At 64.9% G+C, this 56602-nt stretch carries 52 protein-coding genes (2 of these 52 cut by a window edge); 22 read left to right on the forward strand and 30 right to left on the reverse strand.

Features of this window, described 5'->3' with window-relative positions; all coding sequences use genetic code 11:
* Window positions 1-1517, forward strand: partial view of an ABC transporter substrate-binding protein gene (locus QA635_RS39770; protein ID WP_283065422.1) — the 3' portion only. The gene continues 91 nt to the left of window position 1, outside the view; 1517 of the gene's 1608 nt are visible here — the last part of the coding sequence; its start codon lies beyond the left edge, outside the window; it ends in the stop codon at window positions 1515-1517.
* Between the two features lie 162 nt (window positions 1518-1679).
* On the opposite strand, the gene QA635_RS39775 is transcribed toward QA635_RS39770, so the two are convergent.
* The gene (locus QA635_RS39775) at window positions 1680-3914 is read right to left on the reverse strand and encodes a CHASE2 domain-containing protein (RefSeq protein WP_092089722.1); all 2235 of its coding nucleotides are present in this window, start codon (window positions 3912-3914) and stop codon (window positions 1680-1682) included.
* 100 nt (window positions 3915-4014) lie between these two features.
* The gene (locus QA635_RS39780) at window positions 4015-8181 is read right to left on the reverse strand and encodes a VCBS domain-containing protein (RefSeq protein WP_283065425.1); all 4167 of its coding nucleotides are present in this window, start codon (window positions 8179-8181) and stop codon (window positions 4015-4017) included.
* Window positions 8182-8776: 595 nt separating this feature from the next.
* Here QA635_RS39780 and QA635_RS39785 point away from each other — a divergent pair.
* Window positions 8777-9529, forward strand: a complete 753-nt coding sequence (locus tag QA635_RS39785) for a transglutaminase-like cysteine peptidase (RefSeq protein WP_283065427.1) — start codon at window positions 8777-8779, stop codon at window positions 9527-9529.
* A 128-nt stretch (window positions 9530-9657) separates the two neighbouring features.
* On the opposite strand, the gene QA635_RS39790 is transcribed toward QA635_RS39785, so the two are convergent.
* The 6 genes from QA635_RS39790 to QA635_RS39815 all read right to left on the reverse strand — a co-directional run bounded on the left by QA635_RS39790 (window position 9658) and on the right by QA635_RS39815 (window position 16580).
* Window positions 9658-10857 carry an ABC transporter substrate-binding protein gene (locus QA635_RS39790; protein WP_225163332.1) on the reverse strand — a complete coding sequence of 400 codons (1200 nt, stop codon included), beginning with the start codon at window positions 10855-10857 and terminating at the stop codon, window positions 9658-9660.
* Window positions 10858-11019: 162 nt separating this feature from the next.
* Window positions 11020-12858 (reverse strand): AMP-dependent synthetase/ligase, encoded by a 1839-nt coding sequence (locus tag QA635_RS39795; RefSeq protein ID WP_283065429.1) that lies wholly within the window; start codon window positions 12856-12858, stop codon window positions 11020-11022.
* Window positions 12859-12997: 139 nt separating this feature from the next.
* Window positions 12998-13777, reverse strand: coding sequence for an ABC transporter ATP-binding protein (locus QA635_RS39800; RefSeq protein ID WP_283065431.1), 780 nt, complete (start codon window positions 13775-13777; stop codon window positions 12998-13000).
* A 10-nt stretch (window positions 13778-13787) separates the two neighbouring features.
* On the reverse strand, window positions 13788-14546 hold the full coding sequence (locus tag QA635_RS39805) for an ABC transporter ATP-binding protein (protein ID WP_283065433.1): 759 nt from the start codon (window positions 14544-14546) through the stop codon (window positions 13788-13790).
* Window positions 14543-15694, reverse strand: a complete 1152-nt coding sequence (locus tag QA635_RS39810) for a branched-chain amino acid ABC transporter permease (RefSeq protein WP_283065435.1) — start codon at window positions 15692-15694, stop codon at window positions 14543-14545. Before QA635_RS39810 ends, QA635_RS39805 begins: the two co-directional genes overlap by 4 nt.
* Before the next feature lie 10 nt (window positions 15695-15704).
* A complete protein-coding gene (locus QA635_RS39815; protein ID WP_018269126.1) occupies window positions 15705-16580 on the reverse strand; it encodes a branched-chain amino acid ABC transporter permease in 876 nt (291 codons plus the stop codon).
* A 295-nt stretch (window positions 16581-16875) separates the two neighbouring features.
* Here QA635_RS39815 and QA635_RS39820 point away from each other — a divergent pair, with 295 nt between their 5' ends.
* The gene (locus QA635_RS39820; protein WP_283065437.1) at window positions 16876-17628 is read left to right on the forward strand and encodes an ABC transporter ATP-binding protein; all 753 of its coding nucleotides are present in this window, start codon (window positions 16876-16878) and stop codon (window positions 17626-17628) included.
* Window positions 17625-19142 carry a permease gene (locus tag QA635_RS39825; RefSeq protein ID WP_283065439.1) on the forward strand — a complete coding sequence of 506 codons (1518 nt, stop codon included), beginning with the start codon at window positions 17625-17627 and terminating at the stop codon, window positions 19140-19142. The genes QA635_RS39820 and QA635_RS39825 overlap by 4 nt, the downstream gene beginning before the upstream one ends.
* Here the strand turns inward: QA635_RS39825 and QA635_RS39830 are convergent.
* On the reverse strand, window positions 19126-20076 hold the full coding sequence (locus QA635_RS39830) for an alpha/beta fold hydrolase (protein ID WP_283065441.1): 951 nt from the start codon (window positions 20074-20076) through the stop codon (window positions 19126-19128). The two genes, QA635_RS39825 and QA635_RS39830, sit on opposite strands and share 17 nt — an antisense overlap.
* A gap of 174 nt (window positions 20077-20250) precedes the next feature.
* Between QA635_RS39830 and QA635_RS39835 the strand changes: the two genes are divergently transcribed.
* Genes QA635_RS39835 through QA635_RS39845 form a run of 3 tightly spaced genes read left to right on the forward strand, consistent with a single transcriptional unit; the run spans window position 20251 to window position 23129 of the window.
* Window positions 20251-21090: an MBL fold metallo-hydrolase gene (locus QA635_RS39835; RefSeq protein ID WP_283065443.1), complete on the forward strand. Its 840-nt coding sequence runs from the start codon at window positions 20251-20253 to the stop codon at window positions 21088-21090.
* Between the two features lie 45 nt (window positions 21091-21135).
* Entirely contained in the window at window positions 21136-22185 is a 1050-nt protein-coding gene (locus QA635_RS39840) for an amidohydrolase family protein (RefSeq protein WP_283065445.1), read from the forward strand.
* 11 nt (window positions 22186-22196) lie between these two features.
* Complete coding sequence (locus QA635_RS39845; protein ID WP_283065447.1) at window positions 22197-23129, forward strand: GNAT family N-acetyltransferase; 933 nt, start codon at window positions 22197-22199, stop codon at window positions 23127-23129.
* A 205-nt stretch (window positions 23130-23334) separates the two neighbouring features.
* On the opposite strand, the gene QA635_RS39850 is transcribed toward QA635_RS39845, so the two are convergent.
* From QA635_RS39850 to QA635_RS39860, 3 genes are all read right to left on the reverse strand, one after another.
* Complete coding sequence (locus QA635_RS39850; RefSeq protein WP_283065450.1) at window positions 23335-24591, reverse strand: aminopeptidase; 1257 nt, start codon at window positions 24589-24591, stop codon at window positions 23335-23337.
* Between the two features lie 114 nt (window positions 24592-24705).
* The gene (locus QA635_RS39855; RefSeq protein WP_283065452.1) at window positions 24706-26067 is read right to left on the reverse strand and encodes a class-II fumarase/aspartase family protein; all 1362 of its coding nucleotides are present in this window, start codon (window positions 26065-26067) and stop codon (window positions 24706-24708) included.
* A gap of 60 nt (window positions 26068-26127) precedes the next feature.
* A complete protein-coding gene (locus QA635_RS39860) occupies window positions 26128-26517 on the reverse strand; it encodes a carboxymuconolactone decarboxylase family protein (RefSeq protein WP_092089709.1) in 390 nt (129 codons plus the stop codon).
* Between the two features lie 137 nt (window positions 26518-26654).
* Between QA635_RS39860 and QA635_RS39865 the strand changes: the two genes are divergently transcribed.
* Genes QA635_RS39865 through QA635_RS39880 form a run of 4 tightly spaced genes read left to right on the forward strand, consistent with a single transcriptional unit; the run spans window position 26655 to window position 30260 of the window.
* Window positions 26655-27614 carry a Bug family tripartite tricarboxylate transporter substrate binding protein gene (locus QA635_RS39865; protein ID WP_283065455.1) on the forward strand — a complete coding sequence of 320 codons (960 nt, stop codon included), beginning with the start codon at window positions 26655-26657 and terminating at the stop codon, window positions 27612-27614.
* A gap of 43 nt (window positions 27615-27657) precedes the next feature.
* Entirely contained in the window at window positions 27658-28521 is an 864-nt protein-coding gene (locus QA635_RS39870; protein ID WP_283065457.1) for an NAD(P)-dependent oxidoreductase, read from the forward strand.
* Entirely contained in the window at window positions 28518-29498 is a 981-nt protein-coding gene (locus tag QA635_RS39875) for a Gfo/Idh/MocA family protein (protein WP_283065459.1), read from the forward strand. Before QA635_RS39870 ends, QA635_RS39875 begins: the two co-directional genes overlap by 4 nt.
* Before the next feature lie 6 nt (window positions 29499-29504).
* Complete coding sequence (locus tag QA635_RS39880) at window positions 29505-30260, forward strand: GntR family transcriptional regulator (protein ID WP_283065460.1); 756 nt, start codon at window positions 29505-29507, stop codon at window positions 30258-30260.
* Here QA635_RS39880 and QA635_RS39885 read toward each other — a convergent pair.
* Window positions 30257-30385, reverse strand: coding sequence for a hypothetical protein (locus QA635_RS39885; protein ID WP_016847287.1), 129 nt, complete (start codon window positions 30383-30385; stop codon window positions 30257-30259). The two genes, QA635_RS39880 and QA635_RS39885, sit on opposite strands and share 4 nt — an antisense overlap.
* A 386-nt stretch (window positions 30386-30771) precedes the next feature.
* On the opposite strand from QA635_RS39885, the gene QA635_RS39890 reads away from it, so the two are divergent.
* Window positions 30772-30948: a hypothetical protein gene (locus tag QA635_RS39890; RefSeq protein WP_162832420.1), complete on the forward strand. Its 177-nt coding sequence runs from the start codon at window positions 30772-30774 to the stop codon at window positions 30946-30948.
* A gap of 286 nt (window positions 30949-31234) precedes the next feature.
* On the opposite strand, the gene QA635_RS39895 is transcribed toward QA635_RS39890, so the two are convergent.
* The 6 genes from QA635_RS39895 to QA635_RS39920 all read right to left on the reverse strand — a co-directional run bounded on the left by QA635_RS39895 (window position 31235) and on the right by QA635_RS39920 (window position 38823).
* Complete coding sequence (locus tag QA635_RS39895; protein ID WP_283065463.1) at window positions 31235-32806, reverse strand: serine hydrolase domain-containing protein; 1572 nt, start codon at window positions 32804-32806, stop codon at window positions 31235-31237.
* A 100-nt stretch (window positions 32807-32906) separates the two neighbouring features.
* Window positions 32907-33824 (reverse strand): DMT family transporter, encoded by a 918-nt coding sequence (locus tag QA635_RS39900; RefSeq protein ID WP_283065465.1) that lies wholly within the window; start codon window positions 33822-33824, stop codon window positions 32907-32909.
* 215 nt (window positions 33825-34039) lie between these two features.
* The gene (locus QA635_RS39905) at window positions 34040-34810 is read right to left on the reverse strand and encodes an SDR family NAD(P)-dependent oxidoreductase (protein ID WP_283065467.1); all 771 of its coding nucleotides are present in this window, start codon (window positions 34808-34810) and stop codon (window positions 34040-34042) included.
* A gap of 121 nt (window positions 34811-34931) precedes the next feature.
* Window positions 34932-36596, reverse strand: coding sequence for a thiamine pyrophosphate-binding protein (locus tag QA635_RS39910; RefSeq protein WP_283065468.1), 1665 nt, complete (start codon window positions 36594-36596; stop codon window positions 34932-34934).
* Between the two features lie 212 nt (window positions 36597-36808).
* Window positions 36809-37612, reverse strand: coding sequence for a dienelactone hydrolase family protein (locus tag QA635_RS39915; protein WP_283065470.1), 804 nt, complete (start codon window positions 37610-37612; stop codon window positions 36809-36811).
* A 191-nt stretch (window positions 37613-37803) separates the two neighbouring features.
* Window positions 37804-38823, reverse strand: a complete 1020-nt coding sequence (locus tag QA635_RS39920) for a L,D-transpeptidase family protein (RefSeq protein WP_283065471.1) — start codon at window positions 38821-38823, stop codon at window positions 37804-37806.
* Between the two features lie 187 nt (window positions 38824-39010).
* Between QA635_RS39920 and QA635_RS39925 the strand changes: the two genes are divergently transcribed.
* From QA635_RS39925 to QA635_RS39935, 3 genes are all read left to right on the forward strand, one after another.
* Window positions 39011-39985 (forward strand): lytic transglycosylase domain-containing protein, encoded by a 975-nt coding sequence (locus tag QA635_RS39925; protein ID WP_283065472.1) that lies wholly within the window; start codon window positions 39011-39013, stop codon window positions 39983-39985.
* A gap of 16 nt (window positions 39986-40001) precedes the next feature.
* Window positions 40002-40748, forward strand: a complete 747-nt coding sequence (locus tag QA635_RS39930; RefSeq protein ID WP_283065474.1) for a Crp/Fnr family transcriptional regulator — start codon at window positions 40002-40004, stop codon at window positions 40746-40748.
* Window positions 40749-41108: 360 nt separating this feature from the next.
* Window positions 41109-41381 carry a hypothetical protein gene (locus QA635_RS39935; protein ID WP_283065476.1) on the forward strand — a complete coding sequence of 91 codons (273 nt, stop codon included), beginning with the start codon at window positions 41109-41111 and terminating at the stop codon, window positions 41379-41381.
* Window positions 41382-41391: 10 nt separating this feature from the next.
* Here the strand turns inward: QA635_RS39935 and QA635_RS39940 are convergent, their stop codons facing one another.
* The 10 genes from QA635_RS39940 to QA635_RS39985 form a co-directional block, all read right to left on the reverse strand.
* Window positions 41392-42426, reverse strand: a complete 1035-nt coding sequence (locus tag QA635_RS39940; RefSeq protein ID WP_028341789.1) for a D-alanine--D-alanine ligase family protein — start codon at window positions 42424-42426, stop codon at window positions 41392-41394.
* Entirely contained in the window at window positions 42423-43451 is a 1029-nt protein-coding gene (locus QA635_RS39945; RefSeq protein WP_225163109.1) for a putative zinc-binding metallopeptidase, read from the reverse strand. The genes QA635_RS39940 and QA635_RS39945 overlap by 4 nt, the downstream gene beginning before the upstream one ends.
* 191 nt (window positions 43452-43642) lie before the next feature.
* Window positions 43643-44020 (reverse strand): type 1 glutamine amidotransferase family protein, encoded by a 378-nt coding sequence (locus tag QA635_RS39950; RefSeq protein WP_283065478.1) that lies wholly within the window; start codon window positions 44018-44020, stop codon window positions 43643-43645.
* Between the two features lie 195 nt (window positions 44021-44215).
* Window positions 44216-45499, reverse strand: a complete 1284-nt coding sequence (locus QA635_RS39955) for an RNA polymerase sigma factor (RefSeq protein WP_283065480.1) — start codon at window positions 45497-45499, stop codon at window positions 44216-44218.
* 89 nt (window positions 45500-45588) lie between these two features.
* Entirely contained in the window at window positions 45589-45984 is a 396-nt protein-coding gene (locus tag QA635_RS39960) for a YciI family protein (protein ID WP_076832680.1), read from the reverse strand.
* Between the two features lie 280 nt (window positions 45985-46264).
* On the reverse strand, window positions 46265-46960 hold the full coding sequence (locus QA635_RS39965; protein WP_283065482.1) for an AprI/Inh family metalloprotease inhibitor: 696 nt from the start codon (window positions 46958-46960) through the stop codon (window positions 46265-46267).
* The gene (locus tag QA635_RS39970) at window positions 46960-47943 is read right to left on the reverse strand and encodes a 2-hydroxyacid dehydrogenase (RefSeq protein WP_092083215.1); all 984 of its coding nucleotides are present in this window, start codon (window positions 47941-47943) and stop codon (window positions 46960-46962) included. The genes QA635_RS39965 and QA635_RS39970 overlap by 1 nt, the downstream gene beginning before the upstream one ends.
* Window positions 47943-48731, reverse strand: coding sequence for an ABC transporter permease (locus tag QA635_RS39975; RefSeq protein ID WP_076832691.1), 789 nt, complete (start codon window positions 48729-48731; stop codon window positions 47943-47945). Before QA635_RS39975 ends, QA635_RS39970 begins: the two co-directional genes overlap by 1 nt.
* Window positions 48728-49531: an ABC transporter ATP-binding protein gene (locus tag QA635_RS39980; protein ID WP_425249107.1), complete on the reverse strand. Its 804-nt coding sequence runs from the start codon at window positions 49529-49531 to the stop codon at window positions 48728-48730. The genes QA635_RS39975 and QA635_RS39980 overlap by 4 nt, the downstream gene beginning before the upstream one ends.
* 16 nt (window positions 49532-49547) lie before the next feature.
* Window positions 49548-50591 (reverse strand): ABC transporter substrate-binding protein, encoded by a 1044-nt coding sequence (locus tag QA635_RS39985; protein WP_069280433.1) that lies wholly within the window; start codon window positions 50589-50591, stop codon window positions 49548-49550.
* Window positions 50592-50735: 144 nt separating this feature from the next.
* Between QA635_RS39985 and QA635_RS39990 the strand changes: the two genes are divergently transcribed.
* Both QA635_RS39990 and QA635_RS39995 read left to right on the forward strand, forming a co-directional pair.
* Window positions 50736-51542: a creatininase family protein gene (locus QA635_RS39990; protein WP_283065491.1), complete on the forward strand. Its 807-nt coding sequence runs from the start codon at window positions 50736-50738 to the stop codon at window positions 51540-51542.
* Between the two features lie 144 nt (window positions 51543-51686).
* A complete protein-coding gene (locus QA635_RS39995) occupies window positions 51687-51953 on the forward strand; it encodes a hypothetical protein (RefSeq protein ID WP_225645463.1) in 267 nt (88 codons plus the stop codon).
* Window positions 51954-52069: 116 nt separating this feature from the next.
* On the opposite strand, the gene QA635_RS40000 is transcribed toward QA635_RS39995, so the two are convergent.
* A complete protein-coding gene (locus QA635_RS40000) occupies window positions 52070-52339 on the reverse strand; it encodes a metal-sensing transcriptional repressor (protein ID WP_283065495.1) in 270 nt (89 codons plus the stop codon).
* Window positions 52340-52679: 340 nt separating this feature from the next.
* Between QA635_RS40000 and QA635_RS40005 the strand changes: the two genes are divergently transcribed.
* The 5 genes from QA635_RS40005 to QA635_RS40025 form a co-directional block, all read left to right on the forward strand.
* On the forward strand, window positions 52680-52985 hold the full coding sequence (locus QA635_RS40005) for a hypothetical protein (RefSeq protein WP_283065497.1): 306 nt from the start codon (window positions 52680-52682) through the stop codon (window positions 52983-52985).
* A gap of 176 nt (window positions 52986-53161) precedes the next feature.
* Window positions 53162-54817, forward strand: a complete 1656-nt coding sequence (locus QA635_RS40010) for an Nramp family divalent metal transporter (protein ID WP_283065500.1) — start codon at window positions 53162-53164, stop codon at window positions 54815-54817.
* Window positions 54814-55053 carry a hypothetical protein gene (locus tag QA635_RS40015; protein ID WP_283065501.1) on the forward strand — a complete coding sequence of 80 codons (240 nt, stop codon included), beginning with the start codon at window positions 54814-54816 and terminating at the stop codon, window positions 55051-55053. Before QA635_RS40010 ends, QA635_RS40015 begins: the two co-directional genes overlap by 4 nt.
* Window positions 55037-55366, forward strand: a complete 330-nt coding sequence (locus QA635_RS40020) for a hypothetical protein (RefSeq protein ID WP_283065503.1) — start codon at window positions 55037-55039, stop codon at window positions 55364-55366. The genes QA635_RS40015 and QA635_RS40020 overlap by 17 nt, the downstream gene beginning before the upstream one ends.
* A protein-coding gene (locus QA635_RS40025) for a carbohydrate porin (RefSeq protein WP_283065504.1) crosses the window boundary here: on the forward strand, window positions 55363-56602 show its 5' portion. It continues 749 nt past the right edge of the window; 1240 of the gene's 1989 nt are visible here — the first part of the coding sequence; the start codon lies at window positions 55363-55365; the stop codon falls past the right edge of the window. The genes QA635_RS40020 and QA635_RS40025 overlap by 4 nt, the downstream gene beginning before the upstream one ends.

A 56602-nucleotide genomic window follows, 5' to 3' on the forward strand; every position in this document is an offset into this window, starting at 1 on the left:
TGCGCTACGGCATTTCGATGGCCGACATTCCGCTGACCACCGGCCAGCCCGATCGCGGCGCGGGCGCCTATCAGTTCACCGCCTACACGATCTACGATCCGCTGGTTGCCTGGGAGATGGATGTTGCCGACCGGCCGGGCAAGCTGGTGCCCGGGCTTGCGACCGAATGGAAGGTCGACGACAACGACAAGACCAAATGGCGCTTCACGCTGCGCAAAGGCGTCAAATTCCACGACGGCAGCGATTTCAATGCCGACGCGGTGATCTGGAATCTCGACAAGGTGCTGAACGACAAGGCACCGCAGTTCGACAAGCGACAGAGCGCGCAGGTCAAGACCCGCCTGCCCTCGGTTGCGAGCTACGCCAAGGTCGACGATTTCACCATCGAGATCACCACCAAGACGGTCGACTCCTTCTTCCCCTATCAGATGCTCTGGTTCCTGGTCTCGAGCCCCGCGCAATATGAAAAGCTCGGCAAGGACTGGGACAAGTTCGCCAGTCAGCCCTCCGGCACCGGTCCGTTCAAGCTGACCAAGCTGGTACCGCGCGAACTCGCCGAACTGACGAAGAACCCGGACTATTGGGACAAGAAGCGGCTTGCGAAGGTCGACAAGATGATCCTGATCCCGATGCCGGAAGCGCTGACCCGCACCAACGCGCTGCTGGCCGGCCAGGTCGACCTGATCGAAACGCCGGCGCCCGACGCCGTGCCGCAGCTCAAGGCCGCCGGCATGAGGATCGTCGACAACGTGACGCCGCATGTCTGGAACTATCACTTGAGCGTGCTGCCGGGCTCGCCATGGACCGACATCCGCCTGCGCAAGGCGCTCAACCTCGCGATCGACCGCGACGCGGTGGTTGGCCTGATGAACGGCCTCGCCAAGCCCGCCAAGGGCCAGGTCGATCCGTCGAGCCCGTGGTTCGGTAAGCCGACGTTCGAACTGAAATACGATCTCGCGGCCGCCAGGAAGCTGGTGGAGGAAGTCGGCTATTCGAAGGACAAGCCGCTGAAGACGACTTTCATCATCGCCCAGGGCGGCACCGGGCAGATGCTGTCGCTGCCGATGAACGAGTTCCTGCAGCAGAGCTTCAAGGAGATCGGCATCGACATCGACTTCAAGGTGGTCGAGCTCGAGACATTATATACGCACTGGCGCAAGGGCGCGGCGGACGAGATGAATGCCGGCATCACCGCCAACAACATCGCCTATGTCACGTCGGATCCGCTCTACGCCATCGTGCGGTTCTTCCACTCCGGCCAGGTCGCGCCGGTCGGCGTCAACTGGGGCGGCTACAAGAACCCGAAGGTCGATGCGCTGATCGACGAGGCCAAGCAGACCTTCGATTCCGCCAAACAGGATGCGCTGCTGGCGCAGGCGCACGCGCTGATCGTCGACGATGCCGCGCTGGTGTGGGTGGTGCACGACACCAATCCGCACGCGCTGTCGCCGAAGGTGAAGACCTTCGTGCAGGCGCAGCACTGGTTCCAGGATCTGACCCAGATCGGGCTGGAATAGACATTCCATCGTCGTCCCGGCCTTGTGCGCAATTGCGCACGGGAGCCGGGACCCATAACCACGAAGGGTGGCGTTAGAAAGCCGTCTGGCCGCTTGCCCATTGCGCCGGCCGCGGCGTTATGGGTCCCGGCTTTCGCCGGGACGACATCGGGTTTGCGTCGGCTATTTCGTCGTCAACGCGAATGCGCCGTTCCAGTCGTCGGGCGGCGGCTCCTTCTGGAAGGCGTGGATGCGCGCCTCATAGAGGCGATAGAGATATTGCAGCGTCTGCGCGTCGTCGGTCTTGCGGCCGCGTTCGATCGCGGCGAGCGCGCCGTCCCAATCGCGGCCGCGGTAGCAGGCGAGCATCTCGATGGTCAGGTTGCGCAGGCGCTGGAAGCGGCCGGAGCTCGCGACATCCTCACGGCCGGCAATCGCGTAGATCACCTCGGGCTCCTTCTTGCCCTTGACCATGATGAAATCGAGTTCGAGGATCGCAAACTTCTCCTTCACCGCAAGCGCGGTCTTCGATCCCACGATGATCGGGAAGCCGTACTCCTTGGACTGCCCCTCGAGCCGCGAGGCCAGATTGACGCTGTCGCCGAACACCGAATAGTCGAAGCGCACATCGGAGCCCATATTGCCGACCACGCAGGAGCCGGTGTTGAGACCGACACCGATGTTGAGCGGCACATAGACGTGGCCGCCGTCCTTCGCCTCCTGCTCGCGCTCACGGTTGAGGTCGTCGACGCGCTCCAGCATGTCGAGCGCCGCATCGCAGGCGTTGAGCTGGTGCTGCTTGTCATCGAGCGGCGCGTTCCAGAACGCCATGATGGCGTCGCCCATATATTTGTCGATGGTGCCCTTGCGGGCGAGGATCGCGTTGGAAAGCGGAGTAAGGAAGCGGTTCATCAGCGCCGTAAGGCCCTGCGGATTGCTCTTGTAGGTTTCCGAGATCGAGGTGAAACCGCGCATGTCCGAGAACATGATGGTCATCTCGCGTTCCTCGCCGCCGAGCACCAGCCGCTCCGGCGACTGTGCCAGCTGCTCGACCAGCGCGGGCGACATGTACTGCACGAATTGCGACCTGATCTGTCGACGCTGCTGCTGCTCGCGCACGAAGGCGGAGAAGATCAGCGTGAGATAGATCGCCGTGGTCGACATCAGCGGATAGGTGAAGTCGATCAGCAGCCGGTGCTGGGAATAGAAATACCAGGAGGTGCCGATCAGCACCGAGGCAAACATTCCGCCGACGGCGACCAGCGTGATCGGACCAAACTTCGGCGCAAAGGCGATCACCAGAAGCCCCATGATCAGCGCGGCGAAGAATTCGATGCCGATGCCGTAATTCGGCTGCGAAACGACATCGCCGGTCAGCGCGCTCTCCAGCACCTGGGCGTGAACCTCGACACCAGGCATCGCCGGCGTCACCGGCGTCGTCTTGATGTCGTTCAGCCCGGTTGCTGAGGTGCCGATCACAATCAGCTTGCCGGCAATTCGGTCCGGTGAGACGCGCCCGTCCAGCACATCGACCGCCGAGACATAGATCGAGGGATCGCGGCGAGCGTAGTGGATCCAGAGTTGGCCGTGGAGATCGGTCGGGATCGCAAAGCCCTTGAGACCCAGGCTCTTGATACCGGCCTTGTCGGCCTTGATCAGGATCGTGCCCGAGCCGCTCGCCACCCGCAGCATCTCGAAGCTCAGCGACGGCATGGTGATGCCCTGCGCCACCATGATCATCGGCACGCGCCTGACGATGCCGTCGCGCTCCGGCCTGATCGTGAACAGGCCGCGCCCGGCAGCCGCCTCCTCGAGCAACGGCACGTTGCGCAGCAGCCCCGGGAACATGAACATGAAAGGCTGCGGCTCCTCGCCGAGCATCGCAAGTCCGGTGACCGGAAGCTTTTCGTTGAGGTCGGCGCGCACGTTGGGTCCGCCGGATTCGCCGAGCACCACGCGCGAGTTCTTGATGGCTTCGGCCATGATGCTGTCGTTGCTCGGCAGCTGCCGCAGCCTGGCGCGCATCTCCTCATCGAGGCTGCTGAACGTATCGGCGGCGATATCGGGGTTGAGACGATCCGGCTCGGAGAACACCGCATCGAACGCGATCACCACGGCGCCGAGCCGGGTGAGATTGGTGACGATGTCGGCGAGCCGGGTCCGCGGCCACGGCCACTGTCCGAGCCGGGGATCGGCGAGGCTCTTTTCGTCGATGTCGACGATGGTGACGGGCCGCGCGGTCTTCTGGCGCGGTTGCAGCGCCTGGAATGTGTCAAACGTCCTGACGCGAAGCTCCTGAACCGGAGCCGGATCCACGATCCGCAGCGCAGCAATGCCGATCAACAGCGCCACGCAGACCAGCCGCGCGTAGCCGAAGCGCCGTGCGAACCACCTACGTATCGCCTTCAGCCGTTTCATGCCATCTGGATATCACGCGCGCAGAATTGTTCCAATCGAGCAAGCATGCGCAGTGCACAATCAGCCGGACCAGCCCCCCGGCGGCACGGCCGGGCGTCCGTCACGTAAAATGAATAATGAAGTCGTTCTGGGACAGACTCGCCTTCGCGACATTGTGCAATGTGATCGTGTCTGCGCTGTCGATCGTGATCAGCGTGTCCGCTGCATTGGTCGGCGATGTCGCAACATGCTGATCGAACCAGGTGCTGAAGGTGCTTGCCGAGACGACCGTGGACAGGTCGATCTGGTCCTCGCCTGGCGTGAAGTTCAGGATCGTGTCGTGGTTGAAGTTCGGCGCAAACACGAACTTGTCCTGATAACCCGACCCGAAGAACACGTCCTTGTCGCTGGTCCCGGTCAGAATCACGGGCTCGGGCCGATCCTGTTGGACGTTGAAGATCAGGTTGACCGTATCGGTTGCGCCATGGCCATCGGTCACGGAGAGCGCGATCGTGTCGGTCGCTGGAGCTGTCTGGCCGGGGTTGTAAATGAGGCCCGGCGATCCAAGCGCGGTGTTGATGCCGGAGAGAAGCCCCTCCTGCGACGAAGGTGCAACGCTGCTGCCCGCACCGGGCGTCGTCGCCGCGGCCATGGTGAAAGTCTCGTCGGCCGTCGCATCGGCGTCCGTCACGGTCAGGCCGGAGATCGTCTCGGTCCCGTTGGGATGTTCGGTGATACTGACGTTGTCGGTGTGGATCACGGGCGCGTCGTTGGCGCCGATCACGTCGATCGTCAGCTTCGCGGTCCCGACGGCGCCATGCGCGTCGATCGTCTCCACATCGAACGTGTCGGCATAGGTGCCCTTGCCCAACGCGTTGATCGCGGCAGCATCGGGAACATAGCTGTAGGTGCCGTCCGGGTTGACGGTAAGCGAGCCGTAGAGGCCCGCGATCTGCGTGACCGCAGTGTGGTCCGAATTGAGCGCGGCATAAGTCAGCGTCGCGGTTTCGCCATGGTCGACGTCGTTGCCATGGAGCGTGCCGGTCAGCGTGCCGAACGTGTCGTTATCGGCGGTATCGGTGAGCGTGCCGGCATTGACGTCGGCGAGTATCGGCGCGTCGTTGGCGCCGTTGATCGTGATCGTCACAGGCTCGTTGATGATGCCGCCATGGTGGTCGTCGATCTGGATCGTGTAGGTCAGCGTCAGCGTCTCGCCGAGGGCGAGATAGTCGAAATTCTGGTCCGCGGCCGAGAACGTCCAGGTCGACGATCCGATTGAACCGCCGGTCCCGTCCGTCAACGTCCCCAGCGACAGCCAGTTCAGGATCGTGGCCTCGTCGGGCAGGCCCGTCGTCGCCCCGGATTCGGCGACGCCGGTGATGGTCATGGTGTGGGTGTCGCTGAGATCCACATCGGTGAAGGTCACGGTGCCGGATGCGCTGTCCAGCGTCGATGAACCGGTCGTATCGGGTTGTTCGGGGATGATGGCCGCCTGAGGCGCCGACGTGACGATCGGCGCGTCATTGCTGCCGGTAATCGTGATCGTCACCGGTTGGCTGATCACGCCGCCATGATGGTCATTGACCTCAACCGTATAGGTCAGCGTCAGTGTCTCACCGTCGGCAAGATAATCGAAATTGCGGTCGGCGGCCGAGAAGGTCCAGGCCTGGGATCCGGCGACCCCGCCGGTCGAATCGGTCAGCGTCCCCAGCGAGAGCCAGTTCAGGATCGTGGACTCGTCCTCAGGCAGGCCTGTGGTCGTTCCGGATTCCGCGACGGCGGTAATGGACACAATGTGGGTGTCGCTGAGATCGACGTCGGCAAATGTCACCGCGCCCTGGGCCACGTCGAGCTTGATCGATCCGGTCTCGCCGATCATCTCGGGGACCGTGGCGGTCGGCGGCTCCGACGTGAACGTCGGCACGTCGTTGGTGCCCGTGATGGTGATGGTGACGGGCTGCGTGACGACACCGCCGTGGTGGTCGTCGACCTGGATCAGGTAAGTCAGCGTCAACGTCTCGCCGGCAGCGAGATAGTCGAAATTCCTGTCGGCGGCCGAGAAGGTCCAGGCGCGCGATCCGGTTACACCGCCGGTCGAATCCGTCAGCGTGCCGAGCGACATCCAGCCCAGTATCGTCGCCTGATCGGGAAGCCCCGTGGTCACGCCCGTTTCGGTGACGCCAGCCACGGTGACGCTGTGGATGTCGCTGAGATCGACATCGACGAAGGTCACGGTACCGGATGCGGTATCCGGCACGACCGAACCGGTCGTCTCCTCGGCTTCAGTGATGGCGGCCGCCTGGGTCGGCGAGGTGATCACCGGCCTGTCGTCGGTGCCGACGATCGTGATGGTGACCGGCAGCGTGATGACGCCGCCCTGATGGTCGTCGATCTCGACCGTGTAGGTCAGTGTCAGCGTCTCGCCGGTGGCGAGATAGTCGAAGCTCCTGTCGGCGGCCGAGAACGTCCAGGAGCGCGATCCCGTCACGCCATCGGTCGAATCGGTCAGCGCGCCGAGCGACAGCCAGCTCAGCACGGTGGCATGGCTGGCAAGTCCGGTGGTGACGCCGGCCTCGGTGACGCCGGTGATGGTGACCGTATGCGTGTCGGTCAGATCCGCATCGGTAAATGTCAGCGTGCCGTGCGCCGTATCAGGCTGGGCGGAATTCGTCGTTGCTGGGAGTTCGGTGATCGAACCGGCCTGCGCCGAGGACGTCACCACCGGCGTGTCGTTGGTGCCGGTGATCGTGATCGTGAAGGTCTTGAACGTGGTCTCGTTGTTCGGCGCGAAATTGTTATCGACGCGCGCGACATAGGTCAGCGTCAGCGTTTCTCCGGCAGCGAGGAAGTCGAACGCGCTGTCGGCAAGGTTGTAGGTCCAGGTCGCCGAACCGGCATTCTTGTTGTTCGGATCGGGCTCGAGCAGCAACGGTATCTCGACGGTCTTGATGGCAGCAAGCTCCGCTGCCGTCAGCGATGAGGTCACGTCGCTGCCGTCGGCGTCCCGGTAGCTGAACGCGGAATAGTCGACCTTCGCACTCGGTATGTCACCGACATTGAGGTCCAGCCACTTGATCTGGCCCGTCGCGGTGTCGAACAGCCCGCTTTGGGTCAGCCCCGCCCGCTCGGTAAACGCCGCGTCCTGGGTCACGACCTGCGGCGGCCCCGGGATGTGGTCAATCCTGCTGTTGGGAATGCCACCGGCCTGAGGGCCGGTCGTGTTGACGAAGGTCAGCAGAATGATGATCGGCGCGCCACTGTCGCTGCTGGTGAGCTTGAAGCTGCTCGATACCGGGACGACGCTGTCCGTGAAGTTGGTGGTGAGCTTGGTGTTGGGATTGTTGTTGTCGGTGAACTTCAGCGCGAAGACGTCGGAGATCAGCTTCTGCGCATCGGTCGACAGTTGCGCCGACGAGACGAAGCTGACGCTGCCCTGGCCGTTGACGATGGTCTGGGTGCCGGCCTGATCGACGGTCGCGATCGGATTGAGCGTCGTCTTGTCGAACAGGATGTAGGAGCCGGTGCTGCCATCGGGCTCGACCAGCACCTGGAATTTGGCCGGCGGCACGCCGCCGGTGCCCTGCACGTCGAAATCGATCTCGACCAGCACCGCGGTGCCGCGGATGCCCATGGTCGCGACCGGCGTATCGACCTTCATGTCGCCGTGCTTGGCGGTCGCGCCGGCCACGAAGGAGATCGTGCCCGAGACCAGACTCATCAGCGACGTATTGCTCGACCCGTTCGGGTCGTAGATCATTTCGTTCAGCACCATCTTGGCGTTCGGTCCGAGACCGAACACGGTGCCGTCGATGAAGGTGATGCCGAGCGTAGAGTCGCCGCCGGACTGCACCACGTCACCCTTGTTGACGTTGTCGCCCTGGTTCAGGACGATCGCGACGCCGTTGCGGATTGCCGTGGCGTTCCCGGTCAGCTTGGTGACATGGCCGATGACCTTGGCCGGCTCCGCCGCGCCGCCGGCCTGGGCATATTGGGTGTAGCCGGTGAGTGCGTTGACGAGATCGCCGGTGAGATGCGCGCCGTCAGGCGACGCCAGCGGCGCGCGCTTCTCGCCCTTGAAATAGTCGTGCAGGACGAGTTCCCGATCGTCCTTCGCGATGACGAGGTCGAGCCCGGTCCGCTTGAAGTCGCCGGTGAACAGCAATTGCCCGTCGTCGACGATGATCGCGCCGGGCGGAGCATGCGTGGAAACGCTGTCGACGTGCACATATCCACGGGCATAAGCGTCCGTGCTCGGCAACAGGCCGTCGAATTTCTCGACAAAGTTCACTGCGGATCACCGCACGGGAGTTAATATTGTTAAAATATCCGAATGATTATGCCTGCATATCATCGGATAAAGCTTGGCGAAACCACTCTGTGCTTGCGCAAGGTGGCCCTGTTGTGCGGTTTGACTGGATGTGACTTGGCTCACGCTGTGAAGAGCCGTGTAGTTCGGATTCGCTTGACGGTACCATAAGGTGGGATTCAAGCCAAGATACGTACTGAGCCACGTATTCGTGGTATTGATTGGCATTTCTGTACTTGCCTTTATTTCCCCTTAGCCCAGAGCGGGCATTTGACCCCAATTTCCCGGCCAAAGCTGTGACTTAGCTTACAAATCACAGCAGTCCCGTGCGCGGACCGGCCGGGTTAACCAGAGGGCAAGGATGAGTTGCAAAGCAGTGGAAAAAGGTTCGCCGCTTCCTTTCACAAACCGGTAAAGTTTTCGGGACCCCAAGCAGGCGCCCTTTAGCCTCTTCCCCTGATTCCCCACATCTTAAGTCGATTCGAAGGGATCGTTCGCCATGCTGCCCGGCATGAAACGATCCGGTCGCGTGCGCGGTGCAATGTCCACCCGCCGAAGAGCGGACAGGGGGTGTCAGATGAGATTCTCGCTTCGCCCGCTTGCGCTGCGCGCCGTCATGCTGGGCTTCGGCCTGGCCCTGGCCGCGCCGGTTGCCGAGCTCAATGCCGCTTCGCTGCTTTCGCCCGGTCCGGCGACGCTGATCAGAAAATCGACCGAGCCGTTCGGCCTGACCACCAGCCTGCTTGCCGACGGCGGCCTGCACGACAAATGGCTCGGCGTGCAGCGTCAGCTCGCCGACGAATTGGAGCAACTGGCAGCCTGCGAGAGCGACCGCGCCGGCTGTGCGTCGCCGGCGGCGCTGCGATTCCTGGCGATCGTCGATGCCGGACGGGCGCGTCAGGGTCGCGCCCGGCTCGGCGAGATCAACCGCGCGATCAACCTTGCGATCCGTCCGGGCAGCGATCTCGTGGCCTATGGCGAGCCCGACGTCTGGGCGACGCCGCTCGCCACCTTCGCCCGCGGCAGCGGCGACTGCGAGGACTATGCGATCGCGAAATTGGTGGCGCTGCGCAAGGCCGGCGTGGCGCCGGAAGATCTGCGGATCGTCGTCCTGCATGAGCTGCTCGGCGGCGAAGACCATGCGGTGCTCGCCGCGCGGCTCGACGGCCGCTGGCTGACCCTCGACAACCGCCGCATGGCGATGATCGAGGACGGCGACATCAGGAGTTTTCGGCCGACCTTCGTGATCGACCAGCACGGCGTCAGCCGCTATGTCGATGCCCCGCTCGTCGCCGAGGCTGCGTGGCGGCCGGCGGCGCGGACGAACTAAGAGCCGGCCAGACATACCTTTCCGTCATTGCGAGCGAAGCGAAGCAATCCATCCCTCCGCGGAAAGATGGATTGCTTCGTCGCTTCGCTCCTCGCAATGACGAGTGAATCCAGATGAGCGACTGCCCGTCAGAACATCAGATTGTCCTTCACCAGCACCCAGCGGCCGCCCTTGACCTGCTGCACCTGGGTGATGGTGTTGGCGAGATGATCCGTCTTGGAGAACTTGGTCGGCGGCGAGCTGAAGATGTCGAGGAATTTGTCGCCTGACTCCAGTGAGTCCAGCATCTTCTGGCCGGAGAGATCCTTGCCCGCCTTCTGCGCGTAGAAGGCGAAGGTCATCACCGCGTTGTAGCCGATGATCGCCTGGGTGTTGGCGTCGGTGTTGAACATCTTCTTGTAGTTCACCAGCCAGTCCTTCACCTTGCCCTTGGCCGTGTCCTCGTAGGGAATCTCGAAGCCCGAGGCCGCATAGAGCCCTTCGACGGCTTCCTTGCCGAGCGCCGGCACTTCGAGCACGTTGGTCGGGGTGGCGCCGAGGAAGGTCACGTCCCAGCCGAGCTTCTTGGCCTCGTTCATCGCGCCGATGGTCTCGCGGATCACGGTGCCGAGCACGACGAGGTCGCAGCCGTCGGCCTTCATCTTGGCGACCTGCGCCGAGAAGTCGGAGGCGCCGCGCTTGTAGCTCGTGACCGAGGCCGGCTGCACCTTCATCGCGCCAAGCTGCTGGGTGAAGCCGTCGAGCACGTTTTTGCCGTACTCGTCATCCTGATGCATGATGCAGGGCTTCTTGAAGTTCTTCCACTCCATCATGTATTTGAGCGCGGCGCGCGTGCTCTCGACATAGGGCAGGAGGTTGTTGAACTTCAGCCGCTCCTGCGGCTTGGCGGGATCGAACTTGAAGGTGAATTCGGCGGCCGTCAGCGGGAACAGCTGCAACACGCCCGCATCGAACAGGACGTCCTGCGCGGCGAGCACGGTCGGCGAGCCCATCGGTCCGATCATCGCGAACACCTTGTCGCGCTCGACCATCTTCTGCGAGGCCAGCACCGCCTTCTTCGGATCGTAGCCGTTGTCCTCCAGGATCATCTTGATCTTGCGGCCGTTGATGCCGCCGCCGGCGTTGATCTCCTCAACCGCCATCTTCATGCCGTTGGACACCGGAACGCCCCAGACCTTGATCGGGCCGGACAAGTCCTGATGCGTTCCGATCACGATCTCGGTCGGCGAGATGCCTTCATTGGTGACCTTGGTCTGGGCTGCGGCCGGCAGACAGGTCAGCGCCAGCGCACTCACCGCAAGGCCCAGCGCCTTCAGCGATTTCGACATTGCAGTCTCCTCCTTACATGGCCCATGTTAAGCGAAGGGTCGGGCCTGCTCGCTCCTTCGCCAATTCGGTGTCGTCGAATCCCTTCTTTGAGTATGATTTCCGCGCAAGCGCTGCGCGCTTGTCGCGAGGGAAAACCGTTTCACACTTTTCCGGATCATGCTCTATGCCACCGCGCGTTCGCCATACATGGCGGCGATCTCGGCCGCGTAGCGCTTGTTCACGAAGCTGCGCTTCAGCTTCATGGTCGGCGTCAGCTCCTCGTCCTCGGGCGTGAGCTGGCGCTCGATCAGATAGAATTTCTTGACGGTCTCGACGCGCGCGAACTTCACGTTGACCGCCTCGACCTCGCGCTGGATCAGATCCTGGATCTCGCGGGCGCGGCACAGGCTTGCGTAATTGGTGAAGGGGATGTCGTGATCCTGGGCGTATTTCTCGACATTCTCCTGGTCGATCATGATCAGGCAGGTGAGATACGGCCGCTTGTCGCCGATCACGACCGCATCCGAGACATAGGGCGAGAATTTAAGCTGGTTCTCGATCTCGGACGGCGTGATGTTCTTGCCGCCGGAGGTGATGATGATGTCCTTCATCCGGTCGGTGATCTTGACATAGCCCTCATTGTCGATCGTGCCGACGTCGCCGGTGTGCAGCCAGCCTTTGGCGTCGATCGTCTCGGCAGTCCTCTCCGGCTGGTTGAGATAGCCCATGAACAGGAAGTCGCCCTTGATCAGGATCTCGCCCTTCGGGCAGATCATCACCTCGCCCCAGGGCGCGGCCTTGCCGACCGAGCCAAGCTTGATGCGATCCGCCGGCATCATGGTCGCGACGCCGCAATTCTCGGTCTGGCCGTAGACCTCGCGCATGTCGATGCCGAGCGCGAGATACCAGCGGATCAGATCCGGCGAGATCGGCGCGGCGCCGGTCAGCGCAATCCGGCAGCGGTCGAGCCCGAGCATGCGGCGGATGTTGCGGAACACCAGCCAATAGGCCGCGCGGTTGGCGAGCCGCAGCGACAGTGGCGGCGTCTCGCCCTGCAGCCGGCACTCGGTCATCCGGTTGCCGATCGCGAGCGCGCGGGCATACATCCAGTTCTGGAACGGGGTCGCATCCTTCAGCGCGATGGTGATGCCGGAATAGAACTTCTCCCAGATCCGGGGCACCGCGAGGAACGCGGTCGGCTGCACCTCGCGAAGATTGTCCGGCACCGTCTCCGGGCTCTCGGCGAAATTCATCACCGAACCCAGCGCGAGCGAGAGGTAATAGCCGCCGACCCGCTCGGCGACGTGACAGAGCGGCAGGAACACCAGCCGCTCCTCGCTGTCGGTCGAGGGGTAGAGATCGTTGGCGTGGCGCATCTGGTGCGTCACGCTGCGGTTGGAGTGCATCGCGCCCTTGGGCGGGCCCGTGGTGCCGGAGGTGTAAACCAGGATCGCGAGATCGGAGGCGGTGCGGCTGCCGGTCATCTCGTCCCACAGCGCCGGATTGCCCCAGGCATGATTGCGGCCGAGCGACGTGAATTCCGCGAGCGACAGCACCATCGGATCGGAGAAGCCGGAGAGGCCCTCCATGTCGAACACGACGATCTTCTCCAGCGTCGGACAGCGCGACCGGCAGGTCAGCACCTTGTCGAGCTGCTCCTCGTCCTCGACGAAGATCACCCGCGTGCGGGAATCATTGATGAGGTATTCGACCTGCGCCGCCGAATCGGTCGGATAGATGCCGGAGGAGACGCCGCCGGCGCACAGGATGCCCATGTCGGCATAGACCCATTCCGGCACCGCGTTGGCGATGATCGAGCCAACGTCGCCGGGACGGAAGCCTGTGGCATGCAGGCCGTAGGCGATGTCCTTGGAGATCTGCAGCCATTCGCGCCAGCTGGTCGGTTGCCAGATGCCGAACTTCTTCTCGCGGATCGCGGGCCTGTCGCCACGCGTTTGAGCCGCGAGCAGAAAGCTCCTCGCGATCGTGTCGGCAACCGTCAGCACCGCTGGTCCGGCCATGCGCGCTCCCTCCTCTGCCGCCCGTCTCACGCGCCGGCTTGTGTTGCCGGTCTTGTTGGCGAAACGGGCCTGAAATCTAGCTCCAACTCTCTTTCAATGCCAAACCTTCCTCGGCGCCATCGCCGGCGCCCAGTCCTTCTCAACGCCACGTCTTCTTCTTTTTCCAGCGCCGCTCGCCGCGCGCACCGGCTTCCTTGGCGCCGAGGTAGAACTCCTGGATATCGGGTGAATTCATCAGCCGCTCGCAGCTGTCGTTCATGACGACGCGGCCGATCTCCAGCACATAGCCGTAATGCGCCGTCTCCAGCGCGATCTTGGCATTCTGCTCGACCAGCAGGATCGACATGCCCTGCTCCTCATTGACGCGTCGGATGATGGTGAAGATCTCCTTCACCAGGATCGGCGACAGCCCGAGCGATGGCTCATCGAGCAGGAGCAGTGTCGGCCGGTTCATCAGCGCCCGCCCGATCGCCAGCATCTGCTGCTCGCCGCCCGAAAGCTGCCCGGCCGGCTGGCCGAGCCGCTCCCTCAGCCGTGGAAAATAGCCGTAGACGCGCTCGAGGTCCTGCGCCACACCGTCGCGGTCCTTGCGCAGATAGGCGCCCATCATCAGGTTTTCGCGCACCGACAGGAACGGAAACACCTCGCGCCCCTCCGGCACGTGGCTCAGCCCGAGCCGCACGATCCGGTCGGCCTCCATGCGCTGGATCGGCTTGCCGAGGAATTCGATCGAGCCCTTCTGCGGGTCGAGGATGCCGGAGATCGTCTTCAGGACCGTGGTCTTGCCGGCGCCGTTGGCGCCGAGCAGCGTCACGATCCGGCCGCGCGGCACCTCGAGGCTGATGCCGCGGATCGCCATGATCGGCCCGTAATAGCTTTCGATGTTGGAGAGCTTCAGGATGATGTCCGCTGCGCTCATGGCATCATCCTCATGCGCCGAGATACGCTGCGACGACGTCGGGATGGTGCTGCACCTCGGACGGCGAGCCCATCGCCAGCACGCGGCCGTAGTTCAGCGCGATGACGCGGTCGGAGACGCGGTTGACCAGCGTCATGTCGTGCTCGACCATCAGCACGGTGATGCCGAGCTCGCTCTTCATGTCACGGATCCAGAACGACATGTCGTCGGTCTCCTCGACATTGAGGCCGGAGGACGGTTCGTCGAGCAGGATCAGCTTCGGCTCCGAGCACAGCGCCCGCGCCAGCTCGATCACCTTGCGCACGCCGTAAGGCAGTCCCGAGATCAGCTTGTCGCGGTAGGGCTCGAGATCGAGGAACTCGATCACCTGCTCGACGCGGCGGCGATGCGCCTTCTCGCCGGCGCGAACGCTCGGCAGGAACAATAGCTCCTGCCACAGCCGGGTAGCGGAATGGCGATGGCGGCCGACCAGCAGATTGCTCAGTACGGTCGCGTTCTCGAACAGCTCGATGTTCTGGAAGGTGCGGGCGATGCCGAGTTTCGCGATGTCGTAGGCCGGCTCCTGGGTGATGTCCTGATCCTCGAAGAAGATCTTGCCGGAGGTCGGCGGATAGATCCGCGAGATCAGGTTGAAGATCGAGCTCTTGCCGGCGCCATTGGGCCCGATGATCGAGAGGATCTCGCCCTTCTCGACCGCGAAGCTGACCGCATCGACCGCCTTGAGGCCACCGAAATGCAGCGACAGGTTCTCGGCGCGGAAATAGCTCATCTGTTCCGCTCCGATTTCACATAGATCTTCTGCCGCTTGAAGGTGGCGCGCTTGTAGAGCGGGAACAGCTGGAAGAAGAGCTTGATCTTGAGCCAGCGGCCGTAGAGTCCGAGCGGTTCAAACAGCACGAACAGCACGATGATGATGCCGTAGATCGCGCCCTTCAGTCCGTTCGCGGAGGCGAAGGCTGCGACCGCGTCCCGAATGTGGCCCGCGCGCTCGGTGCCGGCACCAAGGGTCGCCGCCATGCCGCCGATCACGCCGGGCATATCGTCCTTCAGATAGGTCAGGAACGGATCGATCATGACCAGGAAGATCGCGCCCAGCACCGCGCCGTGCAGGCTGAACGTGCCGCCGATCAGGATCACGATGATGAACTCGATCGAAAGCTGCAGCGTGAACATCTCCGGCGAGATGAAGGAGAGCTTGTGCGCGAACAGCACGCCGGCAAAGCCGGTGATCGCCGCCGAGATCGCGAATGACTTCACCTTGTAGAGCGCAACATTGATGCCCATGCTGCGCGCCGCTGTCTCGCTGTCGCGAATCGCGACGAAAGCGCGCCCGGTCGGCGAGCGCAGCAGATTGAGCGTGCCGACGATGGTCAGCACCAGCACCGCAAGACAGAGGTAATAGAAGGTCGGGCCGTCGCGCGACACCGTGGTGCCGAGCAGCTGCATGGTCTTGACCCGCATGCCCTCATTGCCGTTGGTGACACTTTCCCAGCGCGCCAGGATCTCCTCGACGATGAACGCAAATGAGATCGTCGCGATCACCAGATAGATGCCCTGCAGCCGCAGCGCCGGAAACCCAACCAGCGCGCCGACCACGCCGGTCAACAGCCCCGCGGCGAGGAAGTAGACCGGGAACGGCACATTGAACTGCTGCAGATAGGCCGCGGTATAGGCGCCGATCGCAAGAAACGCGGCATGGCCGAGCGAGGCCTGTCCGGTAAAGCCGGTCAGGATCAAGAGCCCGACGCCGACGATCGCGTAGATGCAGACGAAGACGAGCTGGCTCATCAGATAGCTTGAGAGCACGTAGGGCGCGATCAGCAGCACCGCCAGCAACAGGCCGTAGGAATAGATGTAGCCCGAATGCCGGAACAGCTTGATGTCGTCTTCGTAATCGGTCTTGAAGAGAAACCGCATCCGTTGCTCCTCAGACTTTCTTCCGGACATGAAGGCCGAACAGGCCCTCGGGCTTGAGCAGCAGCACCGCGAGCAGCACGATGTAGGGCGCGACGTCCTTCCATCCCTGCGGCAGATAGAAGCCGGCCATGCTCTCGATCACGCCGATCAGGACGCCGCCGACCACGGCGCCCGGGATCGAGCCGAAGCCGCCGAGCACCGCGGCCGGAAACGCCTTCAACCCCAGCACCAGGCCGACATTGGAATGAATGAAGGTGATCGGCGCCAGCAGCACGCCGGCGCAGGTCGCGACCGCGGCCGAGATCGCCCAGACGATCGAGACCACCCGCTTGACCGGAATGCCCATGTAATAGGCAGCCAGCATGTTCTCGGAGCTGGCGCGCATCGCGGTGCCGAGCGTGGTCCGGTTGAAGAACAGATAGAGCAGCGCGCACAGGATGATGGTCGCCGCGATCACCGACAGCTTGTCGTAGGCGAGCACCAGGCTGCCGATCCGCAGGACGCCCTGGCTGAACGGCGTCTCGATCTTGAAGTCGTCGGTGCCCCAGATCATGCCGGAGATCGAGCGCAGGAAATAGCCGAGCCCGATCGTCGCCATGATGATGGAGAATTGCGGGTAGCCGAGGATCGGCCGCACCACGAGCCGCTCGGCCAGCATGCCGAACAGCGCCATGCAGATCACCGCGCCGGCGAACCCGACCCAGTAATTCAGCCCGAGCATGCCGATGAAGGTGAAGGCGAAAAAGCCGCCCAGCATCATCAAATCGCCTTGCGCGAAATTGACGACCTCGGTTGCCTTGTAGACCAGCACGAAGCCGAGCGCGATCAGGCCGTAAACGCAGCCGAGCGCGATGCCGCTGACGAGCTGCTGAACAAAGTCCAGCATCGTTCCCTCCCCGATGCCCGGCGATTCTTATCCGATCGCTCGTTGCATCCCGCCTTCACGCCCTTGTGTCTGGAGCGCCGAAAGCCGCCTATGTCCGCCCCGATTGAGCCAAAAGGCCCGATCCCTGTCAACAAACCGCTGTTGTCGCTGTATCATCACATTTGCGGAGATTTGCCGCAGCACGGACTAATACGGATATCGCGTTTGATTTGCCCCGTGCGATTCACTGCACCGAAACGGTTTTTGTCCAAGCTTTGCGCAACCGACGAGCGAAATTCCGGATCGCCACCACGCCATGACACCTGAACTGTCCGCACTCGCCGTGCGAGGGTTAACCAAGCGTTTTGACCGCCCGGCGGTCGACGCGCTCGATCTCACGATCCGTGTCGGCGAGTTCTATGCGCTGCTCGGACCGAACGGCGCCGGCAAGACCACGACGCTGCGCATGGTTGCGGGGCTATTGCGGCCCGATGCCGGCTCGGTGTCGATCCTCGGCATCGACGCGCTCGCCGATCCGGTCGCCGCCAAGCAGATCATGGCTTGGGTGTCCGACGAGCCGATGATTTACGACAAGCTGACGCCGCTGGAATATCTCGAATTCGTCGCCGGCCTGTGGGGCATCGATCCGCGCACCTCGGAGAGCTCGGCGCGCGATCTCCTGATGTCGCTCGGGCTCGAGCCGCATCTCAACGAGCGCTGCGAAGGCTTCTCCAAGGGCATGCGCCAGAAGGTGGCGCTGGCCGGCGCGCTGGTGCACGATCCCCGCCTGATCATTCTCGACGAACCGCTGACCGGCCTCGACGCGCTGTCGGCGCGCCACGTCAAGGGACTGCTGCAGGAGCGCGTCCGCGCCGGCTGCACCGTGATCATGACGACCCACATTCTCGAAGTCGCCGAGCGAATGGCCGACCGGATCGGCGTGATCGCGGCCGGCAGGCTGATCGCCGAGGGCACGCTGGCCGAGCTGCGCGCGCAGAACGGCCGCAACGACACCACGCTCGAGGACATGTTCATCGCGCTGGTCGATACCGAAGCGGCGGCCGCGTGAGCTCGGTCGCCCACCTCACCTGGTTCGCGCGGCACGAATTCCGCCTAGCGTGGCGCGAATGGCTGGCGATGATGACCGGCGGCCGTCGCCGGCGCAATCGCGCCGTGATCGGGCTCCTGATCTTCGCGGCGATCCTGCATCTGCCGGCTTATGCCGTGGTCAACCGCTATGCCGACCTGCGGTTTCCGCTCGACCCGTCCTCGCTGATCGTGCTGACCGCGACGATCTTCCTGGCCTGGGCGCTGATGCTCTCGCAGGCGATCGAGTCGGTGACGCGCGTGTTCTACGCCCGCGCCGATCTCGATCTGATCATGTCGTCGCCGGCAAAACTCACCAACATCTTCTCGATCCGGATCGCCGCGATCGCGCTGACGGTGAGCAGCATGGCGCTCTTGCTGTCGACGCCGTTCATCGACGTGCTGGTCTATCTCGGCGGCCCGCGCTGGCTCGCCGGCTTCGGCGTCGTCCTTGCGATCGGGCTGTCGGCGGCAGCCGCCGCGATCGCCGTCACCGCGTTCCTGTTCCGCCTGATCGGGCCGAGCCGGACGCGGCTGGTGGCGCAGGTCGTCTCCGCCGTGATCGGCGCCGGCTTCGTCATCGCGCTGCAGGTCGTGGCCGTGCTGTCCTACGGCACGCTGTCGCGCTTTGCCTTTCTGACCTCGGAAACCGCGGCGCGAATTGCCCCCGCCCCCGACAGCCTGCTCTGGTGGCCGGCACGGGCATCGCTCGGCGAGCTCGAAATCATGCTGCTGCTGCTCGCCGCGGCGCTGGTGATGCTCGGTGGCGTGATGGCGCTATTCGCACCGCGATTTGCCGATACGGTTGCCAGCGTCGCCGCCAATCCGGCTGCGGTGACGCGGGGACGCGCCCGCGCCTTCCGGGCCGGCTCGCGGCAGCAGGCGCTGCGGCGCAAGGAATTCTTGCTGCTGCGCCGCGATCCGTGGCTGCTTTCGCAGACCCTGATGCAGATGCTCTATCTGCTGCCGCCGGCGCTGATGCTGTGGCGCAGCTTCTCCGGTACGTCGACCGCGATCGTGCTGATTACGCCCGTCATCGTGATGGCCGCAGGCCAGCTCGCCGGCGGGCTCGCCTGGCTGACCATCTCCGGCGAGGACGCGCCCGATCTGGTGGCGACCGCGCCGCTGCCGCCGTCACGCGTCACCCGCGCCAAGGTCGAGGTGGTCCTGATCGCAATCGCCGTAATCTTCGCCCCGCTGGTGGCCGCGTTGGCGTTTGCCTCGCCGGGGCAGGCCGCGGTCACGGCGATCGCAATCCTCATCGCGACCGCATCCGCCGCCGCGGTCCAGCTCTGGTTCCGCGCGCAGGCCAAGCGCAGCCAATTCCGCCGGCGTCAGACCTCCTCCCGCATCGCCACCTTCGCGGAAGCCTTCTCCTCGATCGGCTGGGCCGCAACCGCGGCGTTGGCCCTGACAATCCCGACGGCCGCGCTGGTCAGCGGCATTCTGACGCTGCTGACGCTTGCCATCGCCTGGAAGATCAGCCCGCGGCGCTAGCGTTCATCACCTCGATCACCGCCGCGGCAAACGCCTCGGGCGCTTCCTGCGGCAGATTGTGGCCGGCATGCGGAATCAGGTGATGGGCCAGGCGGCCGGTGTACTTTGCCGCGGTGCGACTGCCGTCGGTCGCGAACGTCACGCCGTCGTCGGCGCCGTCGAGCGAGATGGCGGGGACCCTGATGACAGGCAATGTGTCGAGCCGCCGCTGCAAATCCGCATATTGCGGATCCCCATCGACAACGCCGTAGCGGTGGCGATAACTGTGGATCACGACGTCGACATAATCAGGATTGTCGAACGCGACCGCAGTCCGCTCGAAGCAGGCGTCGTCGAACGCCCAGTTCGGCGACCATTGCGACCACAGGATTTTGGCGATGCCGCGCCGGTTGGCGGCGAGCCCCGCCCGCCCCCGCTCGAGCTGGAAGTAGTACTGATACCACAGCGCCACCTCGCGATCCGGCAGCGCCGGCACCATTGCATGCGCGATGTCCTGGATCATGTAGCCGTTGGTGCAGACGAGTCCGATGCATCTTTCCGGCCACAGCGCCGCACCGATCGACGCGGCGCGGCCGCCCCAGTCATAGCCGGCGAACACCGCGCGCTCGATGCCGAGCGCGTCCATCAGCGCGATCATGTCGGCGCCGACCGCCGCCTGCTCGCCCGAGCGTGGCGTCGCCTTGTCGCGGAACGCCGTCGGTCCGTAGCCGCGCAGATAGGGCACGATGACCCGACAGCCTTGCGCCGCCAGCACAGGCGCGACGTCCACATAGGAGTGGATGTCGTAGGGGAAGCCATGCATCAGCAGCACGGCCGGCCCATCGGAAGGGCCCGCTTCGTAATAGGCGATGTTGAGCACACCGGCGTCGACATGGCGCAATGGCTCGAGCCGTTTGGTCGAAGGCGCGCGCTGCGAAGAGACGGTATCAGTCACGCAAAACTCCCTGATCTCGATCGTTTGCGCGGCATCCTAGCGTGTCCCGACGCAATAATCGCCCGGCTCGTGTTGCAGCCCGCGCCATGGAGCGATGCACGGGCCTCATCATGACGGCGCGCCAATTGCGCGCTACTCTTCCGTCCGCGGATGCCGCCGCAGACGGAACAGGTCATGCTGAGATTGCTCGCCGCGCTCGTCTTGCTGGGATCATTGACCGGTCACGCCTTCGCGCAGGACGCCCGGCGCAGCGAATGCCTGGCGATGGCAAATGCGCCGCCGCGCGCCGTTCCCGTGAGCTACCGCCGCGTCGCGGCCAAGACCGCGGACAAGACCGCGACCAAGTCCGACGAAGTCGCGATCACCTATGCCGGCCATTCGACCTACTATATCGACACGCCCGCCGGCATCCGGATCGCGACCGACTATAACGGCGTCTATCGGACCGGGCGGCTGCCCGACGTCGCGACCATGAACCGGGCCCACGCGACCCATTACACGCTGTTTCCCGATCCCAAGATTCCCCACGTGCTGCATGGTTGGGGCGAGAACGGCCAGGCCGCGCATTACGCCGAGCGCATCGGCGACGTCTATATCCGCAATGTCACCACCGACATCCGCCGCTACTGGGGCGAAGACTCCGGCGGCGAGATGATCAAGGACGGCAATTCGATCTTCATCTTCGAGGTCGCCGGCCTCTGCATCGGCCATCTCGGCCACCTCCACGTCAAGCTCGACGACAGCCATTTCGCCGCGATCGGCCGGCTCGACATCGTGATGGTGCCGATCGACGGCACCTATACGATGTCGCTCGACGGCATCTCCGAGATCACCAGGCGATTGCGCGCCGCCGTCGTGCTGCCGATGCACCGCTTCGCCACCCCGCTCGACGAGTTCATGCGCCTGATCGGCCAGCAGTTCGAGATCGATCGCCGCGGCGGCGAGCGCACCTTGCGGATTTCGCGCGACACCCTGCCGGCGACGCCGACGGTGATCATCCTGGATGGGGTGTGACGTCTCTGTTCAAGAAGAAGCAAAACCAAACGGGAGTGAAAATCGATGGCCAGCACTCTGCCCGCCTCCGCCAGCGGGCTCTATGCCAATCCGCGTGAAGACTGGCTCGCCCAATACACCGAGGAGATCATCGACCCGGCCCGGCCGATCGTCGATCCGCATCACCATCTCTGGGATCGCGGGGGCTTGCGCTATCTGATCGAGGACATGCGCGACGACATCGCGTCCGGCCACAACATCGTGGCGACCGTCTATGTCGATTGCCGGTCGATGTACCGCGCCGACGGCCCGGAGGCGTTCCGTCCGGTCGGCGAGGTCGAGTTCGCCAACGGCATCGCGGCGATGGCGGCGAGCGGCGGCTACGGCAAGGCGGCGATCTGCGCCGGCATCGTCAGCCACGTTAACCTTCTGATCGGCGATCAGGCCAAGGCGGTGCTGGAGGCGCAGATTGCCGCCGGCAACGGCCGGTTCCGCGGCATCCGCCACTCCTCGGCCTGGGACGAGGATCCCAACGTCGCGCATATGTACGCGAACCGGCCGAAGGGCATTCTGCTGGACTCCACCTTTCGTAGGGGGTTCGCCTGCCTGGCACCGCTCGGCCTCAGCTTCGATGCCTGGTTGTTCCACCCGCAGATCGGCGAGCTGACCGACCTCGCCCGCACCTTTCCCGATACCAGGATCGTGCTCGACCATTGCGGCGGCCCGGTCGGCACCGGACGCTTCGCCGGCAAGCGCGCGGAGATCTTTCCGGTCTGGAAGGCGTCGATCCAGGAGATCGCCAAATGCCCGAACGTCGTAGTCAAGCTCGGCGGGCTGGCGATGTGCCTGCTCGGCTACGACTTCCACCTCCGCCCCAGGCCGCCTTCGTCGGAGGAACTTGCCGCCGCCTGGCGGCCTTATGTCGAGACCTGCATCGAGGCGTTCGGTCCGAACCGTTGCATGTTCGAGAGCAACTTCCCACCTGATAAGGGGCAATGCAGCTACCAGATCATCTTCAACACCTTTAAACGGCTTGCATCACAATATAGCGAAGCCGAAAAGACGGCGTTGTTCTTGAAGACGGCAAAGGATGTCTATCGGCTCGATATCGGGTAAGCTCTCGACTCATGGATGACGGCATCACCATCCGGCCGCTTCGAGAGGCTGATGCGGAAGCGGTGGTCGAACTTTACGCAAAGGCAGCCGCGGTGGAACCGCGGCTAGGCCCTGTCACGCTGCCGCAATGGGACCAGTTCCTGAAGCTGCCGCAGAACCGCGGCGGGCGCGGCTTTCGTGTTGCTGAGCGCGATGGCGCACTCGTTGGCCTCGCCGAGTCCTCGTTGCGCGACCAGGGCGCGCATCACACCCGATTCCTCAAGATCGTCGTGGCGCCCGAGATGCGCCGCCGCCGGATTGGCCTCGCGCTGTTCGACGAGGTGCTTGCGATCGACGCCGATGCCGATCTCACCGTTCAGACGCTGGTGAGCAGCGACTGGCCGGCGGGAATGGCCTTCGTCGCGGCCTTCGGTTTTGTTCATGTCGAGTCCGAGATCGGGATGAAGTGCGTCGAGCCGCTGCAGCCGGCGCGCACGCTCGCGGCCGCGCGCGCCACCATCGAGCAGGTCAGCGACGTCACCGCCTGCGCGGGCGAGGTCGCGCGCATCCACAATGCCGCCTATGCCTCGGACGCCGCCTTCCGCCTGTACTCGCCGGAGGAGATGGCGCAGGTCCTGACCGAGAGCGAAGTCTGGATCGCGTCGGAGGATGGACAGATGTCGGGCTTCTGCTTGACCGAGCCGGAACGGAACTCGATGTGGATCGAGTCGGTCGCCGTCGATCCGGTGCGGCAGGGACGCGGGCTCGGCCAGTTATTGGTGTATCGCGTGCTGGCTGCACATGACGTATCGGTCGAGCACCCCTGCTGGCTCAACGTCTCGAGCCGCAACGCTCCCGCGCTGAAGATCTATCGCCGGCTCGGTTTCCGGCCGCAGCACGAGACCTGCCGCTTCAGCGCGCCACGCGGCGACCTGCTCGCCGCGCGGGGGCGGAGGTTTCAGTAGAGCGCGATGAGATTGGGTCGGTAGCGACGGCGACGGGATTGCGCTCCCTCGCCCCGTTCTTACGGGGAGAGGGTTGGGGTGAGGGGCCTCTCCACATATTCGGTGACAGCAGCATTCGCGGAGGCGCCCCCTCACCCGGATCGCATCTGAAGATGCGATCCGACCTCTCCCCGCACGCGGGGCGAGGTGAAGAGCGTCGGCCCCCTTACGCCCACTCGCCCTTGCGGAACACCGGCACGCTGCGACCGTCGGCATGGATGCCGTCGATGTCGGTGTGGGCGGAGCCGATCATCCAGTCGATATGGATCAGGCTCTTGTTGCCGCCCTGCTCGGCGATCTGCTGCGGCGTCAGCTTGTCGCCATTAACGAAGCATTTCGAGTAGCACTGGCCGAGCGCGATGTGCGAGGCGGCGTTCTCGTCGAACAGCGTGTTGAAGAACAGCAGCCCGCTCTTCGAAATCGGTGAGGAATGCGGCACCAGCGCGACCTCGCCGAGGCGGCGCGCGCCCTCGTCGGTGTCGAGCACCTTCTTCAGCACTTCCTCGCCGCGCGAGGCCTTGGCCTCGACGATGCGGCCTTCCTCGAACCTGACCGAAATATTGTCGATCAGCGTGCCCTGATAGGACAGCGGCTTGGAGCTGACGACGTGGCCGCTGACGCGGCGGCAGTGCGGGGTGGTGAAGACTTCCTCGGTCGGGATGTTGGCATTGCAGACGATGCCGTTCTTGGCGGTCGACGCTCCGCCCTCCCATTCATGACCGTCGGCGAGGCCAATCGTGAGGTCCATGCCGGGTCCGGAATATTTCAGCGCGTGAAAGCGCTGGCCGTTCAGCCATTCGGTGCGCTCGCGGAGCTTCGCATTGTGCTGTGCCCAGGCGGCGACGGCGCCATCCTGATCGACGCGGGAGGCAGAGAAGATCGCGTCCGCAAGCTTCGCCACCGCGACGTCCTCGGCATCGTCGGGGAACACCTGCTTGGCCCAGGACGTGCTCGGATAAGCGATGATGTTCCAGTTGGTGTCGAAATTGACGATCTTCTCCAGCGCCGGCTGGTAGGCGATCGAATTGGCCTTGCTGGCGCGCGCCACCTTGGCCGGGTCTTCGCCCGACAACAGCATCGGATTGTCGCCGACGATCGCAAGCCGCGCGGTGTTGGCGCCGAACGCCTTCGCCATGCCCTCATAGAGCCAGCTTGCGGCACGATCGAAACTCGCATCGTTGGCGTAACGGTAGCGCGCCAGCGTGAGCTCTTCGTCCGAGAAGAACGGGGTCACGAGACCAGCACCGGCCTTGTAGGCATGCTCCACCACCCGCCGCACCAGCGGCATCGCCGCGGCAGGCGCCGTCAGCAAGAGATCCTGCCCCGGCTGCAGCTGCAGGCCGACCTTGATCGCGACTTCGGCGAGCCGATCGAGCTTTACGGGATCGATCGAGGCGGAAAGGTTGCGTTGATGTGCGGTCATGAAGCGCCGTGTCGTTTGAGGAACTCTCGGGATTCGTAGTCCAATTCGATCCGCATCCGCAAGGTTCCCGGCCGCCGCGCTCGATCACGCGACGGCGAGCAATTGCCTCGAATTTTACCGCTTCACCGAGGCCAGCACCCGGTCGACCATCTCGGGCGCGAGGCCGAGATAGTTTTTCGGCGCGGTGAGGCGGTCGATCGTCGCCCGATCGATCCGGCTGGCGACGCGATCATCCGCCGCCAGCGCCTCGGCCAGCGTCAGGCCCTTGTCGTTGGCGCGGCGGCAGGCGTCATAGACCACGTCATGCGCCTCCTGCCGGCCGATCGAAGGCGCAAGGCCCATCATCACGGCTTCGGCCACGATCAGCCCGCGGCTGATGTCGAGATTGTCGGCCATCCGCTGCTCGTCGACGATCAGACCGCCAAGCGCGAACCTCGCCTGGTGCAGCGCGCCCGCGGTCAGCACGAAGCTTTCCGGGATCGCCATCCATTCGGCGTGCCACGGACCGGTGGCGCGCTCGAAATCCTGCACCATCGCATCCAGCATCAGGCCGGCATGCTGGCGCACCGCCTTGGCGGCGGCGAGCATCAGCTCCGACGAGATCGGGTTGCGCTTCTGCGGCATGGTCGAGGACGCGCCGCGCCCTTTGACGAACGGCTCGTAGACCTCGGCGAACTCGGTCGACGCCATGATCATGATGTCGAGTGCGATCTTGCCGAGCGTTCCCGTGACCAGCGCGAGGAAATTCACCGCTTCCGCCAGACCGTCGCGGGCGACATGCCAGGTCGAGACGGGTACGCCGAGGCCGAGTTCCTCGCACAGCGCCTGCTGGACCTCGAAACCCTTGTCGCCGAGCGAGGCCAGCGTGCCGGCGGCGCCGGCGAACTGGCCAACCAGCACGCGCGGCTTCAGCTCCGCAAGCCGCGCAGCGTGGCGATCGAACGCGGCGAGCCAGATCGCGGTCTTGTAGCCGAACGTCACCGGCAGCGCCTGCTGCAGATGGGTGCGGCCGGCCATCGGCGTGTCGCGGTATTTTTTCGAGAGATCGGCGAGGATGCCGCGCAGCGCGGCAATGTCATCTTCCACGATCTTGAGACCATCGCGCAGCTGCAGCACCACGGCGGTGTCCATGATGTCCTGCGTGGTCGCGCCCCAATGGACGTAGCGGCCGGCCTCGCCGCACTGCTTCGCCATCTGATGCACCAGCGGCAGGATCGGGTAACCGACGACGTCGGTCTCCTGCCGCAGCAGATCGAAATCGAGCGCGGCAACATCGGTCCGCTTTGCGATCTCCTCGGCGGCTTCGGCAGGAATCACGCCGCAGCGCGCTTCGGCCTTCGCCAGCGCCACCTCGGCTTCGGCGTAGCGCTCGATCAGCCGCAGGTCGGAAAACACCTCGCGCATCTCGCGCGTGCCGAAGGCATCGCGAAACAATACGGAATCGAGCACGGTGGTCGAGGTCGGGAAGGCGGACATGGGCAGATCCTGTTGCCGGTCGCAGACGGCAACGTCCCTATCACGGCGCCGGCCTGTGCCCTACCCCTCCGGGGACACCTCGCCGAACACCTCGGCAGCGATCTTGCTGGTCTCGATCGCGGCCGGAATGCCGCAATACATCGCGACCAGCAGCAGCACGTCCTGCACCTGCGCGGCGGTGCAGCCATTGGCCAGCGCGCCCTTGGCATGCACGCGGAACTCGGCGGGCTTGCTGCTCGCCGCGGTGATGCCGAGCATCACGAGGCTGCGGATCTGGTCGGACAGCCCGCTGCGCTCCCAGACGTCGCCGTAGACATAGGCATTGATGATGTTTTGCAGCGGCGTGCCGAAGTCGCCCGCAGCCGCCATCCGCTTGGCGACATCGCCCTCGCCGAACATCTTCTGGCGCCGGCGCAGTCCGCGCGCATGGAGATCGCTGATGTCCACCATCGTCGTCTGGCTCCCCTGAATGGGCTATTTATACGGATAAATATGACGCACCTCAACATTCTGGCAGGCCTAGCGCTTGCCTTTCTGACGTATTTGTCCGTATAAATCTGCAAAAGCAGACACGGGAGGGGACCGGGATGAAGTTACGGCTGGGGCTGCTCGTCGTCCTGCTTGCGACGCTTCCGGTCCTGCCGGCCTTCGCCGCCGACGATTTCCCGCAACGGCCGCTCAAGATCATCGTGCCCTTCCCGGCCGGCGCCGGTCCCGACAATGTCGCGCGGCTGGTCGGCCAGCATCTGCAGGACGCATTCGGCCAGACCGTGCTGATCGAGAACCGCGCCGGCGCGCTCGGCAGCATCGGCGCCCAGGAGGTCGCGCGCAGCGCGCCCGATGGCTACACGCTGCTGATGGGCACCAACACCACCCATGCCAGCAACGTCGCGACGCTGAAGAGCCTGCCCTACGACCCGGTGAAGGATTTCGCACCGGTCATCCGCACCACCACGACGGCGATGGTGCTGCTGGTCAATCCGAAGCTCGCGGCCAGGGACCTGCCGCAGTTCCTCAGCTACGCCAAGGCCAATCCCAACCTGACCGCGGGCTACGGTTCCGGCGCATCGCAGATCTCGATCGCCCAGCTGCAATCGCGCGGCGGCCTATCGCTGGTCGCGGCGTCCTATCGCGGCGTGCCGCAGGCGATGACCGACGTGATGGCGGGGGTGATCGATCTCACCTTCGGCGACTTCTCGGTCGCGATCCCGCAGATGCAGGGCGGCACCTTGCGCGGCATCGCCGTGACGTCGGCGACCCGCAACGAGCTGACGCCCGGCCTGCCCGCGCTCGCGGAAGCGATGCCGGGCTTCGAGGCCACGATCTGGTACGGCCTGTTCGCGCCGGCCGGCACGCCGGAACCCGTGGTCAGCAAACTCTACGCCGAGTGTGCGAAGTACCTCGCGATGCCGGAGACGAGGAAGAAGCTCGCCGATGTCGGCGTGATGGTGGCGCCGCTCGCGCCCGCCGAGTTCGGCGCCTTCGTCAGCAGCGAGGTCGTGCGCTGGTCGGCGGAGGTCAAGGCGGCCGGCATCCAGCCGCAATAAAGCGAGGCGGCGTCGCATCATGGCTTGCGAGACACCTGTTGGCATGATTGGCCTCGGGCTGATGGGATCAGCGCTCTCCGCGCGGCTGATCGACGCCGGCATCGGGGTGATCGGCTTCGACATCGACGCCGCGAAGACCGGTGGCCTGAGAGCCAGCGGCGCCGAGTTCGCGGCTTTTGCCGCCGACGTGGCGGCGCGCTGCCGGACCATCGTCATCGCGGTGTATGACGCGGCCCAGGTCAAGGGATTGCTGCCGGAGCTCGCCAACGCGACAGTGCCGCCGCGCGTCATCTGCACCACCACCTGCGCGCCGGGCGAGATCGTGGCAATCGCCGAATTCGCCTCCCGCTCGCGCCTCGCCTTCATCGAAGCGCCGATCTCGGGGACCAGCGCCGAGGTCCGGGCGGGCACGGCCACCGCGCTGGTCGCCGGCGATGCCGACATCATCGACGCCGCAGCGGCGACGCTCGATATCCTCTGCCCGCAGCGGGTCAATGTCGGCGCGATCGGCAATGCCAGCCGCACCAAGCTCGCCATCAACCTGATCCTGCAGAACAACCGCGCCGCGCTGGCCGAGGGCATCGCCTTTGCCGAAAGCCTCGGCCTCGACGGCGCGGCGTTCCTTGCGACCGCGCGGCAATCGGCGGCATATTCAAAGGTGATGGACAGCAAGGGGCCGAAGATGCTGGCGCGGGATTTCTCGCCGCAATCGCATATCGCGCAGACCTTGAAGGATGCCGAATTGATCCTGCAGGAGGCCGGTCGGCACGACCTGCCCTTGCCGCTGACCTCGGTGCAGGCCGAACTGCTGCGCGCGGCGATCGCCCTTCAAGGGCCGGACAACGACAGCGCCGCGGTCATCGAGGCGATCCGGGCCGGACGCGGCCACGGTGAGGGACAGTCATGATCAACTGTGCGATCGCGGGCCTCGGTCGATGGGGCCGCGCACTGGTCGGGGCCGCGCGCAACGAGCCGCGGCTCAGGATCGTCCGCGCGGTGGAACCGGACGCCAACGGCGCCGCCGGCTTTTGCGAGGCGCTCGGCCTCTCCGTCGCGGCGAGCCTGGACGATGTCCTCGCCGACCCTCGCATCGATGCCGTGCTGCTGGCGACGCCGCATTCGCTGCACAAGGACCAGGTGATCGCGGCAGCCGGCGCCGGTAAGCAGGTGTTTTGCGAGAAGCCGCTGGCGCTGCGGCGCGCCGATGCCGCAGAGATGTTCGCCGCCTGCCGCAGCGCCGGCGTGGTGCTCGCGGTCGGGCATAACCGCCGGTTCTGGCCGTCGATGCAGGCGCTGCGCACGATCACAGCCAGCGGCGAGCTCGGGACCATCCTGCATGTCGAGGGCCACAACAGCAACGAGAACTCGCAGGCCATCACGCAGGGCTGGCGGCTGTCGCCCGAGGAATCGCCGGGCGGCGGGCTGACCGGCGCGGGGCTGCATGTGCTCGACGGCTTCGTCAGCCTGCTTGGTCCCGCGCGCCAAGTCTATGCCCGGTTGAGTGCGCGCAAGGCGGGACCGCCGCCGCTCGACACTGCAACCTTGGCGATTGAATTTGTGAATGGCGTGAGCGCAACCCTTGCGACAATTCGCGCAACACCGTTCTATTGGCGCGTGCATGTGTTCGGAACGAAGGGATCCGCCGAGGTGCTCGACGAACAGACGATGGTGCTGCGGAAATCCGGCGAGGCGCCTGCGACGACGCGCTATCCGGCAATCGACACCCTCACCGCGGAACTATCGGCCTTTGCCGACGCCGTCGAAGGCAAGCAGCCGTTCCCGGTGCTCGAGGCAGACGTGCTGGCGACGCTCGCCGCGTTCGAGGCCGCGCTGCAGTCGATACTGTCGGGACATCCGGTCGTCTGCCATACGGCATACCAGTGATCCGCCATGTCTGAACAACCGGACCGAGCGCGATCGTCCCGCTACCGCGACATCGCCACCGGACTGCAGAAGGACATCCGGCTCGGCACCTACGCGGTCGGCAATCTGCTGCCGACCGAGACCGAGCTGATGGCGAGCTACCAGGCCAGCCGGCAGACCGTGCGCGAGGCGCTGCGCATCCTGATCGACCAGGGCCTGATCGTGCGCCGCGCCGGCCTCGGCTCGGTGGTGATCGCATCCGAGCCGCCGGTGCTGTTTACCCACAGCGTCAAGTCGCTCGGCGAATGGCTGCGCTATTCCAACGAAACCTACCGCGAGGTCGTGGCCAGCAGCGACATCGTCGCCGACCGCAAGCTGGCCGGGCTTTTGAAATGCGAGCCCGGCAAGAGCTGGTTCCTGATCGAGGCGGTGCGCCGCTCCGACCAGTTCGCCGCCCCGCTCGGCTGGGCCGAGATCTACGTGCTGCGCCGGTTCGCCGATGTCGTGACCCGGCCCGATCACGGCCGCACCCCGGTGCATGAGCAGATTGCCAGGATGTACGGCCAGGTCACCGAGCGCGCGCAGATGGAAATCTTCGTGCGGGGCATGCCGGCGCCGATCGCCAAGGCGCTCGGCGTCAAAACCGGCTCGCCGGCACTCACCGTGGTACGCCGCTACTACGGCCAGCGCGAGGAACTGTTCGAGGTTACCATCACCACGCACCCCGAGGGGCGCTACACCTACACGATGGATATGCAGCGCTCGCTGCGGCCGAAGCTCTAGCGCACCCGGGCCAGATGGGTGCTGGCAGAGGTATGTGCCGTCTGCGGGGTGCCGCTCACGCCCCAGATCGCGACCGCAATCAGCGCGGCCGCCCAGACATAAGGCACAGCATTCAACTTCTTCATTTCCGGGATCATCCCCAACGTCTCAGCAGGACCGACTGACCTTGCGACCCAGGTTGTGAATCTCACCACCGCGGTCCTCAGCGTCTCACCAGGCAACCGTCCTTCACAACGCTACTAAGGTTAGACCTTGTCGGTTTCAGGACGCCTTCGTGCGAATCCGGAAATGATTTCGTCGGAACCGGGCTCTCTCATCCGAATTGATGAGACCGCGGGCTGAAGGGTTCGGCTCCATTCGAGGCAACACTTAAGAGAATTTTCTGCCCAAATTTGAGTCAGACGCACACCAAACCTTCCAAAGATGCGCCCACTGAATTCTTTTTGATTGTCGCCCCGACTCCCGCCGTGCGATCAGGGCCTGTGACACTGTGATGACAAGGGCTTCTCCCGTGACTGCCGAACCGGCCAAACCGCAAGGCGACTCCCGTCGCCGCTCCAAGGAAACCCAGGACGAGGTGGCGCGGTCGCTGGAACGGGAATTGAAGCTGCTGACGGAAGAGCGCCAGGAGCGCGCGCTCCGGTTCGGCCTCGACATTGCGGGCAAGACGCCGAAGGTGGACCAATAAGGTCGCCGCCGCGCTGAGAGCCTCGGGCGCATAGTTTCCTTAGCATTGTCGATTCGCGCGGCCGTCTGCCATGGCCGGTGTGCGTGTTGGCGTACGCCGGTCGTGATTTCCTGCGGCCATGCCGGCGAGGTCGCTGCGCGGGCACGACGCCTTCTGCACTATTGCAACGACCAGTCCCAGCTACAACGTCCGCCGCGGCGTATGGGTCCCGGCCTTCGCCGGGACGACGCGAAGGAAGCCGAGCTTCACGTGCCCGAAATGGACAGGGACGCGGCCCGCGCTCGAGCTATTGCGCGCCCGGCGCTTCAGCGTCGGCCTTAACGTCGCGGCCGAAGCGATCCTTGCCGCTGAGCCGGGCCTTGCCGCCATCGAACGACAGCAGCCATCGGCGGTCGGTATCGCCGCCGACCAGACGCAGGTCGATCGCGAATGTCTGGTTGTCCTGCCACGTCCCTTTCAGCGCCATCACGCCGAGCGCCGTTGGTTGACCGAGACGGTAGGCACCGTCGAGCCCGATCGGTCCCGCCAGTGTCGTCACCGGCCTCGCCGGATCCGGCGTCGCCGTTTCGAGTTCGTAGTGCGCGGGCTGATCCGTCAGATGCAGCGTTAGTGCCCGCAAATTGAAGCCATTGGCCGGGAAGCGCCAGGTCTTGCCGGAGATGGCGGCGGCCGTCTCGGGCACGGCACCAACGGCCGACGGCTTTTCGGTTGCGATCTCGCGCAGCGCGCTCGCGAGCTGATTGCCGCCGACGGAGTTCACCGGCAGCGCCGTGTCGGATTTGACCGCGCCCGAAATCTCGTCGGCCATTCTGCCGAACGAGCAGTAGTCGCGCGCGGTCACGACGGTGACGATGTCGAGGGCGGGAAGCAGCATGACGAGCTGACAGCGGTCGCCGACCGCCATGACAACCTGCCGCTGCGGCATCACCCAGAAGAAACTGGCGTAGCGCAACGATGGGTCGAACGAGGTGTGCATCTCCGTCGCCGCGTGCCTGATACGATCGACCCAACCGGTCGGCAGCAAGCGCTGCCCGTCCCATTCACCGTCACGCAGATAGAGCAGGCCGATCCTGGCGGCGTCGCGCGGCGCGAGCTGAAGCCCGCCGCCGCCCTGCGTCAGTCCGGGACCGATGCTGTTCCAGTACGGCGCGGCTATCCCGAGCGGGCGAAACAGTTTCGTCACCGCGTAGTCCCGCGCGCTCATGCCGGTGAGCTTGTTGATTATGGCGGCCAACAGCTGCGCATTGCCGGTGTTGTAATCAAACGCCTCGCCCGGCGCCTTCGCCATCGGGCGGTCGAGGATGAACTGGATCGCATCAGGGCTGCGCCCCCACTCGATCAGCGAGTCCGGTCGGCCACCCTCAACGCCTTCGGTCCAGGCCATTCCCGAGGTCATGTCCAGCATGGTCTGGACCGTGATCGCCCGCTTGCGGTCGTCGAGATTGGCGATGCTGCGATCGCCGAAGAAATCCACCATGCGATGGTCGAGGCTGTCGAGCACGCCATCCCTGAGCAGCATCGCGACCAGCGTGCCGGTCACCGCCTTGGTGACGGAATTGAACAGATGCGGGATCTCCGGCGTGTAGGGCGCATAGTAAGCGTCGAGCACGATCCGGCCGTGCCGCGCGATCAGGAGACTATCGAGACTGTGGGCCGCACCGTCATTGACGAGCCGCGCCAGCGCAGCGGAATCCATCCCCTGCTCTTCCGGCGTCGAGGTCTGCCACTGCCAGTTCTGCCACTGCGAGGTCTGCCGCATCGGCTCGGCGGCGCCTTGCGCCCGGGCTGCGCCCGACAAAGCCGAAGCTGCAAGCACGAGCCCTGCAAGCATCGGCAGCGCCAAACGTTGAACTTGCATCGGCGTCTCATTGCGACACGGGGGAGAGCCGCACCATCCGCGATCCCTCGCATGCTTGTCAATCGCCGCCGCGACCGCGCGCCAATCAGGGGCAAGCCGTCTAGCGCTGCCGCTGCGCGAGATAGAATCCGGCCAACACGGCGGCCAATCCGGCCGCCTGCAGCGTAGTTGGTGGCTCGCCGATCAGGAGCCATCCCAACAGCAGGGTCAGCACCGGCACTGTCGCAGGAAATACGGCTGCGCGGGCAACGCCCAGGCGCTGGATCGAAACCGCGAACAGATACATTGCCGCGGGCCCGGCCAGGATGCCCTGGGCGATGGCCTGCAGCGTGTTTTCATGCAGGCCGATGGCCGCATCGCGAGCGAGCCCACCGGAAGCGGCATAGAGTGGAAACAGCGAGAGCGACAGCACGCTGATGACGCTGGCCACGGAGAACGCCGAGACACGCCAATGGCGCACCAGCGTGGCGAAGCCCGCGAACATCAAGCCGGTCGCAACGAAGATCAAGTCGCCCATCACGGCGCTCGGCCCCATATGGCCGATCGACTCGCTGCCGATCACGGCAAGTCCGACGACGATGACGACAGCGCCGGCTGCGCGCGAGAGCGAGACCGATTCCTTCAGCAAGACGACCGCGAGAAACAATCCGCCCAGCGTCGCGCAGGACGGCTGGATCACGCTGCCATGCCCCAGCGGCACGAACATGAAGCCGGCATAGCTGATCAGCGACATCACCGGCCCGCCGAGCAGCATCAGCGCCATGCCGCGCCCCCAGCCGATGCCGCAGAGATCGCGGAGGCCGGCGCGCACAACGAGCGGCAGGAAGACGATGCCCGACCACAGGAAGCGATGCATCAGCAGGTCGACGGGTGTGAAACCGACCCTCAGGCCGTGTCGGGTCGCCACGAAGCCGAGCGCCCAGCACAACGCCGCACCGAGGCCGCAGGCGACCCCGAGCAGGATGGCTTTCGTATCCGGAAGGGCTGCGGCCTTGGCGCCGGCCGTGCGTTCGCTCATCGCGAACGACTACGTTAGTGCCGGAAGCGGATCAACCCATCGATATGCACGGCTGGTTGGCGCAAGCCTGCCAGGGTCCGCTTGGGTCAAGCTTTGACGTCATTCCGCGCTGCCGCGATGTCCGCTTGCTGCAAAGGGCGAGCTCGAGGGCCGGTTCACCCCAAGGGAAGCTGGCCTTTCACCGACAAGACGTGGGACCGAGGCCCTTCGGAAGATCAGGCCGCGCTGTAGCCGCCGTCGACCACGTGCGATGCGCCGGTCATGAACGACGCCTTGTCCGAGCACATCCAGACCACGGCTTCGGCGATTTCCTCGGGCACGCCGAGGCGACGGACTGGGATCTTGGCGATGATCTCGTCGTAACGCTCGTCCATCGTCTCCTTGGTCATCGGCGTCTTGATGTATCCGGGATTGACGCAGTTCACGCGGATGCCGTCCTGGGCATATTCGATCGCGGCGGACTTGGTCAGCCCGACGACACCGTGCTTGGTCGCGACATAGTGGCCGGACGTGGCGAGGCCGACCAGGCCTGCGATCGAGGCCGTGTTGACGATGGCGCCGCCATCGCCTTGCTTGAGCATTTGCGCGACTTCGTATTTCAGGCACAGGAACACGCCCATCAGGTTCACCGAGAACATCTTGGCCACCGAGGCTTGCGTGAGTTCATGAATGCGCTGGCCGGGCGGCCCGACGGAGCGCCCGGCAACGCCGGCATTATTGAACGCACAATCGATGCGCCCGAACGCCGAAACCGTGCGGGCCACCATGTTCGCGACCTCGGCCTCGTCGGTGACGTCGCCCTGGATCGCGATCGACTGGCCGCCGGCGGCATTGATCAGCGCGACGGTCTCCTCGATGCCGTCCTTCGAGAGGTCGGACACCGCCACGCGCGCGCCTTCACGCGCCATGGCAATTGCCGTCGCCCGGCCGATGCCGGAGCCGCCGCCCGTCACCAATGCGGCCTTGCCGTCCAGAATGCCTGCCATGAGAAACTCCTCGAGCGCGATGAGAGTGCGATGAAATTGGGGTGAATCATCAGTGCGCATGAGCTCTTTGTTTGAGCATGATCTTGCCGGAAAACCGCTTCGCACTTTTCCGGATCATGCTCTAGCGCTTGCCTTCGATTGCGATCTCGACGAGGTACGGCCGCTGCGCCGCGACAGCCTTTGCGACCGCACCGGCAATGTCGTCGGCCTTCTCGACCCTGACCGCCTCGACGCCCATTCCGGCCGCGAGATGCACGAAGTCGAGCGCGGGGCCGGTGATATCCATGTTCTGATAGGGATGCTGGGTGCCGGCTTCGAAGTTCTGCCGCCAGACGTCCACGTTGTGCTTGAGGATGCGGTACTCGCGGTTCGCCAGCACCACGAACACGATCGCAAGCTTGTGGTGCGCGGCGGTCCACAGTGCCTGGATCGCGTACATAGCCGAGCCGTCGCCGGAGATGGCAACCACCGGACGGTCCGGCATCGCGACCTTGACGCCGATCGCCCCGGCGAGGCCTTGGCCGATGCCGCCGCCGCGGCCGCCGAAATAACCGCCGAAGCCGCGATAGTCGAAGGCGCGCGCGAGATCGAGGCTCGCGGTGATGCTTTCATCGACGATGACGACATCATCGGGCAGGCCGCGACGAAGCTCCGCGGTGACACGCGGCATCGCGGTCGGCTGCCGGTCCCAGCTTTTCTCGACGCGCGCGCGATAGGCCTCTTTCTCCTTCGCCTGCAATTCGGCCAGCGCGGCATTGCGGTTCTGCGCGGCCTGCCTGAAGTCCGCGCCCGCTTTTTCACGCACCGCTTCCGACAACGTACTGACGCTGACGGCGATGTCGCCGACGATGCCGGCATCGAGCCGGTTGTTGAGCGCGAGACGCTCGGCCGAGGCTTCGATCTGCAGCACGGACGCGCCGTCAGGGATGTGGCCACCAGGCGCAAACCAGATGTCCTCAAAGAACGGACCGCCGATCAGCAGCACGAGATCGGTATCGCCGAGCGCCTTGCGCACCTGCCTTGCGTCGCCCGGAAGCGACTGACGATAGCTCGGATGGCTGGTTGGGAACGGCGCGTGATGGCGGAGCCCCTCGAACCACACGGTGGCGCCGATCGCTTCCGTGAGCGCCACCAGCGCCTGCTCGCCGCCTGAACGTGCCACGTCGTCGCCGGCGATGATGGCCGGCTTCTTCGACTTCAGAAGCAGCGCGACAAGCGCTTCGATGCCGGCCGGATCGGGGCGCGTCGAGCGCCACAAATTCTCCGGCGCCAGAGCATCGACCGCGGTCTCCTGTTCCATGACGTCGATCGGCAGCGACACGAACACCGGTCCCTGCGGCGCATCGGTCGCCACCTTGAACGCGCGGCGCATGATCGGCGCGATCTCGTCGGCGCGCTCGATCTGCACGCTCCACTTGGTCACCGGCGCCGCCATCGCGACGAGGTCATGGCCGAGCAGCGGATTCTTCAGCCGCATTCGGGTATCCTGCTGGCCGGCCGTCACGACCACGGGCGAACCTGCCTTCAGCGCGCCGTACAGCGAGCCGATACCGTTGCCGAGGCCGGGAGCGACGTGCAGGTTGGCGACGGTGACGCGCCCCGACGCCTGCGCGTAGAAGCTGGCGGCGCTGACCGCAACACCTTCATGCAGCGCCATGATGTATTCGAGTTGGGGAAAGGCCGGCAGGCTATCGAGCAGCGGCGTTTCGGTCGTGCCGGGATTGCCGAAGATATGACGCACGCCGTGCGACACGAACGATTCCATCAGCACACGACGCCCGCGCATTCGCTCCCTCTCGATTGTTCTGATCCGTTTTGCGCATCATCGGCCGGGGAGCGCCCCGTGGCAACCGTGCGAGACGGCCGGCATCCGCGCGGCCGGCTGCGTCATCCGCATGGCTTCAAGGCGCGGCCGCGCCAGCGAGGCCGCAGCCCTGCCACTTCCGCGGCCAAAGCAGCCACGAATGAAAAGGGCCACCGTCTGGGTGGCCCTTTCGCTTATTTTTTGAGGTTTGCAGCAAAGAGCTTGGCGGCTTCGGCCTTGGATTCCTGATCGGCCTTGGCATCGTATCTGAGCGGCAAATTGAACTTCTTGCCGAGCTCGGTGGCTTCGGGGTTCGTGAACGCGTGCACCGCGCCTGGATATTCGACGATCCGGTAATCGGCCTTCGCGGCGTCGAAATCCTTCTTCAGCGCATCGTACTGCTCGCGCTTCACGAACGGGTCGTCCGCGCCGTTCAGGATCAGGATTTTCGCCTTGACCGTACCCGGCGCCGGTGCGGGCGTGTTGAGACCGAGCGATGCGTGAAAGCCGGCAACGGCGGCGAGATCAGCGCCGGCGCGCGCCATGTTCAGCACCACCGCGCCGCCGAAGCAGTAACCGACGGCGCCGATCCGCTGCGGATTGACCGAGGCCTGCTTGGCGAGTTGCTCGCGCGCGGCGTTGAAGCGCTGCTCCATCACCTTCGGGTTCTTCATCACCGAGCCCGAGAGCGCGCCGGCATCCTTCGGGTTGTCGGCAGTCTTGGCGTCGCCGTACATATCCGCGATGAAGGCCACGTAGCCCTGCTCCGCGAACTTCCGCGCCTCGTTATGGATATGCGGGGTGATGCCCCACCATTCGTGCACCATGACGATGCCGGGCCGCTTGCCCTGGGTCGCGTCGTCATAGACGACGAAGCCCTTCATCGTGGTCTCGCCGTCGCTGTAGGTGACCGGCTCTTCTTTTACCGCTGCGTGTGCGCTCGCGACCATCGCGATGGCGCAGAGTGCTCCCACCATGTTCGTTATGATCGTTCGCATATTGACCTCCTGCGGGTTTGGCACGAGGCGACATTGGCATACCAGCGAAACCCGCGCTAGGCTCGGAAAGCGGAGCCGCTTTGCTTCGCAAGCTGGCGCATCATCTCTCGAGCGCGCGGGCGCCCGGCCCGAGGCCGAGCGCACCGAACATTTCTGTCGGTTGCTGATCTATGAACGATGTTGCGCCACGGTCAGCGCGTCGCCGTTGCTGCGCTTGTCGCGCTATCGATGAACGCAACCGGCGTTCCCTTCGCGACACCGGCCGCGACCCGCTGCGCGTCCCAGTTGGTGAGCCGGACGCAGCCGTGGGACTCCGCCTTGGACACCTTGCCGGGATCGGGCGTGCCGTGAATGCCATAGCCTTCGCCCGAGAGGTTGATCCAGACCACACCGACCGGGTTGTTCGGACCGGGCCTGATCGTGAACGGCGTCTTCGATTTGACGCCCTTGAACGCGTATTTCGGATTGTAGCGATAGGTCGGGTTCTTGTTGATCGCCGTCACCTTGAGCGTTCCGCTCGGCGTCGGCTTATCCGCGCTGCCGACCGTCGCAGGATAGAAGCCGAGCCGCTTGCCTGCTGCATCGAACGTGCTGAGCGTCTGCCGCGTCTTGTCGACCTCCACGCGCGCGATCGGCGGCGGTTTTTCGGCGTTGACGACGTTGGCAACCGCAATGGTCTCGCCGGCCTTGTCGAACGTCTGTCCCGGATTGAGCGCCTGAAGCAGCGCCTCGCTCATGTGGAATTTTTCGGCGAGCGCTTCGCGTGGACCGGTGTAGCCCAGCGCCGGCAGGCGCTTCATGCTCTCCATCTTCGCGGGGATCCTCTTCGCGAACGGCCCCTTCACGTCGGCGTCGACGATCGTGTAGCTGACGATCGCAGGGCCGTCGCTGGCGGCTGTGAGCCCGCTCCAGAGCTCCGGCGTCACCGCCTTGTCGAAGGACAATCCATTCGCGTCGGCAAACGCCCGGAGCGCCTTCTGCGCGTTATCGCCCAGCTTGCCGTCGATCTCGCCGGGAGAAAAATGCGCACGGTCGAGCAGGATCTCGAGCCTGGCAACGAAAGCGTTGAGCTGACCACGGTCCGGCAATTTTGCGGGCGGCGCCGCCACGTCGTTGATCGCGGCCGCATCAAGACCGGCGGCCACCGCTGGCGCGGCCGACACGAGCAAAAGTGCAATCGCAAAACGTGCAACGGAAAACGGTCGGAACATCGTGTATCCCAACGTGGCTATCTTCCGTAAAGCTACGGAAAGCGTCGAAGTTCCAACGCGAATAGCGGCCAAGTTCCGCGGCGGAACGGCCGATTTCGCGGCTTCGCCGCAATCGACCCGCTAAAAAGTCGTGATCCGAAGTGCATTTGCGCGCAACCCACATCACAATTCAGGTCTCTGGAAGCAAATGCGATTTGTCATCGCGGCGCTTGCCGCGTTTCTTGTCTTGATGCTCGATTTCGATCGTTCGGCCGGCTCGATCAATGCCTCAACCCAAGCCCCGACATTCTCACGCGACGCGACATCCGACGCCATTCCGTTTGCCGCGCGCTTTATCGAAAGTGCTGATGCCAGCGAGGCGCCCGCTGCGACGGACGCGGACAAGACGCCCGCGCCTGCGGCGCAGCCGAGCGATGCCGCGGCCGAGCCGCAGATGTCCGCGATCGACAAATTCTGCCACAGCCTGAAGGACGCGGCGCAGGCGAGCGAAATTCCTGTCGCGTTCTTTGCGCGGCTGATCTGGCAGGAGAGCCGCTTTCGCTCGAACGAAATCAGCCATGCCGGTGCGCAGGGCGTTGCGCAGTTCATGCCGGAGACGGCGGCTGAAGTCGGGCTCGACGATCCCTTCGATCCGCTGCAAGCGTTGCCCGCATCCGCAAGGCTGCTGCGCAAGCTGCGCGACGATTTCGGCAATCTCGGCCTGGCGGCGGCCGCCTACAATGCCGGCAGCGGCCGCGTCCAGAAATGGCTCGCCAGGCAGAGCGAGCTGCCGCGCGAGACCCGCGACTATGTCCGGATCATCACCGGCACCAAGGCGGAGGACTGGGTCGAGCATGCCGAGACGCTCGCCATCCGCATCGACTTGCCGAACGAAGCGCCGTGCGAAGGCGTCGGCGGTCTCTCGAAGGCAAAGGATGTCGCCTTCGTCGCAGCGTCGCCGGCATCCGCGGTGACGACGATCATCCGCAAGGCCGAGGCCGCGCGAGAGGCGGCAAGGTCGGTCGCCGGCCGCGCGCGCAAGCGGCTCGCGCTGCTGCTCAGAAAGAGCTCGCCGGGCGCGGCCCGGCCCGGCAAGGCGCACCCGACCGTCGTCGCCGCCAAGACGAAATCCGGCAAGACCCGCGCCATTCACGTGGCCTCGCGCGCGCGTTCGTCGAGCTGAAGCCGCGTCACGACGCGTGCACCGCCGCAAGCGTGGGCTGGCGATATTTCCGCTCAGGAAACTGAGCGCACTGGTGTATGTTGCCGGTCGTTTTCAGATCGGCTTGCTTGCAATTCATTTCCCAGTGGGCGTTGTCATGACGTTGATCGATGGTTTGGGTTATCTGGCGTCGGCTCTGGTGTTGCTGACGTTCTGCATGAGTACGATGTTGAGCCTGCGCGCTGTCGCGATATTCAGCAATCTGGCATTCATCAGCTATGGATTGGGCGACCGGATCTACCCGGTGCTCATCCTGCATATCATTCTGCTGCCTCTGAACGTGGTGTTGCTGTTCCAGATGGTTCGGCTGCTTCGGAAAGCGAAGCGTGCTGCAGCGACGGACCTTTCTCCGAACTGGCTGCAGCCGTTCATGCAGCCGAAGCATCTCAAGGCGGGAGAAACGATCTTCCGGAAGGGCGACGACGCCGACCTGCTGTACATGGTCGTATCCGGCGAGGTCAGGTTTCCCGAGATCGATCGCGGGGTATCGGCGGGTGAACTGTTCGGCGAGATCGGGCTGTTTTCGCTCGAGCGCCGCCGCACGCAAACGGCTCAAGCCGCGACCGATGTCGATCTGCTCTGGATCAGCGACGGCGCGCTGCGGAAGCTGTGCGAGCGCAACCCGGGACTGTCGCTGTATTTCCTGCGCCTGACGGCGACAAGGATGACGGAAAACGCAGCTCGCGCAATCGGGGTCGGCGCGCCGGCGCCCAATCCGGCGTAGAGCGCGCCGCCTCGCTTGCCGGCGTTACGGCGCGGACGAAGCCGCAAGGCTCGGCAGCGGCGCAAACTGCATCTCGGCAACGGCCGAACCGGCATATGCACTGGCGATCAGGATCATGACTCGAATGGCGACGAACATGGTGCCTCCTCAGTCTTGTTGTTGGTCTTTCAATGCCAGAGACTTCTTTCCCGCCGGTGAGGAAAGCTGGTTGCCGCAACCTTGAAGGCATTGGTAAGCGGGCCGTTTACGCAAGCTTCTGTTCATGAGTTGGGAACCGTATCGGCCGATCGGCCTCGGCCCTAAACGCGCGGTTCACCGTCACCGGGCATTGTTCGCCTCAATCAAGAAGGCGCAAACGCAATGCCGATTTTCAGGACGATCCTTGTTGTCGTATCGATTTTTCTTGCCGGTTTGTACGTCTACGACAGCTGCCACAGTGATGGGTTCACCATGCCGGTTTCGGTAAACGAAATCCTTGCACGGCGCTGGCCGGAACCGGACGCGTTTCATCCGACGGCAGCCCCTGTTTCCGCGATCGCCGGCACCGTGACGCCGGCCGCGCGCGTTAGGGAAACGTTTGCGATGTTCATTCCCAAGGATGCGCGACGCCATCCGATGCAGCGCAGCCTTTAGCGGCCTCGAGTCAGCCCAGCGATGCGCCGGCCTTGGCGCGGCTTATTCCGAGCGTCACGATGCGCTGCAGGAGATCCGGATAGTTGAGCCCGTCATGCCCGGCGGCCGTCGCGAACTCCTGGCTCTTGGCGATCTCGGGATTGGGATTGGCCTCGATGAAATAGGGAACGCCATTGGTGGACAGGCGGAAGTCGATGCGCGCATAGCCGTCGAGCCCCAGCGTCCGGTAGATGCGCTTCGCCAGCCGTTGAATATGGGCGGATAGTTCCGGCGTGAGATCCTCGGCCGGGCCGTCGACAATCCCGACGCGCTCCTGATAGCTGGTATCGTGCTTGACCTTTTCGGTGGCGATCTGGCGCGCGGCAGGGCCGCCCATGCTGCCGAATTTCAATTCCCACACCGGCAGCACCCGCAGCCGATTGTTGCCGAGCACGCCGACATAGAGCTCGCGTCCCTCGATGAACTGCTCGGCGATCGCGGCCGTTCCGATCCGCTCATGGATGAAGGCGACGCGCTCGGCGAGCTTCTCGTCGGTATCGACGATCGACGCCTGCGAGATACCGAGCGATCCATCGCTGCTCAGGCTCTTGACGATCAGCGGCAGCTCGAGACGCGGCGGCCGCTTGACCTTGCGGCGCATCGGAAACACCGCGAAGGCCGGCACCGGGATCCGGCGATGGTGCACCAGCGTCTTGGACAGATCCTTGCCGCGCGCCAGGATCAGGCCGCGCGGATTGCACCCGGTATAGGCGATCTTCATCAGCTCGAGATAGCTCGCGATGTGCTGGTCGTACACGACGTCGTAGTGAAACTCCTCCAGCAACGTGAATACGACGTGCGGCTTGAAGCCCTCGATCTCGTCGCGCACCGGCTTGATTTCCTCCTGCACGCCGAGCGGACGAACTTCATGGCCGGCCGCGCGCAGGGTGCTGACGACGTCGTATTCCGTCTTCCACTCGTTGATCTCCCGCGCGCTGTATCCATCGCTGGAGTCGGGCGGCACACAGTCCGGGTGCATCAGCACCAGAATGCGAAGCTGTTTCATAGCGCGATCCATTTCCGGCGCGACGGGCCGAACAGCGCGTGCATGGTCTTGGCGGTCAGCAGAATGGTGAAGTTTGTCACGAGCTTCTGCTCGGGGCCGACGGCACGCAGATTGAGCTCGCGGCAGCGCGAGATCATATCATCGAGCACGGCATCGAGCGTCAACTGGTTCTCGCCCGTCCACCGCGCCACCAGCTGCCTGATCTGGGCGCGGTGCCGCCTGATGAAGGCCGCGGCCGGCGGACGCCGATAATGCCGCGGATCGGCGGAGAACAGCTTGGAGAGATCGCGGTCGTAGGTCTTCGGCGGCGTGAAGGCGTAGAATGCCTGCTTCTTCCTGTAGTGCTCGGCGAGCGTTTGCTTGAGCGTATGCAGCGGATCGACCCGCTCGCGCGTTGCGAGCTGCGGCCGCTTGCCGGCGATCTCGCCCATCAGCTCCTCGACATATTCGAGCTTCTTCAGCGCGGGCCAGCCGGCATAGCGCGTCCGCCAGTTCGAGCGCGGCCGCAGCCACACCGCGAAGGTCTCGGCGAAGTCCTCGTCCGGATGGCTCTGCGCGTACCAGAGCCGAAGGTGCTGGACATAATTGCGGCTGGCCGGATTGGGCCGGTAGTAGCGCGGGTAGTGCTGCGACGACGGGCCGAACAGCTGCTGCCAGCGCCGGCGGCGCTGCAGCTGGTAGCCGTGTTGCACGGCGTGCCCCGCCTCGTGGCGGAGAATGGCCATGCACTCGGACCACGAGGCGCCCTCGACGTCGAGCATCATCTTCTTCTCGAGCTTCATCAGGCGGGGATGGGCGAGGTAGAACGGGATCGCGATGCCGGGCACATCCGCCGGGCTGAACCATTCGCTCGAGATCCATGTGTGCGGCCGCAACCGGATGCCGCGCTCCTCGAGCTCCTCATAGAGCGTATTCACACAATCGGCGAGCCAGGTGCCCTCGACGGCAACCCTCAGACGGTTGAGCGGTTGCGCGAGCAACTGCTCGTCCGTCAGCTTTTCCCAGGCAAATTTGCGGCGCGGCATAGGCTTCCAAAGTCTAAAACAAATCCGACTCTGGATGGTGTCATAGGTTGCCGCCGGCAACAACCGCCGGGCCTTCGCGGCGTGCCTCCAGCCAATGCCGGCATCGGGCCGGCCCGAGTGTCCGCCTTGGGCGGCGGCGGGCAGCGCGCCGAGTCCGATTCGCCGGCTCAAGGCGACGCTCATCCGGCGTCCTAAGGCTTGACCCAGCGTTGCACGGCCGCGGCGGTGTCGGCCGGCCTGGTGTTGAAGCAGATGGCGGCATCGGGGGCGAGCCGGTGCATCAGATTGAGGATCGTCTCGAACAGCAAGAGCCGCTCCGGCGGCTCGCGCAGCCCGGCACCGATCACGACGCAGTCGTAGCGGCGCTCGTCGAGGGCGGCCGCCGTCACGGCCTCCGCCGTATCGCCGAGGTCGATCAGGCAGCTGTCGACGTCGTAGCCGAGCGTCCGCAGGCCGTCGATCTGCGCGTCGAGATAGCTGCGCACCAGTTCGGGCGTGAACTGCGGCATGACGGACAGATCGACGAAGGTCGGGTCGAGGCCGATCACCAGCACGGATGGCTTCGTCATGGGGGCAGTTCCCGGTCCAAAAGAATGTCGTCCGAGCATGCCGCAGGTTTGAGTCGAAATCGCGGACACGACGATCCGAGCAACCTTGTAGCCCGGGTGAGCGAAGCGACACCCGGGGTCGCTCGTGGCAAAGACCCGCATCTCGCTTCGCTCATGCGGGCTACATGGTTTCGCTCCGCCGAAATCGCGGAGCCGTCAGCGGCAGCCGTGATCCTGCGCGGCACGCGCGGCGATCGCGGCGCGCCGCTTGAGGAACTCACGCTCGCGCGAATTGCCGGCCAATGCGGCGGCGGCCTCGAACGCGGCATGCGCCTCCGCGAAACGGCAGAGCTTATGCAGCAGATCGCCGCGCACGCTCGGCAGCAGATGATAGGATTTCAGCGCCGGCTCATCTGCGAGACCGTCGACGATCGCGAGCGCGGCCAGCGGCCCCTCGGCCATGCCGATCGCAACCGCGCGGTTGAGCTCGATCACGGGTGAATCCAACAGCGCGGCGAGATCGCCGTACAGCGCGGCGATGCGGCGCCAGTCGGTTGCATCAGGCGTGCCGGCCTCGGCGTGGCAAGCGGCGATCGCGGCCTGCAGCACATAGAAGCCGCCGGCGCCGCCGAGCTCGCGGGCGCGCGCCAACGTGAGCTGCCCGCGGCGGATCTGCAGGCGGTCCCACCGCGCGCGGTTCTGGTCCATCAGCAGGATCGGCTCGCCGGACGCATCGGTGCGCGCCGCCATCCGCGAAGCGTTGAACTCCATCAGCGCCAGCAGGCCGTGCGCCTCCGGCTCCGATGGTGCGATCGAGGTCAGCACGCGGCCCATGCGCAGCGCCTCGTTGCAGAGCTGCGGCCGCAGCCATTCGTCGCCGCTTGCCGCGGTATAGCCCTCGTTGAAGATGAGGTAGACGACCTCGAGTACGGAGGCGAGCCGCTCGGACAGCTCCTCGCCGCGCGGCGTCTCGTAGGCAAGGCCTGACTCCGACAATGTGCGCTTGGCGCGCACGATGCGCTGGGCGATGGTCGCCTCCGCCTGCAGGAAGGCGCGCGCGATCTCCTCGGTGGTGAGGCCGCAGATCATCCTGAGCGCCAGCGCGGCGCGCGCCTCCCGCGACAGGCGCGGATGGCAGGCGGTGAAGATCAGCCGCAGCAATTCGTCACCGATATCGTCGTCGAGCGCGGCATCGAAGTCGGGCATGGTTTCCTGCTCCCGCGCCAGGTCGTGCGCGATCACGCCGTGCTTCTCGGCCAGCATGCGATTGCGGCGCAGATGGTCGAGCGCGCGGCGCTTGGCCGTCGCCATCAGCCAGGCACCGGGCTTTTCCGGCACGCCATCGGCCGGCCAATGCTCGAGCGCGGCGACCAGCGCTTCCTGGGTCAGGTCCTCGGCGAGCGGCACGTCGCGCAGCATCCGCGACAGGCTGGTGATCAGCCGCGGCTGCTCGATGCGCCACACCGCAAGGATCGTGGCCTGGATGTCGGCGGCCGTCATCGCCGCCGACCCGGATTCTCGGCTTGACGCGTTGTCTTCACGCGAACCGGCGTCCAATTCGCTTGCGAACGCCCTGTTCGCGCGGCGCATCAGGCGCAGGCGGACACATCGACCTGACAACCGCCGTCGGCGCCCGGGGTGGCGAACGGGCGAACCTCACAGGTTCCCTCCCAACCCGGCATATGCTCCTTGTGCAGCTGCATGAACTCCACGGCGGCGGCGACCGCCTCTTCCTTGTTGCGGAGCTCGAAGATCGCATAGCCGCCGATCATTTCCTTGGTCTCAACGAAGGGCCCGTCGACCACGTTGAGCTTGCCGTCGGTGATGCGGACCTGGGCGCCCATCGCGACCGGCAACAGCCCGCCGGTGTCGATCATGCGGCCCGCCTTGATTTCCCGCTCGGCAAGCCTGCCCATCGCCTCCATCAGAGCCGGCGTCGGCGGGCCCGGGGGCTGGGGCGAGGTGACGATATACATGAAGCGCATCGGAAAACTCCTGTTGGGCGAGACGCGGCGATGATCGCCGCAAGACCGGCTCGCTATGGGGAACGACGATCCGGGAGGGGGTGAATCGACATGGGAAAGGGAATTATTTTCGGGCAGAAGTAGATCGTACCGGCCCCATCGTCGTCCCTGCGAAAGCACGGACGACACGGAGCTTGTGGCAATCCCGTAGCCCGGGTGAGCGAAGCGATACCCGGGGAATGCACCGGCGAAATCCCGCATATCGCCTGCGCTCATGCGGGCTACGAAGCCAGCACCCGATCTACTGCTCCCGCAGCATGATCAGCGGATCGGCGCTGTCGGGGACGCGGCGCCACTGGGCGTTGTCGTCGGCCTCGAACTGCCAGGTCTGCCCCTTGGCCGACATCAGGATCATCTGGCCGTGATCGAGCCGCCACATGGTCGGGTTGAAGGAAGCGACCGCGGGATCGCATTTGCCTTTCAGGAACACCTGGAAATTGTCGTTGCCGGCGTCGGTGTTGGTCAGCACCAGCGTGCAGATCGCCTGGCCGTTGCCGCGCACCATCGACCAGTCGCCGATCATCTGGTCCATCGATTTGGCGAGCGAGCGCGCCGCGGCAAGGTTTTGCAGGATGTAGACGCCCTCATTGGTGCGCATCCCTTCGAAGATGCCGGTCTCGACCTCGGTGAAATCGATCACGGTCTCGCCGGCGGCATTGTGCAGCCGCACGATGTCGCCGAGGCCCTTGATGCTCCAGCCGGTGATGTCCTTGGTGAAGGGCAGCGCGGCGGCGCAGGCGGGCTCGAGCTCGAGCTTGAAGCCTTGCGGCGCCGTATCGCCCTTCAGCGTCACGACGCAGGTCTTGCTGCGCTCGGTGGTGGCGAGCTCCCACTGCCCGATCATGTCCTTCTTCAACGTCGTGACGTCCTGCGCCGCCGCCGGACCGCACGCGGCCAGCAGCAGACACAGCACGGCGTTGAAGCGGGACAACGACATCAGCGATCCTTGACGGGCGTTTCGGCAACCGGCGTCAGCGGCGGCTTGCCGGCGAACCAGTTCTTGATGTTGTCGACCACGAGCTGGTCCATCGCGTTGCGCGTCACCACCGAGGCCGAACCGATATGCGGCAGCAGCACGACGTTCTGCATCGCCTTCAATTCGTCGGGCACGTTCGGCTCGGCCGCGAACACGTCGAGACCGGCGGCCAGGATGGTGCCGGATTTCAGCGCCGCGACCAGCGCCGGCTCGTCAACCACCGAGCCGCGCGCGACATTGATCAGCACGCCGCGGGGACCGAGCGCCTTCAAGACGTCGGCATTGATCATCTTCGCGGTCGAGGCGCCGCCCGGCACGATGACGATCAAGGTGTCGACCGCCTTCGCCATCTCGATCAGATCGGGATAGTGCTTGTAGGAGACGTCCTTGGACGGATTGCGCGAGTGATAGGACACCGGCACCCGCGACGCATCGAGCCGGCGTCCGATCGCCTGGCCGATCCGGCCCATGCCGACGATGCCGATCTTGCGGTCGCGCAGCGAGCCGACGCTGAGCGGATAATTCTGGGTCTGCCACAGCCCGGAGCGCACGTAGCGGTCGGCCTTGACGAATTCGCGCAACGTCGCGATCAACAGGCCCATCGCGACATCGGCGACCTCCTCGGTCAGCACGTCGGGCGTATTGGTGACCACGATATTGTGATCGCGCGCATAGGCGGAATCGACGTGGTCGTAGCCGACGCCGAAGCTGCCGACGATCTCGAGCTTCGGAAACATCGCCAGCGCGGTCTTGTCGGTCGCCATCGTGTGATAGGTGACGGCGATGCCGCGGATCTTCGCCAGCGTATCGGGCGTCAGCCGCTCGAGGTCGCCGCGGCTCTCGGCACGGTGCAGCACGTATTGATCGGGAAAGCCGTTTTCGAGGATTGGCCGGATCGGTCCATAGATCAACAGATCGATCTTTTCGGAAGAAATCGGGGCCATCAACTGTCCTTTCCTAACGCGCTTTCATGCCAACGCCGCAACAACAAATGCGAAACTAGCGCCAGCAACCCATAAATGACAATCCCGGCCAGCGATAGCAGCAGAAGTGCTGCGAACATGCGGGGAATATTCAGCCGGTAGCCCGATTCAGCGATCCGGAAGGCGAGGCCCGAGCCGGCGCCGGCGCTACCCGCCGCGATCTCCGCGACCACGGCGCCGATCAGCGACAGCCCGCCGGCGATGCGCAGACCGCCGAGGATATAGGGCAGCGCCGCGGGCAGCTTCAGGAACAGCAGCGTCTGCAGCTGTGAGGCACCATAAAGTTGAAACAATCCGGCGAGGTTGCGATCCACCGAATTGAGGCCGAGCGTCGTGTTCGACAGCACCGGAAAGAACGCCACGATCCAGGCGCAGACGATCACCGCGGTCTGCTGCTGCAGATAGATCAGGAGCAGCGGCGCGATCGCGATAACGGGCGTAACCTGCAGCACCACGGCATAGGGAAACAGCGAATACTCCAGCCATTTCGACTGGTTGAACAATAGCGCCAGCACGATGCCGCCGACTGCCGCGGCAACGAAGCCTTCGAGCGTGGTCAGGAGCGTGACGCCGAGCGATTGCGACAGGATAGGCCAGTCCGCAACCAGCGTCTTCAGCACCAACAGCGGGCTCGGCAGCACGTAAGGTTGGATGCCATAGCCGCGGACGATGGCTTCCCAGAGCAGGAGGCCAGCGGCGAACACCGCAAGCGGCAGCAGAAAACGGACGAGGTCCTGCGGAGATTTCATGCGCCCGCCTGCCCTGCATAGGATGGCGCCAGCGCGCTGGAGACCTCGCGGCAGAACGCGGCGTATTCGGCCGAGGTGCGGAACTCCTCGCCGCGCGGTTCCGGCGAGGTGATGCGAAACTCGGCGCCGATCCGGCCCGGGCGCGCGGTCATCACGATCACGCGCTCGGACAGATAGACCGACTCGAACACCGAGTGCGTCACGAAGATGACGGTCTTGTGCAGGGTGCGCCACAGCGACAGCAGGTCGTTGTTGAGGCGAAACCGCGTGATCTCGTCGAGCGCCGCGAACGGCTCGTCCATCAAGAGGACATCCGGATCGGTGACCAGCGCGCGCGCCAGCGACACCCGCATCTTCATGCCACCGGACAGTTCGCGCGGATAAGCGTCGGCAAACTCCGCAAGCCCGACCTGATCCAGCGCCGCATCGATGCGCACATCGGCGCCGGTCGCAGGCGCACGGGCGAGCTTCAGCGGCAGGCGGACATTGTCGCGCACCGTAGCCCACGGCATCAGGGTTGGCTCCTGAAATACGAAGCCGATGCGGTGGCTGCCGCGCTGCTCCGCGCCATGATGCGAGACCTCGACCGTGCCGGCGCTTGGCGTGGCGAGACCTGCAATCAGCCGCAGCGCGGTGGACTTGCCGCAACCGGAGGGCCCGAGCAGCGAAACGAACTCGCCGCGCCTCACGTCGAGGTCGAGCGGCCCGAGCGCCCTCACGCCGCTGTCATAGGTCTTGCTGACGCCGCGCAGGCGCACAGCCGACGCTGCATCAGATCCAGACAACGCAGGCTCCGCCATCGCCCGTCCGCACCCGTCAGTTCTTCGGCCGGAGCTCGGCGCCGACCGCCTTGTTGACGAAGCGCAGCGTGTAGCCCTGGCGATAGTCGATGGCGCTCTTGACCACGCCGGCCCGCACCATCTTGTCGAAGAAGCTCGCCATCCGCTCGTCGGTCATGGCGCCGATGCCGTTCTTGATGGAATCGCCGGAATCGACGATGCCGTGCTCGCGCATCTTGGCGACGCAATAGGCGAGCAGCTCGTCGTTCATGTCGGGATTGAGCTTCTTGATCATCGCATTGCCGGCCGAGTTGTCGCCGTAGACGTAGTGGTACCAGCCGACGATCGAGGCATCGACGAAGCGCTGCACCAGGTCAGGCTTCTTGTCGACCAGGTCGCGGCGGGTCTCGATCAGCGTCGAGTAGGAGTTGAAGCCGTAATCGGCAAGCAGCAGCACGTTCGGCTTGAAGCCGGCGGCTTTCTCGACCGCGAAGGGCTCCGAGGTGACGTAGCCCTGCATCGCGGTCTGCTTGTTCACGATGAAAGGCTGCGGGTTGAAGGTGTAGGGCTTCACCTTGTTCTCATCGAAGCCATATTCGGACTTCAGCCACTGGAAGTAGCTGGTGATGCCCTCCTTCGAGATCAAAAGCGTGAGCGGCTTCAGATCCTCGATCTTCGTGGCCTTGACCTCGGGATGGGTCAGGAAGACCTGGGGGTCCTTCTGGAACATGGCAGCGACGGCGACCAGCGGCACGTTGTTGGTGACGGCGTCGAAGGTCTGCAGCGAGTTCGCGCTCATGAAGAAGTCGAGCTTGCCCGCGATCAGCAGCATGCGGTTGTTCTCGTTCGGACCGCCCGGCACGATGGTGACGTCGAGCCCGTATTTCTTGTAGGTGCCGTCGGCGAGCGCCTGGAAGAACCCGCCATGCTCGCCCTCGGCGACCCAATTGGTGCCGAACGAGACCTTGTCCAAGGTCTTGTCTGAGGTCTGCGCCCGCGCCGGGGCAAGCGCCGCGGCAACGCAAAGCGCGGCGGTCAGAAGGCTTGTGGTTAACGCTCGCAGCAAAAAGGCCGGGATCATGGTTGGACTCCGTCGATCATTATGGCCCATGATGGAAGGCGGGAAGACGTGGACCGCGCCCGGAGACGCGAACCCGTTATGATGTTAAACAAACTAGCCTGCAAATCCATCCCGTGAAACGCTTGTATTGAAACGACCGGCTTGATGACTTCTCAGCTTCCGCCCCGCGACTGGACCGCCATCCACTGGCCCGATATCGCCAAGGATACGGCCGCGCGCTGGATTGCGGTGCTGCCGCTGGCCGCGACCGAGCAGCACGGGCCGCATCTGCCGCTCGGAACCGACGTCATGATCAGCGAGGCCTATCTTTCGCGGGTGCGAGAGTTGCTGCCGGCGACCACTCCCGCCACGTTCCTGCCGTTGCAGCCGGTCGGCATCTCAACCGAGCACATCGATTTTCCGGGTACCTTGACCTTGCCGACCAACGTGGCGCTGAGGAGCTGGATGGCGCTCGGCGAGAGCGTGGCGCGCGCAGGCGTCAGGAAGCTCGTGATCGTGACCAGCCATGGCGGCAATTCCGCCGCGATGCAGCTGGTGGCGCAGGATCTGCGCGCGCACCATCAGATGCTGGTGGTGACCACGAGCTGGTCGCGCTTCGGCGCGCCCGACGGGCTGTTCGACGCTGGCGAACTGCGCCACGGCATCCATGGCGGCGCGGTCGAGACCTCGATCATGCTGGCGAAATATCCGCACGCCGTGCGCAAGGATGCGATCGCGGACTTCAAGCCGGCCAGCGTGCGGATCGAGAAGGATCATCGCTTTCTGTCGACGCAGCGGCCGGCGCCGTTCGCCTGGCAGGCGCAGGACCTCAATCCGAGCGGCGCGATCGGCGATGCGACCAAGGCCTCGGCCGAGAAGGGCGAGAAGCTGATCGAGCACGGCGCGCGCGCGTTCTGCGAGCTGCTCGCCGATGTCGACAGGTTCGATCCCAGCGTATTTCGCGGCAAATGACCGCGATTGCTTCGTCCTGACAAGCGCGACGAAACAATTCGCGAAACCATATTTCCGCCCCGGTCTTCGAACCGGAACCGGACAGCCTCCGTCCAACGGGCATGCGGACCACACCGGCGCCGCCCACACAGGATGGAGTATTCCATGTCGATCAAGACCAAGTTCGCCGCCCTCGCCCTCACCGCGCTCGCCGTGACCGGCACCATCGCGTCCACGACGTCGCAGGCTGAAGCGAAGCCCTATGGCTGGGGCTGGGGCGTTGGCGCAGGTCTCGTCGGCGCCGCCGTTGTCGGCAGCGCGATCGCGGCCAGCGACGGCTATTACTACGGCGGTGGCTATCGGCGCTGCGGCTGGGTGCGCCAGTTCGACGCCTACGGCAATTACATCGGCCGCGTGCGCAGCTGCTACTGATCGACTGGTTCTTTAGGACTGCGGATCCTGCGTTCGGCACGGGTCCTCATCCACCCCGTGTCGCAACCGACCCGTCCGGCGATCCCCCCGGGCGGGTCAATTCTTGAACGCGGCGATCACAGATACTTCGCGACCAGCCTGAAATCGCGCAGCACGGCTCGCCCTTTCGGCCCTGACGCCTTCAGCGTCTCCTCCAGGCTGTGACCGATGTGATCGTGGATCAGCGCCTTCTTGGCGCTCTCGATCGCGCTCTCCACCGCCTGCAATTGCTGGGCGATCTGCGCACAAGGCCGGCCCTGCTCGATCATCTCGACGATGGTGTCGAGATGGCCGTTGGCGCGCTTCAAGCGTTTGGCGATCGCAGCGTGCGGATGGTCGTCGGACATCTGGCTCTCCTATCCTCCCCGGAGGATAATCATGATCCTCCCCGGAGGATAGCGGAATCGGCTTGACAGGCCATTGTCGCGGGCGTAGTGCCCGATGATCGGAACGTTCGTTCCGCGCCGGGGGTTCTATCTCCGGAGACAAGTCGATCCACGAGCCAGCACAGAAGGCACATGGGCAGTAGCAACTCAGGCGACAGTAGACCGGCGATGCCGGGACTGGTGACGCCGCAACACAGCAAGACTGATCGCGCAGACCTCGCCTGCGTGGACGGGTGGTCGCGCCCAAGCTGACCACTGCTCCTCACCGGCCTGCCGCGACCAGCGGAAGTGGAGGTGAGCGATGTTCGAAAAGCTCGCAAAATTTCGGCAAGCAAACCCGCGGCGCGTAGTCGAGCCGCGGCGCATGCCGCCGCCGGCCGCCATTCATTGCAATGACAACCTGCCGGGCTTTCGCCGCCTGGCGGGCCGCCGCCGGCGTCCAACCCCGGCCTGTCATTGGGTCCTGATCGACGGCCGCCTGGAATGCCGTTGGATCGTCGACGACAGCGGCGGTGATCTCGATCAGCAGCGGCGCGCGGGCCGGCGTTTCGGCCCGCGCGCAACAGCCACGCGTCACGCCGCGGCAGAGCCGCGGCTGTGCGCCTAGGAGGCCGACATGGACGAAGGACCTAGTTGCCCCGTTGCGCGGCATTCAGGCGCGGCAACGGGATTCTCGATCTGCATCACATCTGGAAATGCCGCTGCTCACGGCAGCGGAGACGTGCGCGCCTGACGACGCCTGCGTCCCTCCCGCCGTGCCGAAAGGCGGCGAGGAGACGCGAAATGACCGAAAGCAAGACCACACCAACCGCCATTCTCGACAGCGCGCATGCCGGCGACATCCACGGCGCGCTCGGCAGCATCGCGCGCGACGACACCGCGCCGCGCGCGACCTTGCTGGCCCGGCTGAAGACGCTGCTGGCGATCGTCGGCCCCGGCCTGATCGTGATGGTCGGCGACAACGACGCCGGCGCGTTCGGCACCTACACCCAGGCCGGACAGAATTACGGCACCACGCTGCTGTGGACGCTTCTGCTGCTGATCCCGGTGCTCTACGTCAACCAGGAGATGGTGGTGCGGCTCGGCGCCGTCACCGGGGTCGGCCATGCGCGGCTGATTTTCGAGCGCTTCGGCAAGTTCTGGGGCGCCTTCAGCGTCATCGACCTCCTGGTATTGAACGCGCTAACCATCGTCACCGAGTTCATCGGCATCACGTTCGCACTTCATTTTCTCGGCGTCTCGCAGTTCTGGGGCGTGTTGGCCTCGGCTGTTATCGTGATGCTGGCGGTCTCGACCGGCGACTTCCGCCGCTTCGAACGCTTCGGAATCGTGCTGGTCGCCGGCAGCCTGCTGCTGGTACCCGTGATCCTGATGGTGCATCCGCCGGTCGGGCAGATCGCGGCGGACTTCTTCGTGCCGAAGATGCCGCAGGACGCCAAGCTCAGCGAGGTGATGCTGCTGATCGTTGCCATCGTCGGCACCACGGTGGCGCCGTGGCAATTGTTCTTCCAGCAGAGCTACATCGTCGACAAGCGGATCACGCCGCGTTTCATCCGCTATGAGCGGATGGATCTGTGCATCGGCATCGTGCTGGTGGTGGTCGGCGCGGTCGCGATGATCTCGTTCTGCGCGGCAGTGTTCGCAGGAAAGCCCGAATTCGGCAATTACACCGACGCGCTGGGGACCGCGGTCGGCCTCGAGACATATGCAGGCCGGCTGCCGGCGGTGCTGTTCGCCCTTGCGCTGCTCGATGCCTGCATCATCGGTGCTGCGGCAGTCTCCCTCGCGACCGCTTATGCGATCGGCGACGTGTTCGCGGTCAAGCACTCGCTGCACCGCAAGCCGTGGGACGCGAAGGGCTTCTACAGCGTCTATTGCGGCCTGATCGTGCTCGCGGCGGTGCTGGTGCTGACGCCGGGCACGCCGCTCGGACTATTGACCAACGCGGTGCAGACGCTGGCCGGCGTGCTGCTGCCGAGCGCGACCGTGTTCCTGCTGCTGCTGTGCAACGACCGCCACATCCTCGGTCCCTGGGTCAATTCGACCAAACTCAACGTGTTCACCGGCGCGGTGGTCGCGGGGCTGGTGATGCTGTCGGTGATCCTGACCGCGGCGGTGCTGTTCCCCGATCTCGGCGAGGCCTGGATCATCGGCATCCTCGTCGGAGGCAGCGTGCTTGCGCTCGGGGTGACGGCGGCCGTCAAGTTCTGCGAGATGTCGTCGCGACGCAACGCGTCGTTCCGCTTCAAGCGCAAGCCGCTGCGAGAGTCTTTTCATGTCGACCGCGACAGCTGGCGGATGCCGCCGCTCGACCGGCTGCCGCCGGCGCGGCTCAGCCCGCTGAGCCGGATCTGGATGATCGTGCTGCGCGGCTATCTCGTCGTCGCCGCCGGCCTCGTGCTGCTGCGCATCGTCCAGCTCGCCACGGTGGGAGCGTGACCGCGCTCAGTCGCGGACGGCGATGGGGCGCGCTCGTGCTGCTCAGGCTGGCGAGCGCCATCCTGCGCGGCGCGGCCGCGCTCCACCGGAAACGCACAATCTCAAACGCCGGGCTGCGGACGGCGCTGTCGATGGCGCGATGTGTCGAACGGGCCGGCGCGCGGGTCGTGATCGGCAGGGCATCGCAGCCGGCATTCATCAACACAAAGGACGAGGACAATGGTGGCATCGATTGAACGGTCGGGTCGCGACCGGTTTGCCACCGACACGCGGCTGATCGCCGCCGATGTGGCCTGCCGCCTCGCGCTGTTACGTGACTGTCACGGTGGCGTGCAAATCGGAACGGTATTGGGTGCGCCTCAGTTGCTATTGCGAATTATTTGCAATAAGCAACAGGGGATGCTAGGTGCTGATCTGGCTTTGATGGGACGACACAGATCGGACCGGGGACGGCGGGCGATGATTTCAAATCTCGGGTGGCAAGCGGTCACCAAATCTGCAGTGATGCCGGGCGAAACCGCCACTCGTTCGCGGAAAGCCGCGTCATGACCTGCGTCCGCCTCTTCCGGGTCCAGATCGCCGCCGGCGCAGCGCTCGGTGCGGCAACCTTCGGCGCGCCGGCGACCGCGGCCGATCTGGCGCTCAAATCCCCCGCCGCCAGGGCGGTCTACAGCTGGACCGGATTCTATGTCGGCGCCCATGTCGGTTATGGCGACGGCACGCTGGGCCCCGGCACCGATCCGATCCTGGAACAGGGCGTGTTCTTCCCGCCCACCATCACCGGCGGGATCGGCGGCTTCCAGGTCGGATACAACAAGGAATTCGCCAACCGCTTCGTTCTCGGCGTCGAGGCGGATGCGACCTTCACCGGCCCGACCGACCTGCCGCGGCGGGTGCTCGGCCCCTTCAATTCGTCGATCGACTATGTCGGCACGCTGCGCGGCCGCGCCGGCTACTCTTTCGGCACCTGGATGCCTTACGTGACCGGCGGCTTCGCCTGGGGCCACAGCCAGGTGCGGGTCAACGACGCCGCGGGCGAGGTGATCTCGGAGCCCGGCCAGTACCAGACCGGCTGGACCGTCGGCGCCGGCGCCGAATTCGCGGTGAGCGGCAATTGGACCGCCAAGGTCGAATACGACTACGTCGACCTGTCGCGCCGCACGCTCGGCCTCAATGATTTCGGCCTGCCCGGCGTCAGCATCGACCCGCGCATCCATTTGCTGAAATTCGGCCTCAACTATCAGCTTGGCGACTCGGCATGGTCGGCAACGCCGACGCGCACCGCGCTGCCCGAATCGAGCGACTGGAGCGTGCACGGCCAGACGACGCTGCTGCCGCAGACCTATCCGTCCTTCCGCTCGCCCTATGCCGGCACCAACAGCCTTCCCGGCGCGGGGCAGTTGCAGCAGACCTGGACCACGACGGCGTTTCTCGGCGTGCGGCTCTGGGAAGGCGGCGAGTTCTACTTCAACCCGGAAACCGCGCAGGGCTTTGGCCTCAACGGCACGCTCGGCCTTGCCGGCTTCTCGAACGGCGAAGCGCAGAAGGCCGGCGCGCCGTTCCCGAAAATCCGGCCGCAGCGCTACTACTTCAAGCAGACCTTCGGCTTCGGCGGTGAGCAGGAAGACGTCGCCGACGGCCCGAACCAGATCGCCGGCAAGCGCGATATCGACCGCCTCACGCTCGTGGTCGGGCGCTTTGCGGTCGGCGATTTCTTTGACGGCAATTCCTACGCCAAGGACCCGCGCGCCGATTTCATGAACTGGGCGATGTGGGCGTCCGCCG

The sequence above is a fragment of the Bradyrhizobium brasilense genome (genome assembly GCF_029714345.1).
Taxonomy (GTDB): Bacteria; Pseudomonadota; Alphaproteobacteria; order Rhizobiales; family Xanthobacteraceae; genus Bradyrhizobium; species Bradyrhizobium australafricanum.

Coding starts and splice junctions, on each gene's coding strand:
- QA635_RS39895 (WP_283065463.1), bottom strand. CDS start 32,806: ATGCAAGTTCAACGTTTGGCGCTGCCGATGCTTGCAGGGCTCGTGCTT.
- QA635_RS39865 (WP_283065455.1), top strand. CDS start 26,655: ATGAAGTTACGGCTGGGGCTGCTCGTCGTCCTGCTTGCGACGCTTCCG.
- QA635_RS39970 (WP_092083215.1), bottom strand. CDS start 47,943: ATGGCCCCGATTTCTTCCGAAAAGATCGATCTGTTGATCTATGGACCG.
- QA635_RS39990 (WP_283065491.1), top strand. CDS start 50,736: ATGACTTCTCAGCTTCCGCCCCGCGACTGGACCGCCATCCACTGGCCC.
- QA635_RS39815 (WP_018269126.1), bottom strand. CDS start 16,580: ATGCTGGACTTTGTTCAGCAGCTCGTCAGCGGCATCGCGCTCGGCTGC.
- QA635_RS39980 (WP_425249107.1), bottom strand. CDS start 49,531: ATGGCGGAGCCTGCGTTGTCTGGATCTGATGCAGCGTCGGCTGTGCGC.
- QA635_RS39920 (WP_283065471.1), bottom strand. CDS start 38,823: ATGTTCCGACCGTTTTCCGTTGCACGTTTTGCGATTGCACTTTTGCTC.
- QA635_RS39835 (WP_283065443.1), top strand. CDS start 20,251: ATGCTGAGATTGCTCGCCGCGCTCGTCTTGCTGGGATCATTGACCGGT.
- QA635_RS39960 (WP_076832680.1), bottom strand. CDS start 45,984: ATGCGCTTCATGTATATCGTCACCTCGCCCCAGCCCCCGGGCCCGCCG.
- QA635_RS40020 (WP_283065503.1), top strand. CDS start 55,037: ATGGTGGCATCGATTGAACGGTCGGGTCGCGACCGGTTTGCCACCGAC.
- QA635_RS39820 (WP_283065437.1), top strand. CDS start 16,876: ATGACACCTGAACTGTCCGCACTCGCCGTGCGAGGGTTAACCAAGCGT.
- QA635_RS39790 (WP_225163332.1), bottom strand. CDS start 10,857: ATGTCGAAATCGCTGAAGGCGCTGGGCCTTGCGGTGAGTGCGCTGGCG.
- QA635_RS39925 (WP_283065472.1), top strand. CDS start 39,011: ATGCGATTTGTCATCGCGGCGCTTGCCGCGTTTCTTGTCTTGATGCTC.
- QA635_RS39905 (WP_283065467.1), bottom strand. CDS start 34,810: ATGGCAGGCATTCTGGACGGCAAGGCCGCATTGGTGACGGGCGGCGGC.
- QA635_RS39795 (WP_283065429.1), bottom strand. CDS start 12,858: ATGGCCGGACCAGCGGTGCTGACGGTTGCCGACACGATCGCGAGGAGC.
- QA635_RS39935 (WP_283065476.1), top strand. CDS start 41,109: ATGCCGATTTTCAGGACGATCCTTGTTGTCGTATCGATTTTTCTTGCC.
- QA635_RS39885 (WP_016847287.1), bottom strand. CDS start 30,385: ATGAAGAAGTTGAATGCTGTGCCTTATGTCTGGGCGGCCGCGCTGATT.
- QA635_RS39940 (WP_028341789.1), bottom strand. CDS start 42,426: ATGAAACAGCTTCGCATTCTGGTGCTGATGCACCCGGACTGTGTGCCG.
- QA635_RS39860 (WP_092089709.1), bottom strand. CDS start 26,517: ATGGTGGACATCAGCGATCTCCATGCGCGCGGACTGCGCCGGCGCCAG.
- QA635_RS39875 (WP_283065459.1), top strand. CDS start 28,518: ATGATCAACTGTGCGATCGCGGGCCTCGGTCGATGGGGCCGCGCACTG.
- QA635_RS40000 (WP_283065495.1), bottom strand. CDS start 52,339: ATGTCCGACGACCATCCGCACGCTGCGATCGCCAAACGCTTGAAGCGC.
- QA635_RS39870 (WP_283065457.1), top strand. CDS start 27,658: ATGATTGGCCTCGGGCTGATGGGATCAGCGCTCTCCGCGCGGCTGATC.
- QA635_RS39955 (WP_283065480.1), bottom strand. CDS start 45,499: ATGACGGCCGCCGACATCCAGGCCACGATCCTTGCGGTGTGGCGCATC.
- QA635_RS39985 (WP_069280433.1), bottom strand. CDS start 50,591: ATGATCCCGGCCTTTTTGCTGCGAGCGTTAACCACAAGCCTTCTGACC.
- QA635_RS39950 (WP_283065478.1), bottom strand. CDS start 44,020: ATGACGAAGCCATCCGTGCTGGTGATCGGCCTCGACCCGACCTTCGTC.
- QA635_RS39845 (WP_283065447.1), top strand. CDS start 22,197: ATGGATGACGGCATCACCATCCGGCCGCTTCGAGAGGCTGATGCGGAA.
- QA635_RS39995 (WP_225645463.1), top strand. CDS start 51,687: ATGTCGATCAAGACCAAGTTCGCCGCCCTCGCCCTCACCGCGCTCGCC.
- QA635_RS39910 (WP_283065468.1), bottom strand. CDS start 36,596: ATGCGCGGGCGTCGTGTGCTGATGGAATCGTTCGTGTCGCACGGCGTG.
- QA635_RS39880 (WP_283065460.1), top strand. CDS start 29,505: ATGTCTGAACAACCGGACCGAGCGCGATCGTCCCGCTACCGCGACATC.
- QA635_RS40010 (WP_283065500.1), top strand. CDS start 53,162: ATGACCGAAAGCAAGACCACACCAACCGCCATTCTCGACAGCGCGCAT.
- QA635_RS39975 (WP_076832691.1), bottom strand. CDS start 48,731: ATGAAATCTCCGCAGGACCTCGTCCGTTTTCTGCTGCCGCTTGCGGTG.
- QA635_RS39850 (WP_283065450.1), bottom strand. CDS start 24,591: ATGACCGCACATCAACGCAACCTTTCCGCCTCGATCGATCCCGTAAAG.
- QA635_RS40005 (WP_283065497.1), top strand. CDS start 52,680: ATGTTCGAAAAGCTCGCAAAATTTCGGCAAGCAAACCCGCGGCGCGTA.
- QA635_RS39965 (WP_283065482.1), bottom strand. CDS start 46,960: ATGTCGTTGTCCCGCTTCAACGCCGTGCTGTGTCTGCTGCTGGCCGCG.
- QA635_RS39900 (WP_283065465.1), bottom strand. CDS start 33,824: ATGAGCGAACGCACGGCCGGCGCCAAGGCCGCAGCCCTTCCGGATACG.
- QA635_RS39800 (WP_283065431.1), bottom strand. CDS start 13,777: ATGAGCGCAGCGGACATCATCCTGAAGCTCTCCAACATCGAAAGCTAT.
- QA635_RS39840 (WP_283065445.1), top strand. CDS start 21,136: ATGGCCAGCACTCTGCCCGCCTCCGCCAGCGGGCTCTATGCCAATCCG.
- QA635_RS39945 (WP_225163109.1), bottom strand. CDS start 43,451: ATGCCGCGCCGCAAATTTGCCTGGGAAAAGCTGACGGACGAGCAGTTG.
- QA635_RS39785 (WP_283065427.1), top strand. CDS start 8,777: ATGAGATTCTCGCTTCGCCCGCTTGCGCTGCGCGCCGTCATGCTGGGC.
- QA635_RS39810 (WP_283065435.1), bottom strand. CDS start 15,694: ATGCGGTTTCTCTTCAAGACCGATTACGAAGACGACATCAAGCTGTTC.
- QA635_RS39775 (WP_092089722.1), bottom strand. CDS start 3,914: ATGAAACGGCTGAAGGCGATACGTAGGTGGTTCGCACGGCGCTTCGGC.
- QA635_RS39855 (WP_283065452.1), bottom strand. CDS start 26,067: ATGTCCGCCTTCCCGACCTCGACCACCGTGCTCGATTCCGTATTGTTT.
- QA635_RS39915 (WP_283065470.1), bottom strand. CDS start 37,612: ATGCGAACGATCATAACGAACATGGTGGGAGCACTCTGCGCCATCGCG.
- QA635_RS39805 (WP_283065433.1), bottom strand. CDS start 14,546: ATGAGCTATTTCCGCGCCGAGAACCTGTCGCTGCATTTCGGTGGCCTC.